At 71.5% G+C, this 40870-nt stretch carries 34 protein-coding genes and 1 tRNA gene (1 of these 35 running past the window's edge); 28 read left to right on the top strand and 7 right to left on the bottom strand.

The window, feature by feature from the left end:
- From EDF53_RS17415 to mfd, 10 genes are all read left to right on the top strand, one after another.
- Positions 1–447, top strand: the 3' portion of a protein-coding gene (locus EDF53_RS17415) for a sugar phosphate isomerase/epimerase (protein ID WP_123294722.1). It extends 393 nt beyond the left edge of the window; only the last 447 of its 840 coding nucleotides appear in the window; its start codon lies beyond the left edge, outside the window; the stop codon is at positions 445–447.
- On the top strand, positions 444–1649 hold the full coding sequence (locus tag EDF53_RS17420) for a Gfo/Idh/MocA family protein (protein ID WP_123294723.1): 1206 nt from the start codon (positions 444–446) through the stop codon (positions 1647–1649). Before EDF53_RS17415 ends, EDF53_RS17420 begins: the two co-directional genes overlap by 4 nt.
- Positions 1646–2533: a sugar phosphate isomerase/epimerase gene (locus EDF53_RS17425; protein WP_123294724.1), complete on the top strand. Its 888-nt coding sequence runs from the start codon at positions 1646–1648 to the stop codon at positions 2531–2533. The genes EDF53_RS17420 and EDF53_RS17425 overlap by 4 nt, the downstream gene beginning before the upstream one ends.
- Positions 2530–3834 (top strand): mannitol dehydrogenase family protein, encoded by a 1305-nt coding sequence (locus tag EDF53_RS17430; RefSeq protein WP_123294725.1) that lies wholly within the window; start codon positions 2530–2532, stop codon positions 3832–3834. Before EDF53_RS17425 ends, EDF53_RS17430 begins: the two co-directional genes overlap by 4 nt.
- A complete protein-coding gene (gene manD / locus EDF53_RS17435) occupies positions 3831–5183 on the top strand; it encodes a D-mannonate dehydratase ManD (RefSeq protein ID WP_260213489.1) in 1353 nt (450 codons plus the stop codon). The genes EDF53_RS17430 and manD overlap by 4 nt, the downstream gene beginning before the upstream one ends.
- 15 nt (positions 5184–5198) lie before the next feature.
- Positions 5199–6110: a hypothetical protein gene (locus tag EDF53_RS17440; RefSeq protein WP_123294726.1), complete on the top strand. Its 912-nt coding sequence runs from the start codon at positions 5199–5201 to the stop codon at positions 6108–6110.
- Positions 6111–6512: 402 nt separating this feature from the next.
- Entirely contained in the window at positions 6513–7880 is a 1368-nt protein-coding gene (locus EDF53_RS17445; RefSeq protein ID WP_123294727.1) for an RbtT/DalT/CsbX family MFS transporter, read from the top strand.
- Between the two features lie 199 nt (positions 7881–8079).
- Positions 8080–8712 carry a 50S ribosomal protein L25/general stress protein Ctc gene (locus EDF53_RS17450; RefSeq protein ID WP_123294728.1) on the top strand — a complete coding sequence of 211 codons (633 nt, stop codon included), beginning with the start codon at positions 8080–8082 and terminating at the stop codon, positions 8710–8712.
- A gap of 30 nt (positions 8713–8742) precedes the next feature.
- Positions 8743–9327 carry an aminoacyl-tRNA hydrolase gene (gene pth / locus EDF53_RS17455; RefSeq protein ID WP_123294729.1) on the top strand — a complete coding sequence of 195 codons (585 nt, stop codon included), beginning with the start codon at positions 8743–8745 and terminating at the stop codon, positions 9325–9327.
- Positions 9328–9407: 80 nt separating this feature from the next.
- A complete protein-coding gene (mfd, locus tag EDF53_RS17460) occupies positions 9408–13016 on the top strand; it encodes a transcription-repair coupling factor (protein WP_123294730.1) in 3609 nt (1202 codons plus the stop codon).
- 171 nt (positions 13017–13187) lie between these two features.
- On the opposite strand, the gene nhaA is transcribed toward mfd, so the two are convergent.
- Complete coding sequence (gene nhaA, locus EDF53_RS17465) at positions 13188–14366, bottom strand: Na+/H+ antiporter NhaA (protein WP_123294731.1); 1179 nt, start codon at positions 14364–14366, stop codon at positions 13188–13190.
- Between the two features lie 90 nt (positions 14367–14456).
- Here nhaA and EDF53_RS17470 point away from each other — a divergent pair, with 90 nt between their 5' ends.
- From EDF53_RS17470 to EDF53_RS17515, 10 genes are all read left to right on the top strand, one after another.
- The gene (locus EDF53_RS17470; RefSeq protein ID WP_123294732.1) at positions 14457–15215 is read left to right on the top strand and encodes a MazG family protein; all 759 of its coding nucleotides are present in this window, start codon (positions 14457–14459) and stop codon (positions 15213–15215) included.
- Between the two features lie 250 nt (positions 15216–15465).
- Positions 15466–16710: a histidine--tRNA ligase gene (gene hisS / locus EDF53_RS17475; RefSeq protein WP_123294733.1), complete on the top strand. Its 1245-nt coding sequence runs from the start codon at positions 15466–15468 to the stop codon at positions 16708–16710.
- 96 nt (positions 16711–16806) lie between these two features.
- On the top strand, positions 16807–18090 hold the full coding sequence (gene eno, locus EDF53_RS17480; RefSeq protein WP_123294734.1) for a phosphopyruvate hydratase: 1284 nt from the start codon (positions 16807–16809) through the stop codon (positions 18088–18090).
- Positions 18091–18440: 350 nt separating this feature from the next.
- Complete coding sequence (locus EDF53_RS17485; RefSeq protein WP_111084824.1) at positions 18441–18974, top strand: septum formation initiator family protein; 534 nt, start codon at positions 18441–18443, stop codon at positions 18972–18974.
- A 67-nt stretch (positions 18975–19041) separates the two neighbouring features.
- On the top strand, positions 19042–19590 hold the full coding sequence (locus EDF53_RS17490; protein WP_111084823.1) for a DUF501 domain-containing protein: 549 nt from the start codon (positions 19042–19044) through the stop codon (positions 19588–19590).
- Positions 19591–19628: 38 nt separating this feature from the next.
- Complete coding sequence (locus tag EDF53_RS17495) at positions 19629–21104, top strand: NAD(P)/FAD-dependent oxidoreductase (protein ID WP_123294735.1); 1476 nt, start codon at positions 19629–19631, stop codon at positions 21102–21104.
- A 76-nt stretch (positions 21105–21180) separates the two neighbouring features.
- Positions 21181–21257, top strand: a tRNA-Leu gene (locus EDF53_RS17500).
- A 385-nt stretch (positions 21258–21642) separates the two neighbouring features.
- A complete protein-coding gene (locus EDF53_RS17505) occupies positions 21643–23199 on the top strand; it encodes a hypothetical protein (RefSeq protein WP_148058383.1) in 1557 nt (518 codons plus the stop codon).
- A 112-nt stretch (positions 23200–23311) separates the two neighbouring features.
- A complete protein-coding gene (locus EDF53_RS17510) occupies positions 23312–23971 on the top strand; it encodes a class F sortase (RefSeq protein WP_123294737.1) in 660 nt (219 codons plus the stop codon).
- 10 nt (positions 23972–23981) lie between these two features.
- A complete protein-coding gene (locus EDF53_RS17515; RefSeq protein WP_123294738.1) occupies positions 23982–25307 on the top strand; it encodes a threonine/serine exporter family protein in 1326 nt (441 codons plus the stop codon).
- A 212-nt stretch (positions 25308–25519) separates the two neighbouring features.
- On the opposite strand, the gene EDF53_RS17520 is transcribed toward EDF53_RS17515, so the two are convergent.
- Together EDF53_RS17520 and EDF53_RS17525 are read right to left on the bottom strand one after the other, a co-directional pair.
- Positions 25520–27223: a class I adenylate-forming enzyme family protein gene (locus EDF53_RS17520; RefSeq protein WP_123294766.1), complete on the bottom strand. Its 1704-nt coding sequence runs from the start codon at positions 27221–27223 to the stop codon at positions 25520–25522.
- A 92-nt stretch (positions 27224–27315) separates the two neighbouring features.
- On the bottom strand, positions 27316–29730 hold the full coding sequence (locus EDF53_RS17525) for an Ig-like domain-containing protein (protein WP_148058384.1): 2415 nt from the start codon (positions 29728–29730) through the stop codon (positions 27316–27318).
- Positions 29731–29958: 228 nt separating this feature from the next.
- Between EDF53_RS17525 and EDF53_RS17530 the strand changes: the two genes are divergently transcribed.
- Together EDF53_RS17530 and EDF53_RS17535 are read left to right on the top strand one after the other, a co-directional pair.
- On the top strand, positions 29959–30540 hold the full coding sequence (locus EDF53_RS17530) for a LemA family protein (RefSeq protein ID WP_111084820.1): 582 nt from the start codon (positions 29959–29961) through the stop codon (positions 30538–30540).
- Positions 30541–30559: 19 nt separating this feature from the next.
- Positions 30560–31462 carry a M48 family metalloprotease gene (locus EDF53_RS17535; RefSeq protein ID WP_111084819.1) on the top strand — a complete coding sequence of 301 codons (903 nt, stop codon included), beginning with the start codon at positions 30560–30562 and terminating at the stop codon, positions 31460–31462.
- 6 nt (positions 31463–31468) lie between these two features.
- Here EDF53_RS17535 and EDF53_RS17540 read toward each other — a convergent pair whose 3' ends face one another.
- Positions 31469–32740 (bottom strand): winged helix-turn-helix domain-containing protein, encoded by a 1272-nt coding sequence (locus EDF53_RS17540; RefSeq protein WP_123294740.1) that lies wholly within the window; start codon positions 32738–32740, stop codon positions 31469–31471.
- Between the two features lie 92 nt (positions 32741–32832).
- Here EDF53_RS17540 and EDF53_RS17545 point away from each other — a divergent pair, with 92 nt between their 5' ends.
- Positions 32833–34083, top strand: a complete 1251-nt coding sequence (locus EDF53_RS17545; RefSeq protein WP_123294741.1) for an AI-2E family transporter — start codon at positions 32833–32835, stop codon at positions 34081–34083.
- Positions 34084–34145: 62 nt separating this feature from the next.
- Complete coding sequence (gene ilvA / locus EDF53_RS17550; protein ID WP_123294742.1) at positions 34146–35405, top strand: threonine ammonia-lyase; 1260 nt, start codon at positions 34146–34148, stop codon at positions 35403–35405.
- A 146-nt stretch (positions 35406–35551) separates the two neighbouring features.
- Here ilvA and greA read toward each other — a convergent pair whose 3' ends face one another.
- Positions 35552–36040, bottom strand: coding sequence for a transcription elongation factor GreA (gene greA, locus EDF53_RS17555; protein ID WP_111084815.1), 489 nt, complete (start codon positions 36038–36040; stop codon positions 35552–35554).
- Positions 36041–36111: 71 nt separating this feature from the next.
- Positions 36112–36612 carry a DUF4307 domain-containing protein gene (locus EDF53_RS17560; protein WP_165918729.1) on the bottom strand — a complete coding sequence of 167 codons (501 nt, stop codon included), beginning with the start codon at positions 36610–36612 and terminating at the stop codon, positions 36112–36114.
- Between the two features lie 23 nt (positions 36613–36635).
- Between EDF53_RS17560 and mca the strand changes: the two genes are divergently transcribed.
- Together mca and EDF53_RS17570 are read left to right on the top strand one after the other, a co-directional pair.
- Positions 36636–37526, top strand: coding sequence for a mycothiol conjugate amidase Mca (gene mca / locus EDF53_RS17565; protein WP_123294744.1), 891 nt, complete (start codon positions 36636–36638; stop codon positions 37524–37526).
- Entirely contained in the window at positions 37523–37828 is a 306-nt protein-coding gene (locus EDF53_RS17570) for a hypothetical protein (protein WP_123294745.1), read from the top strand. Before mca ends, EDF53_RS17570 begins: the two co-directional genes overlap by 4 nt.
- Positions 37829–37952: 124 nt before the next feature.
- On the opposite strand, the gene EDF53_RS17575 is transcribed toward EDF53_RS17570, so the two are convergent.
- Complete coding sequence (locus EDF53_RS17575) at positions 37953–38660, bottom strand: hemolysin III family protein (protein WP_123294746.1); 708 nt, start codon at positions 38658–38660, stop codon at positions 37953–37955.
- A gap of 95 nt (positions 38661–38755) precedes the next feature.
- Here EDF53_RS17575 and EDF53_RS17580 point away from each other — a divergent pair, with 95 nt between their 5' ends.
- A complete protein-coding gene (locus EDF53_RS17580; protein ID WP_173170760.1) occupies positions 38756–39541 on the top strand; it encodes an isoprenyl transferase in 786 nt (261 codons plus the stop codon).
- Positions 39542–39636: 95 nt separating this feature from the next.
- Positions 39637–40746 carry an aminotransferase class V-fold PLP-dependent enzyme gene (locus tag EDF53_RS17585; protein WP_111084809.1) on the top strand — a complete coding sequence of 370 codons (1110 nt, stop codon included), beginning with the start codon at positions 39637–39639 and terminating at the stop codon, positions 40744–40746.
- Positions 40747–40870 lie beyond the last annotated feature (124 nt).

A 40870-nucleotide genomic window follows, 5' to 3' on the forward strand; every position in this document is an offset into this window, starting at 1 on the left:
GCCGACCTCGCCGCACGCGAGGGCGTGACCCTGCTGCACGAGAACGAGAAGGACATCTACGGCGACGTCCCCTCGCGCGTGCTCGACATCGTCGAGAGCGTCGGGTCCCCGGCGCTCCGACTGGCCTGGGACAACGCGAACTACGTGCAGTGCGGCGTCAAGCCGTTCACCGACGGGTGGGCGCAGCTCGCGCCCTACGTCGACTACCTGCAGGTCAAGGACGCCCTGGCCGCCGACTCGTCAGTCGTCCCCGCGGGTGAGGGCGACGGCGAACTGCTCCAGACCCTCACCGCGCTGCGCGACGCCGGCTACTCCGGCTACGCCTCGCTCGAGCCGCACCTCAGCGACTTCACCTCCCTCGGCGGGTTCTCCGGCCCCGCGGCCTTCGGTCGCGCCGGTCGTGCCCTCCGCACCCTCACCGACCAGATCGGAGTCACCCTGCGATGACCACCCCACTGAAGTTGGCAGTCGTCGGCGCCGGCGTCATCGGACGCCACCACGCCACGGTCGCCGTCCACCACCCGGACCTGCAGGTCGTCGCCCTCGTCGACGCGATCCCCGCCGCCGCCACGAGCGCCGCCGACGAGATCGAGGCGATGGGCGTCACCCGCCCCGTCACGACGTCCACCATCGAGGAGGCGATCGCGCAGACCGACATCGACGTCGTCGCGATCTGCTCGCCCTCCGGCATGCACGTGCAGCTCGCCGAGGCCGCCCTGGCCGCCGGCAAGCACGTCGTCATCGAGAAGCCCCTCGACACCACGATGCCCCGGGCCCGGCAGATCGCCGCGCTCGCCGCGGCAGCACGCGACCGTGGACTCGTCACGAGCGTCATCAGCCAGCACCGCTTCGACCCGGCCTCGGCCGCCGTCGCCGCAGCCGCCCACGACGGCGGGTTCGGCACCGTGACCTCCGGCCTGGCGAGCGTCGCCTGGTACCGGTCGCAGGGCTACTACGACTCCGGCGACTGGCGCGGCACCTGGGCGCTCGACGGTGGTGGCGCCGTGATGAACCAGGGCGTGCACACCGTCGACCTGCTCGTCTGGGCGCTCGGCCGTCCGGTCGAGATCTCGGCCCAGACCGGGCTGCTCGCGCACGACCGCATCGAGGTCGAGGACACCGCCGTCGCCACCGTCCGGTTCGCCGGCGGCGCGCTCGGTGTCATCCACTGCACGACCGCCGCGTACCCGGGCCTCTCCGCCCGCTACGCCGTGTACGGCACGCACGGGTCGGCGATCGTCGACGACGACCGCCTGGCGTACTTCCACATCGCACCCGACGCCGCGACCCTCGAGTCCGCGTCGACCACCTCGAACGCCTCGGCGGTCGCGGGCGCGGTCGACCAGAAGGACGACGTCGTCCCGCCGGAGCACGTCGTCGGCGGCCCTGCCGAGCCCGACCACTTCGCCGCAGGGCACGGTCGGCAGTACACCGACATCGTGGCTGCGATCCGCGAGGGCCGTGAGCCCGGCGTGACCGTCGACGCGGCCCTCGTGTCGCTCGCCACCGTCCGCGGGCTGTACGTCAGCGCGACGCTCGGGCAGCCCGTCCGGATCGACGACGTGATCGAGGGCAAGTACGACGACGTGGTGCCCGTGGTGGGCGCTGCAGCAGCGTCCGACACCGCCACCGAAGGAGCCACCCGATGAAGTTCTCCGTGTTCACCGCCTCCACCCCCGACTGGACCCCGTCGCAGGCCGCTTCGACGCTGGCCGAGCAGGGTTGGGACGGCGTCGAGTGGCGCATCGTCGACGACCGCCCCGCGGACGGCACCGTCGTGCCCGCCGGTCGCTCGTTCTGGGCCGGCAACAACTCCACGTGGCAGTTCACCGGCATCCAGGACCACGTCGGCGAGATCGCGCGGATCACCGACGCCGCCGGCCTCGAGTACTCCGGCATCGGCGGCTACCAGCAGGCGTCGGACCACGAGGGCGTCGAGACGATGCTCCGCGTCACGAGCGAGCTCGGCGCCCGCCAGGTCCGCGTCTCGATGCCGATGTACCGGCAGGAGAAGGAACGCACCGGCGAGACGTACGGGCAGATCTTCGACCGCACCCGCGCCGACCTCGAGTGGGCCGTGACCCGGGCGACCGAGCTCGGCGTGAAGGCGCTCGTCGAGCTGCACCACATGACGATCACGCCCTCGGCCTCGGCGGCGCTGCGGCTCGTCGACGGCCTCGACCCGGAGCACATCGGGGTCATCCACGACCTCGGCAACCTGGTCATCGAGGGGCAGGAGGACCACCTCGCCGCGTTCGAGCTCCTCGGCCCGTACCTGGCACACGCCCACGTGAAGAACGCCCGCTGGGTCGACACCGGCGACACCCGCGCCGACGGCAGCACGATCTGGCAGAACGAGTGGGCGCCGCTGCGCACCGGGCAGGCGTCCGTCTCCGAGTACCTCGACGCCCTCCGCCAGGTCGGCTACGACGGCTGGGTCACCATCGAGGACTTCTCCACCGACCTGCCGCTCGAGGCCAGGACCGCCGACAACCTGGCGTACCTGCGGTCCCTCGTCCCGGTGTCGGCATGACCGATCGCCGCCCCGGCATCGTCCACCTCGGGGTGGGTGCGTTCGCGCGCGCCCACCTCGCCTGGTACACCGCCCACACCACGGGGGAGCCGTGGGGCATCACCGCCTTCACCGGCCGCTCGCCCGCGGCGGCGGACGCCCTCACCGCGCAGGACTGCCGGTACACGCTGGTCACGCGTGCTGCGACCGGCGACGACGCCGAGGTGGTCGACACGATCGTGGCCGCCCACCCGGGCAGCGACGACACGGCCTGGAGGCACGTGGTCGCGTCCCCGGAGACCACCATCATCACGCTGACGGTCACCGAGCAGGGCTACCGGTCCGGTTCCGACGTCCCGGCCCGGTTGATCGCGGGGCTCGACGCCCGGCGGACGGCCGGCGGCGGGCACATCGCGCTGGTCAGCCTCGACAACCTGACGCACAGCGGCGCGGTGCTGCGCGAGGCCGTGCTGGGCGCCACCACCGACCCCGACCTGCGCGCGTGGATCGAGGCGAACGTCTCGTTCCCGTCGTCGATGGTCGACCGGATCACCCCCGCGACCACCGACGCCGACGTCGAGGGCCTCGCCGCCCTGCCGGGAGCGCTCGCCGGGGACCGGGTGCCCGTCGTCACCGAGCCCTTCGCGGAGTGGGTGCTCGAGGACGCCTTCGACGGGATCGACCGCCCCGCGTGGGAGACCGCCGGCGTGCGCGTCGTCGACGACGTCACCCCGTACGAGCAGCGGAAGCTCTGGCTGCTGAACGGCTCGCACTCGCTGCTCGCGTACCTCGGGCTCCAGCGCGGGCACGAGACCGTCGCCGCGGCCATCGACGACCCGGTGTGCCGTGCCGCCGTCGAGCAGCTGTGGGACGAGGCCGCCCGCGAACTGCCGCTCCCTGCCGACGAGGTCACCGCCGCCCGTGCCGCCCTGGTGGACCGGTTCCGGAACCCCCGCATCCGGCACACCCTGCGACAGATCGCCTCCGGTGGATCGCAGAAGCTGCCCGTTCGGGTCGTCGACGTCGTGCGGCACCGACTCGAGCGTGAGCCGTCCGCCGGCATCGGGCCCGGCGCCGCGACCGCGATCGCCGCGTGGTGGCTCCACGTCACGACGCAGCCCGACCTCGTGGACGACGACGGAGCCCCCGGGGCAGACTCGGACGTGCGCGACGTGCTGCGCGTCATCGCCCCCGACCTCGACACCACCGACATGGTCGACGCGATCACCGCAGCGGCCGACGACATCCGGGCGGCGAGCACCGCCGCACGCACCACCACCAGCACCGCCCGAACGAGCACCGACGAAGGAGTCCACGCATGACCGACACCACCACGAACCCCGCGGCCCCGGTGCCGGGCGCCGCCGACACCGGCGCGGCGACCGGGCACACCTCCGGGCGTCCGGACACGTGGGCGTCGGCCGACCGCGGCCAGCTCATCGAGCGTGCCGAGGTCATCGTCACCAGCCCGAACCGGAACTTCGTCACGCTGAAGATCACGACCGCGGACGGCGTCACGGGCCTCGGTGACGCGACGCTGAACGGCCGCGAGCTCGGCGTCGCCGCGTACCTGTCCGAGCACGTCGTGCCGCTGCTGATCGGCCGCGACGCCAGCCGCATCGAGGACGCCTGGCAGTTCCTGTACCGCTCGTCGTACTGGCGTCGCGGCCCGGTCACGATGGCGGCGATCGCGTCCGTCGACATGGCGCTCTGGGACATCAAGGCTAAGGTCGCCGGCATGCCGCTGTACCAGCTCCTCGGTGGCGCATCCCGCACCGGGCTGATGGCCTACGGACACGCCTCGGGCAAGGAGCTCCCCGAGCTGTTCGACTCGATCCGCGAGCACCAGGAGGAGGGCTACCGCTCGATCCGCGTGCAGACCGGCGTCCCCGGCCTCGAGAGCATCTACGGCATCGCGTCGAACAAGACCACCGAGGGCAACGAGGGTGTCCGGTACGACTTCGAGCCGGCACAGCGCGGAGCCTTCCCCGCCATGGAGGACTGGGACACCCGCGCCTACCTGCGCCACGTGCCCACCGTGTTCGAGGCCGTCCGCAACGAGTTCGGACCCGAACTGCCGCTCCTGCACGACGGTCACCACCGGATGACCCCGCTGCAGGCCGCGAAGCTCGGCAAGTCGCTCGAGCCGTACGACCTGTTCTGGCTCGAGGACTGCACCCCCGCCGAGAACCAGGAGGCGCTCAAGCTCGTCCGGCAGCACACCACCACACCGCTCGCGATCGGCGAGGTCTTCAACACGATCTGGGACTTCAAGGACATCATCCGCGACCAGCTCATCGACTACGTCCGCGGAGCCGTCACGCACATGGGCGGCATCTCCCCGCTCAAGAAGACGATGGACTACGCCGCGATGTACCAGATCAAGTCCGGGTTCCACGGGCCGACCGACATCTCGCCCGTCGGCCTGGCCGCGCAGATGCACCTCGGGATGGCGATCCACAACTTCGGCATCCAGGAGTACATGCAGCACGGGCCGCAGACGAACCAGGTGTTCCGGCAGACCTTCACCTTCACGGACGGCTACCTGCACCCCGGTGACGAGCCCGGCCTCGGGGTCAGCCTCGACGTCGACGAGGCCGGCAAGTACCCGTACGAGCAGGCCTACCTGCCGTTCAACCGCCTGGCCGACGGAACGGTGCACGACTGGTAGCGGCAAGCTGTGGGTGTGGAGTTCGCAGAGGTCGCCCGGGAGCTGCTGCTCGTCGCGCCGGGGGACTTCGTCGCCGAGCGCACGGCCCGCCAGCGCGCGGTCCGGAAGGACGACCGGGCCCTGGCGGCGGCGATCGGGAAGCTCCGGAAGCCGGCACCGGCAGCGTGGGTCGTGGACCTGCTCGCGCACGACGGCGCCCTCGACGACGCGGTCGACCTCGGGCCAGCCCTCCGCAAGGCCCAGGCCGACGCCGACCCCGGCGAGATCCGGACTCTCCGACAGCAACGCTCCGAGGTGATCGAGGCGCTGGCGCAGGCGGGGGCCGACCTCGCCTCGGACGCCGGACACCCCGCGACGTCGGCCGTGCTCGACCAGGTGCGCGCGACGATCGAGGCGGCGATGGCCGACCCGCACGCCGGAGCCGCCGTGCGGTCGGGGCTGCTCGTGACGCCGCTGGAGAGCGTGGGGTTCGACGCGGTCGACCTGGACGGGGCGCTCGCGGATCCGGACGCGGTGCCCGACGCCTGGTCCGGCAGCGACGCCCCACCCATCCCGATCACCCAGGCGAGGGGCGCGCGGAAGGCGAGCCGTGCCTCCCGGTCGACGGAGACGGAACCCCAGGACGGACCGGAGCCGGACGCCCAGCCCGAGCCGAAGCGTGACCCGGCCGCTGAGCGGAAGGCCGCACGCCAGGCGGAGACCGCCGCCCGGAGCGAGTCGCGCGACGCCGATGCCGCACTCGACGCCGCGGAGGCGGACCTCGAGCAGGCCGAGGAGCGCCGGGCCGACCTGCAGCGCGAGCTCGAGCACGCCGACGCCGAGGTCGCGCGGTCGGAACAGGCGCGTGACGCCGCCGGGGCCACGAGCAACGACGCCCGCGAGCTGCTGGCGGCCGCGCAGGAGCACCGGCGCAGCCTCGGTCGCTGAGCCTCGCGGAGCGTTCCTTCCCATCACGCGCGCGATGGAAGGTCGAATCGGGCGTACTCGGCCGAAAGGAACGACCACCTACGCCCGGAACGACCCACTACGCCCGGAACGACTCCCTCCGCGCGGCACGACCGCCGATCGTTACACAACAGTTGTCGTTCTTGACGAAGGGCGTTGGAGCGGTCTAACGTCGGACACCATGCTTCGGGCCGGCGATGGTCCGTCGGGAGCCGTCTCCGCATCAGCACGGGGCGCCCCGGGTAGAGGACTCGCATCATCGCCGACGCCCCGACCGCCCGCAGCCACTGCGCGGGCGGTCGGGTGCGTGGCGCGCGGCGCACCCCGGAGACATGCCGCGATGCCGGGTCGAGCACTCCGGGGCCCCTCCAGGAGAGACGACACATGTCGGAACCCCGCACCAACCGCACCACGACCCTGACCCCGCCGAACGGCGTGACGACCGCACCACCTGCCACCGCACCACCGTCTGCCGGGCGCGAGGGTCTCATCGCCCGCCTCGGCATCCCGCACCCGCTGCGCTGGGGCTTCCTCGGTGTCCTCGTCTTCATGACGGGCGACGGCATCGAGTCGAACTTCATCGCTCCGCACATCGCCGCGGCCCTCGGCTCGGGCGGCACGGACAGCGCCGCGATGGTGATCGGCATCTACGGCGTCGCCGTCCTGGTGGCGTCCTACTTCGCCGGCGTGCTCTCCGAGCTGTGGGGGCCGCGCCGCGTCATGACGATCGGGGCCGTCCTGTGGGTGGTGTTCCAGGTCGCGTTCCTCGCGGCACTGCCCACCGGGTCGGTCGGGCTGATCGCCCTGACGTACTTCCTGCGCGGACTCGGCTTCCCGCTGTTCGCCTTCTCGTTCCTCTGCTGGGTGAACCACACCGTGGCGCGCGACCGGAACGCCACGGCCGTCGGCTGGTTCTACGTCGTCTTCACCGGTGGCCTGCCGACGCTCGGTTCGCTCATCGCGATCGGCAGCATCCCCGCGTTCGGCGGCGGCCACATGGGTGAGACGTGGTCGATGGCCCTGTCGCTCGTCCTGGTCGTGGCCGGCTGGGTGATCGTCCGGTTCGGCGTGCACGAGCAGACCGGGCTCGGCCGCATCGCCCCGCGCTCCCACTCCGCCGCACGGGTCATCGCCAGCGGCATCGAGGTCTGCATCACGCGCCCCAAGGTCCTGCTCGCCGTCCTCATCCGGCTCGTCAACACGGCGCCCGAGTTCGGCATGTTCGTGATCATGCCGGCGATCATCGGTACCGAGCTCGGGTGGGGCCAGTCGAAGTGGCTCACGATGACGGTGATCGTCTACGCCGGCAACATCCTGTTCAACGCCTTCTTCGGTGCCCTCGGTGACCGCATCGGCTGGATCCGCACCGTCAAGTGGTTCGGCATCGGCGCCTCGGCGATCGGGCTGCTGGCCTGGTGGTACGTCCCGCACCTGGTGCCGGCCGGTTCCGAGTGGGGCTTCTGGCTCGCCACCGCCGCGGGGACGGTGTTCGGCATCATGCTCGCCGGGTTCACACCCATGGGCGCGATCGTCCCTGCCTTCGCCGGCGAGGAGCGCCGCGGCGCCGCGATGGCCATGTACGCCACGGCGGCCGGCGGTGCGACCTTCCTCGGCAACGCCGTGGTCAGCGCCGTCCTGCCGTGGGGTGGGCCCGGTGGCGTGGTCTGGACGTTCGTCGGCCTCTACGTCCTCGCCTTCGTGGTGCTGTCGTTCCTCAAGGTGCCGAAGGAGGCGGTGGCCGCTGGGCACTGAGGCACGACACGCCCGGCGGGTGCTGGTAGAGTCGGTGATTGACTTCGGCGAGGGCCGCGACAGCGGCCGTGATCGACGCGGTGGGAGACCCGGCCCAGCCCAGGGAACGTTCCTCACGCGTGCACGCGTTCGAGTTGCAACACCACAGACCCCCACGATGCCGGACCGCCGGTGTCGACCCCCGAGACCAGGAGGCACCATGGCCGACTACACGAAGCTCGCAGCGGACGTCCGCACCAAGTTCGGCAAGGGTGCAGCGCGCAAGCTCCGCGCCGCCGACAAGATCCCGGCAGTGGTCTACGGCCACGGCACCGAGCCGAAGCACATCTCGCTGCCCGGCCACGAGACCATGCTGCTCGTCCGTACCGCCAACGCGGTCGTCGACCTCGACATCGAGGGTGCGGCCCAGCTCGCCCTCGTCAAGGACGTCCAGCGTGACCCGGTGCGCCAGATCATCGAGCACATCGACCTCGTGGTCCTGCGCCGCGGCGAGAAGGTCACGGTCGACGTGCCCGTCGTCATCGAGGGCGAGTCCTTCTCCGGCACGATCCACGTGCAGGACCTGAACACCGTCTCCCTGCTGGTCCTCGCGACCGACATCCCGGAGCACGTCGTCGTCGACGTCGAGGGCCTCGAGGACGGCAAGCAGATCACGGCCGCCGAGCTCACCCTCCCCGAGGGCGCCGAGCTCGAGACCGACGGCGAGGCGCTCGTCGTGCAGATCGTCACCCCGCGTGGCACCGCTGACGACGACGCTGCGGACGAGGCCTCGGCCGAAGCCGGTGCCGAAGCCGGTGCCGAGGGCGGCTCCGAGCCGGTCGACTCCGAGTAACACCCCCTTCGAAGGCATCTGGTCGACGCTGTGGCGGATCGAACGCTGGTCGTGGTCGGACTCGGGAACCCCGGGCCCGACTACGCCGGCAACCGTCACAACGTCGGCCAGATGGTCCTCGACGAACTCGCGTCCCGCATGGGTGCGCGGTTCAAGAAGCACAAGACGCCGAACCAGGTCGCCGAGGGGCGCCTGGTGCCCGGCGGACCGCGCCTGGTGCTCGCGAAGCCCGGCTCGTTCATGAACACCTCGGGTGGACCGGTCTCGTCGGTCCTCGGGTTCTACAGCGCCACCCCAGCTGACCTCGTCGTCGTGCACGACGAGCTGGACCTGCCGTTCGACACCGTCCGCCTCAAGGGCAGCGGGGGTCACGGAGGGCACAACGGGCTGCGCGACATCATCAAGGCCACCGGCACGAACGAGTTCATGCGCGTGCGGGTCGGCATCGGTCGTCCCCCCGGTCGTCAGGACCCTGCCGACTACGTGCTGCGTGACTTCTCCGCAGCCGAGAAGAAGTCGCTGCCCATCCTGCTGGCCGACGCCGCGGACGCGGTCGAGGCGATCGCCGAGGTCGGACTCGTCGCCGCGCAGCAGCGGGTGCACGCACCGTCCTGACCGCGCTGGTCGATCCCGGCCGTGTTCGCCCGTCGCGCACCACGCGGGCGGTGTCGGTGGGGGCCGGTACCATCTCCTGAGTGACGATCTCGGGCATCATCCCTGCGCTCTCGCGCGCCTCCGCGTTCGATCGCGTGCTCCGCGCCGCGCCTCGTGACGCCGACTTCTCGGTCGTCGACGGCCTGCGGGTCCCGCTGCTCGGGGCGCTGCTCGCCGAGCGGAACGGGCCGCAGTGCGTGCTCGTCATCACGGCGACGGGGCGTGAAGCCGAAGCGGTCCGCGACGCCCTCGGCAGCTACGTCCCCGACGCCGACGTCCTCGAGTTCCCGGCGTGGGAGACCCTGCCGCACGAACGGCTCAGCCCGAGTGCCCAGACCGTCGGCACCCGCATCGCGACGCTCCGCAGGCTCGCGTCCTGGTCGGCCGCCGACGCCGCCGACCGCCGCACCACCATCGTCGTGGCGAGCGTCCGGGCCGCGCTGCAGCCGATCGCGGCGAACCTGACCTCGCTCGCGCCCGTGCTGCTCCGGACCGACTCGCGCGGCAACGACCTGGCGGCGATCGCCGCGAAGCTCGTCGACATGGCGTACGCCCGGGTCGACCTGGTCACCCGGCGCGGTGAGTTCGCGGTGCGCGGTGGCATCCTCGACGTGTTCCCGCCGACGGCCGACCACCCGGTCCGCGTCGACTTCTTCGGCGACGAGATCGAGGCCGTCAAGGCGTTCTCGGTCGCCGACCAGCGCACGACCGAGGACGACCTCGGCTCGGTCGAACTCACGGCCTCGCGCGAACTCCTGCTCAGCGACGACGTCCGGCAGCGGGCGCGCGAGATGCTCCACGAGTTCCCGAACCTGTCCCAGATGCTCGCGAAGATCGCCGAGGGGATCCCGGTCGAGGGCATGGAGTCCCTCGCCCCCGCGCTCGTGCAGGACCTCGTCCCGATGACCTCGTACCTGCCCGAGGACGCCACCATCGCGGTGTTCTCGCCCGAGCGGGTGAACGGTCGCGCGAACAGCCTGGCCGAGACGAACACCGAGTTCCTGCAGGCCGCGTGGAGCGCCGCGGTCGCCGGGGCCCAGGCGCCGATCGACCTCGACGCCGGCAACTTCCTGACGGTGCAGCAGCTCAAGAACACCCGCGGCCAGCGCACCTGGTGGACGGTGTCGCCGTTCGACTCCGGTCTCGACGAAGGCGACACCGCGCGCGTGCTCACCGACGCCGAGGCAGCAGCCGAGGCGGGGGAGTACATCCGCGTCCGAGCCGAGGCAGTACCGAGCTTCGCGGGCAGTGCCGACGGCGCGATCGCGCACGTCAAGGCGCTCACCGACGACGGGTGGGCGGTCGTGGTGACCGCTCAGGGCCAGGGTCTGGTCGAGCGGGCGGTGCAGGTCCTCGCCGACGCCGGGGTCGCAGCCCGTGCCGAAGCCCTGCCCGCGCCTCCCGAACCGGGTGTCGCCATCGTCACGACGGCCACCGTCGAGCACGGCTTCGCCATCCCGGATCCGCGCATCGTCGTGCTCAGCGAAGCGGAGTTCTACGGCCGGAGCGTCCAGCAGGGCGCGCGCACCGTCAAGAAGCTCGCGAGCCGTCGCAAGAACGTGGTCGACCCGCTGCAGCTCAAGCCGGGCGACGTCGTCGTGCACGCAACGCACGGCATCGGCAAGTTCGTGGAACTGGTGAGCCGCGAGGTCAGCTCCGGCGGCCGCAACGCGGTGAAGACGCAGCGCGAGTACCTCGTGCTCGAGTACGCGCCATCGAAGCGGAACTACCCCGGCGACAAGCTCTTCGTCCCGACCGACCAGCTCGACCAGCTCTCGCGGTACGTCGGTGGCGAGTCACCGACCCTGTCGAAGATGGGCGGTTCGGACTGGTCCGCCGCCAAGTCGAAGGCCCGCAAAGCCGTCCGCGACATCGCCGTCGACCTGGTGAAGCTGTACTCGGCGCGGATGGCGTCGAAGGGGCACGCGTTCGGCCCGGACACCCCGTGGCAGCGCGAGCTGGAAGAGGCGTTCCCGTTCGCCGAGACCGCCGACCAGCTCACCACGATCGACGAGATCAAGCGCGACATGGAACGCCCGATCCCGATGGACCGCCTGCTCTCGGGCGACGTCGGCTACGGCAAGACCGAGGTCGCGATCCGCGCCGCGTTCAAGGCGGTGCAGGACGGCAAGCAGGTCGTCATGCTCGTGCCGACGACGTTGCTCGTCCGCCAGCACATGGAGACGTTCCAGGAACGCTTCGCCGGGTTCCCCGTGCACCTGCGCGCCCTGAGCCGGTTCCAGTCCGAGAAGGAGTCGAAGGAGACCATCGCCGGGCTCGCCGACGGCACCGTCGACATCGTCATCGCGACCCACCGGATCCTGTCGCAGGGCATCACCTTCAAGGACGTCGGGCTCGTCATCATCGACGAGGAGCAGCGGTTCGGTGTCGAGCACAAGGACCAGCTGAAGAAGTTCAAGACGAACGTCGACGTCCTGGCGATGTCGGCGACCCCGATCCCACGCTCGCTCGAGATGGCGGTCACCGGGATCCGCGAGATGTCGACCCTCGCCACCCCACCCGAGGACCGCCACCCCATCCTGACCTTCGTCGGGCCGCAGTCCGACCTGCAGGTGGCCGCCGCGATCCGCCGCGAGCTCCTGCGCGAGGGCCAGGTGTTCTACGTGCACAATCGCGTGCGGGACATCCAGGGCGTCGCCGCGCACCTGGCCGAGATCGTGCCGGACGCCCGCATCGCCGTGGCACACGGGCAGATGTCCGAGAGCACCCTCGAGCAGGTCATGGTCGACTTCTGGGAGCGCCGGTTCGACGTCCTCGTGTCGACGACGATCATCGAGACCGGCCTCGACATCGCGAACGCGAACACGCTGATCATCGACAAAGCCGACAAGTACGGGCTGTCGCAGCTCCACCAGCTGCGCGGTCGTGTCGGCCGAGGGCGCGAGCGCGGGTACGCGTACTTCCTGTACGACTCCGAGAAGCCCCTGTCCGAGACCGCACAGGACCGCCTCGAGACCATCGCGGCGAACAACGAGCTCGGCGCGGGCATGCAGGTCGCCATGAAGGACCTCGAGATCCGCGGCGCCGGCAACCTGCTCGGCGGCGAGCAGTCCGGGCACATCGCGGGCGTCGGGTTCGACCTGTACCTCCGGATGATCGGCGAGGCCGTCTCGCAGTTCCGCGGAGACGTGGCCGAGGGGCAGACCGAGCTGCGGCTCGAGATCCCGGTCGACGCGCACATCCCCGAGGACTACGTCGAGTCCGAGCGGCTCCGGCTCGAGGCGTACCAGAAGCTGTCAGCGGCCTCGGCCCCGACGGCGCAGCAGGACGCCATCGACATGGTGCTCGACGAACTCACCGACCGCTACGGGCAGCCGCCGCAGGCCGTGCAGACGCTGGTCGAGGTCTCCCGCCTGCGTCGCATGGCGCAGCAGGTCGGCCTGTCCGACGTGGTCGTCATGGGCTCGAACCTGCGCGTGGCGGGCAAGGAGCTCGCCGACTCGTCGCAGGTGCGGCTCAAGCGGATGTTCCCGGGCGCGAAGTGGTTCCCGCAGCAGAACGCGGCGAGCATCCCGATGCCGCGGCCGCACGACCAGGCGCTGCCGGACGACGCCCTGATCCAGTGGGTCGAGAGCATCCTCACCGCCGTGTACGGCGCGACGACGCCGGCGGAGGCGCCGGCCGCGTAAGGGGTGCAGTGGTCGCGAGCGGCGACGGACAGGAGGCACGGTGCGGGCTGGCACCGTGCCTCCCGTCCGCTCGTGGGCGCGTCCACCGCGCGCACGCTGTCCGCGACGATCCACGCGTCGATCGACGCGTGGATCGTCGAAAAGGTGGTGCGGGCCCGGAACCGCGCCCCGCTACTCGGTCGCCTCGGCCTCGGACAGCTCGCGCCGCCCGCGGTACGCCCGCGCCCGCAGCGTGACCACGACCGCCGACGCGACGATGGCGATGCCCGAGCCGACGAGCACGGCGAGCACGCCCTCGTCGAGGATCTCCTCGTTCCGGGCGAACGCGAGCTCGTTCATGAGCAGCGAGACCGTGAAGCCGATCCCGCCGAGCACCCCGACGGTGATGATCGAGAAGAACGACAACGACGACCGCCCTGGTGAGCGGAAGATCCGCGTGGCGACCGCGCCGAACAGCGTGATCCCGATGACCTTGCCGACCGGCAGCGCGATGACGACCGCCCAGAACGTGGGGGAGAGCTCGCCGATGCCGACGGCGGGGATGACCACCGCGGCCGACGCGAACGCGAACACCGGCAGCACGATCGCGTTGGACCACGGCTCGACGTTCTCGTGCAGGGTGTGGCCCGGACGGCGGGGGAGCACGAGCCCGAGCGCGACGCCGGCGATCGTGGCGTGCACGCCGGAGTGGTAGACGAGCCACCACGTCAGGAGCCCGACCACGACCATCGCCACGATGAGCAGCGTCTGCCCGTTGCGCCCCGGACGGAGCATCCGGCCGAGCAGCCAGAACACCGCGAGCGTGACGACGGCACCGGCGAGGGCCAGGAAGTCGGTGTCGTGCGCGAACACGACGGCGATGATGATGATCGCGATGAGGTCGTCGAGCACCGCGAGTGCGAGCAGGAACACCCGGATGCCGCTCGGTAGCCCGCGACCGAACATCGCCAGGACACCGAGGGCGAACGCGATGTCGGTCGCCGTCGGGATCGGCCAGCCGTGCGTGTACTGCGTGCCAGCGGTGACGAGCAGGAAGATGCCCGCCGGCACGAGCACGCCGCCGACCGCCGCGATGGCGGGGATGATCGCGGTCTTGGGGTTCGACAGCTCACCGTCGACGAGCTCCTGCTTCAGCTCGATCGCGACGAGCAGGAAGAAGACCGCCAGCAGGCCGTCACTGATCCAGTGCGCGATCGACAGGTCGAGACCGACTGCGCCGAGCGGCAGGTGTGCGTCGAGCAGCCGTTCGAGGCCGGGCCCGACGGGTGAGTTCGCGACGACCAGGCCGAGCACGGCGGCGGTCAGGAGCGCGATGGCGCTGAAGCGGGGGGAGCGGACGAGGGACGACATGGATCTCCGTCTCGAGGGGTCGGGTGAGTGTCCGTCGACCAGACTTCCCGACACGCCACCTCCAGCATACGCGGGTGAGACGATGGCGCGATGACCGCCGTACCGGACCTCGTCACCGTCGTCGACCGCCTGCTCGCCGAGGACGGGGGCTGCGTCTGGAACCGGGCGCAGACGCACGCCACGCTCGCGCGCTACGCGGTCGAGGAGTCCTACGAACTCGTCGACGCCATCGACGACGGCGACCCGGACGACGTCCGCGAGGAGCTCGGCGACGTCCTGTACCAAGTCGTCCTGCACGCCGGGATCGCCGAACGCGCGGGGGAGTTCACCCTGGAGGACGTCGCCGCCGGGGTCCGCGACAAGATGGTCCGTCGACACCCGCACGTGTTCGGTGACGAGACCGCGGACACCGTCGACGACGTGGTCCGGGTGTGGCGCGCGGCGAAGGCGGCGGAGAAGTCGGCCCGGACGAGCGCCCTCGACGGCGTCCCGCGTGCGATGCCGCCACTGGAGCGGGCCGTCAAGCTGCTGGAGCGCCTGAAGGAGCACGGTGCTGCCGACACGGCCGTCGCGTCGGTCGTGGCCGCCGCGCCCGCCGCATTCGGCTCGGTCGCTGACCGGGAGGCCCGCGGCGCGTCCGCCACGTCAACTGCGGCACCCGGAACGGGGACCGCTCGGGCATCGGTCGGGTCGCCGGCACCGGCCGACGGTGCGGGGGCGGTGGACCCGGCGTGGGGGATCGCGATGCTGGAAGAGGTGGCCGGAGCGGTGCGGGACGGGATCGACCCCGTCGCGAGTCTCCGCACGGCGGTCGCTGCGCTCGAGGAAGCCGGCCGCGCGGCGGAGTGAGTGCGCGGCAAACGAGAAGGGCGCCCTCCTAACCCGAAAAAGGAGGGCGCCCGTGAGCGGGTGGGCACACCCCCAGGGAGAGGTGTGCACGCAGAACCCGCTCGGGTCGCGGGGCACACTGCAGCACGGTGCCCACGCGATCGGTCCGGAGAGTGGATCAGGCACGCTCCGAACCGAGGTACTGAATGCAGTATGCCAGTAGGACGCATGCCGCGCAACTCGTCGATGCGCATCTGCCAGACTTGACGCCATGGCGACGACCGTGACGGCACCCCGTGGCATGCGTGACTTCCTCCCCGCGGACAAGGCCCGACGCGAGCACGTGCTCGGTGTCGTTCGCGACGTCTACTCGCGGCACGGGTTCGACGAGATCGAGACCCCCGTGGTCGAGGACGCCGCGCGGCTGCACTCCGGGCTCGGCGGCGACAACGAGAAGCTGGCGTTCGCGGTCATGAAGCGCGGGCTCAGCACCGAGGACCTGCAGGCTGCCCAGGCGCCGCTCGACCTCGCTGACCTCGGGCTCCGGTTCGACCTGACCGTGCCGCTCGCCCGGTTCTACGCCTCGCATCGCGCCGAGCTGCCCTCGGTGTTCCGATCGGTGCAGATCGCGCCGGTCTGGCGCGCCGAGCGTCCGCAGAAGGGGCGCTACCGCCAGTTCGTGCAGTGCGACATCGACATCCTGGGGGAGCCCGGGCAGCTGGCCGAGATCGAGCTCATCCGCGCCACGACCGCCGCGCTCGATGCGCTCGGGGTGACCGGCACCACGATCCGCATCAACGACCGGCGGATCCTGCTGACCCTGCTGGCGTCGTGGGGCATCGCGGACCCCGCTGCCGCCGACCGCGCACTCATCACGGTCGACAAGCTCGACAAGATCGGCCCGGACGGCGTCGCCGCCGAGCTCCGCAGCACCGTCGGACAGGAGCTGCCGGGGCTCGAGGACACCATCCGTGCGCTCGAGGCCGCGGACTGGACCTCGGTCGAGGGGGCTGCGTGGCTCGACGCCGAGGCGTTCGCCGACCTGCTGCGCCTGCGGGAAGCGCTGCCCGGCGTCGACCTCCGCTTCGACCCGACGCTCGTGCGCGGCATGGGCTACTACACCGGCACGATCTTCGAGGTCGCGCACCCCGACTTCGGCTACAGCCTGGGCGGCGGCGGTCGGTACGACGGCATGATCGGTCGGTTCCTCGGGCAGGACGTCCCCGCGGTCGGCTTCTCGCTGGGCTTCGAGCGCTTGGTCGACCTCGTGACACTCCCGGAGTCCGCCGAGTCGGACGCCGTGGTGCTCGTCTACGACAAGGACGTCGACCCGGTCCGGCTCGCGGCCCTCAAGACCGAGGCGCTCGCATCGCACCGGCGCGTGCGGCTCGAACGGCGCACCAAGAACACGAAGAACCTGCTCGCCGGTCTGGCCGCGCAGGGGTTCTCCGCCTTCGCGACCGTCGGCGCCGACACGACGTCGCTCGAGGGTGTGGAGTTCCGCCCGCTCGACTGACTTGTCCACACCGGGCGTCACGGTCGACGTCGTGTTCACCTCGGCTCGCTAGGATCGGTCCCGCAAACACCACAACCAATGTGTAGGGAGTACCCCGTGGCCCTGATCGATGCCGTAGGCGCACGCGAAGTCCTCGATTCCCGAGGCAACCCGACGGTCGAGGTCGAGGTCCTCCTCGACGACGGCGTCGTGTCCCGCGCGCTCGTCCCCTCCGGTGCCTCCACCGGCGCGTTCGAGGCGTACGAACTCCGCGACGGCGATGCCTCGCGCTACGGCGGCAAGGGCGTGCTCAAGGCCGTCGACGCCGTCCTCGACGAGATCGGCCCGGCGCTCGAGGGCTTCGACGCCACCGACCAGCGCCTCGTCGACGCCGCGCTCATCGAGCTCGACGGAACCGAGAACAAGTCCCGCCTCGGCGCGAACTCGATCCTCGGTGCCTCGCTCGCCGTGGCCCGTGCCGCTGCCGACTCGGCTGACCTGCCGCTGTTCCGCTACCTCGGCGGCCCGAACGCGCACACGCTGCCCGTTCCGCTGATGAACGTCGTCAACGGCGGTGCCCACGCGGACACCAACGTCGACATCCAGGAGTTCTTCCTCGTGCCCTACGGCGCCGAGTCGTTCTCCGAGGCGCTCCGTTGGGGCGTCGAGACCTACCACGCCCTCAAGGGCGAGCTGAAGAAGCAGGGTCTCGCGACCGGCCTCGGCGACGAGGGCGGCTTCGCGCCGGAGCTCGCGTCGAACCGTGCGGCGCTCGACTTCCTGCTGACCGCGATCGAGAAGGCCGGCTTCACCCCGGGCAAGGACATCGCCGTCGGCCTCGACGTCGCGTCCACCGAGTTCTTCCACGACGGCAAGTACTCGTTCGAGGGCAAGCAGCTCTCGAGCCAGGAGTTCACCGCGTACTTCGCCGACCTCGTCGCGAACTACCCGCTCGTCACCATCGAGGACCCGCTGGCCGAGGACGACTGGGAAGGCTGGTCGCACCTGACCGCCGAGCTCGGCGACAAGGTCCAGATCGTCGGCGACGACCTGTTCGTCACCAACCCGAAGCGTCTGCAGCGGGGCATCGACGAGAAGGCCGCGAACTCGATCCTGGTGAAGGTCAACCAGATCGGCACGCTCACCGAGACCCTCGACGCGGTCTCGCTCGCGCACCGTCACGGCCTCACCTCGATCCTGTCGCACCGCTCCGGCGAGACCGAGGACACCACGATCGCGGACATCGCGGTCGCGGTCGACGGTGGTCAGATCAAGACCGGTGCACCGGCTCGTTCGGACCGCGTCGCGAAGTACAACCAGCTGCTCCGCATCGAGGAAGAGCTCGGCGACGCCGCGGTGTACGCCGGTCGCTCGGCCTTCCCGCGCGCCAAGTCACTGTAAGCAGCTCGGCCAGCAGCACCGGCACCACCGAGACGCCGTCCTCCTCCGGGAGGGCGGCGTCTCGTCGTGTGCGGACCTCGATCGCGTCCCTCCGTGCCGGGGTCAGTACCTGCCGCGCGCGCTGCGTCGAGTGGTCACGAGTCGTCGGCTGGCCCGGGCTTGGCCGACAGGACGTGACCGCCGGACGCGCGCCGGGCGGTGGGTCGTGACCACTCCTGGCACGGGCCGGACAGTGCGGACCGGAGCCGCGCCTCCCGGCAGCATCGATCGGACGACACGAGTCGCTGAGAGGCCACCGAACGGCCGCGTGCCGGGCGCTCCCACCGCGTCGGTCGGGTTATCGTCGGGACGTGCCCAGCCAGAAGCCCCGCGTCCGCCGCGTCCCCGTGGCGATGCCCGACGGCAGCACGTCGGCGCAGCCCTGGTACCGCTCGATCCACTTCTCCGGGTTCAGCCTGCTGATGCTCGCGATCATCGTGCTCTTCGTCGTGGTGCTCGCCCCGTCGCTCCGCACGCTCATCCAGCAGCAGGAGCAGATCGCCCAGCAGCAGCGTGAGGTCGCGAGCCAGAAGGCCGACGTCACGCAGAAGAAGAAGGACGTCGCCCGCTGGGACGACCCCGCGTACATCGAGGCGCAGGCGCGCGACCGCCTGCTCTACGTGTACCCGGGCGAGGAGAGCTACCTCGTGATGGGCGCCGAGGACCGGAAGGCCGAGACCACGCCGACGACGGACTCCGGCACGCCCGTCAGCACGAAGGTCCAGACGCCGAAGGTGGACTGGGTGCAGGCGATGCTGTCCTCGGTGCTGCAGTCGGGGCTCACCGACGAGACCGCCGCCGACCTCGTGGCCCCGGACGTCTCGGGCACCGGCGAGAGCAAGTAGCTCCGAGCCGGACCCGTCCGGCACGACGGTGCGCGGGGTACCGGGTCTCCGGTAGGCTCACGTTCCCGTGACGACCCCTCCCTTCGACCCGCCCTCCGACCGCGACGTCCAGGTCGTGTCGGCGCAGCTCGGCCGACCGGCACGCGACGTCATCGGGATCGCGGCACGGTGCGTCTGTGGCAACCCCACGGTCGTCTCCACGAAGCCCCGACTGTCGAACGGCACCCCGTTCCCGACGTTCTACTACCTGTGCCACCCCGCGGCCACCGCCGCGGTCAGCACCCTCGAGGCCAACCAGGTGATGCCGGAGCTGGCAGCACTGCTCGAGGACGACACCACCGCGGCCGCGTACCTCGCGGCCCACGAGTCCTACCTGGCCGATCGCGAGTCGATCGAGCACGTCGACGAGATCGTCGGCATCAGCGCCGGTGGCATGCCCACCCGTGTGAAGTGCCTGCACGCCCTCGTCGGTCACGCCCTCGCCGCCGGACCCGGCGTCAACCCCATCGGCGACCTCGCGCTCGAGCGCGCGGACTGGTCGCCCTCCCGGTGTGAGTGCCGGGCGTATGATGACGGTGCAGACGCTGGAGTCGGGGCGGGTGGCGGCGAAGTCTGACTCGACTCCGAAACCCCCATCCAAGGAGATCATCCCCCGTGCCCAAGATCCTCGTCGTCGGCGGCGGTTACGCCGGTTTCTACACCGCATGGAAGCTCGAGAAGCACCTTCGCCAGGGCGAAGCCGAGGTCGTCATGGTGGACCCGCTGCCGTACATGACGTACCAGCCGTTCCTGCCCGAGGTCGCTGCCGGTTCGATCGAGCCGCGTCACGCGGTCGTCTCGCACCGCCGCCACCTCAAGAACACCCGCGTCGTCACCGCGAAGGTCACCAAGGTCGACCACGCGACGAAGACCGCCACGATCACGCCGACCGAGGGCGAGGCGTGGGAGGAGTCCTACGACCAGATCGTCATGACCGCCGGCGCGGTGTCCCGCACGTTCCCGATCCCGGGTGTTGCGGACGAGGCCATCGGCCTCAAGACGATCGAGGAAGCCGCGGCGATCCGCGACAAGATCCTCACGAACTTCCACAAGGCGGCGAACCTGCCGGCCGGTCCCGAGCGTGACCGCCTGCTGACCGTCGTCGTCGTCGGTGGTGGCTTCGCCGGCATCGAGGTGTTCGCCGAGCTCCGCTCCTTCGTCACCGACCTGCTGAAGAGCTACCCGCAGCTCTCCTTCGACGAGACGCGCTTCCACCTGGTCGAGGCGATGGGCCGCATCATGCCCGAGGTCTCGCTCGAGACCTCGCACTGGGTGCTCAAGAACCTGGCGCAGCGCGGTGCGAACGTGCACCTCGAGACCCAGCTGGCCTCGGCCGTCGGTGGCGTCTGCGAGCTCAAGACGAGCGACGGCGCGATCGAGAAGATCGAGTCCGACCTCATCATCTGGACCGCCGGTGTCATGGCGAACCCGATGGTCAAGGGCACCGACTTCCCGCTCGAGCAGCGCGGTCGCATCCGCGTGCAGCCCGACCTGCGCGTCGTCGACGACAACGGCGTGATCGCGGACGCATGGGCCTGTGGCGACGTCGCAGCCGTGCCGGACCTCACCGGTGGTGGCGTCGGCGGCTTCTGCGTGCCGAACGCCCAGCACGCCGTCCGTCAGGCGAAGCAGCTCGCGAAGAACCTGGTCGCGACCATCCGTGGCGAGGCCACGACCGACTACAAGCACGAGAACCTCGGCGCCGTTGCGGGCCTCGGTCTCGGCATCGGCGTGTTCCAGTCCGGCAAGTTCGCCATGAAGGGCTTCCTGGCGTGGGGCGCGCACCGTGGCTACCACGGCATGGCGATGCCGTCGTGGGAGCGCAAGTGGCGCGTCATCGGCGACTGGGTCGGTGGCTTCTTCCTAGGCCGCGACATCGCGTCGCTCGACGACCGTGAGACCCCGCGCGCTGCGTTCGAGGCCTTCGCGTCCCGTCCGAAGCCCGCGGCCGAGGCCCCGGCAGCTCCGGCCGCCGCTCCGGCTCCGGAAGAGGGCAAGCCCGCTGGTGCCGCCGGCCCGGCGTACGGCGAGCCCGCCAAGGACGTCTCGAACGAGGCCGAGCCCGTGAAGGCCCCGGCCGACGCCAAGTAGTCCCAGCAGCAGTCCACGAGAGGCGGTCACCCTTCGGGGTGGCCGCCTCTCGCGCATCGGTAGGCTGTTGCGGCCCGCCCCCGTGGCCCAATCGGTAGAGGCATGCGACTTAAAATCGCCGAGTTGTGGGTTCGAGTCCCACCGGGGGTACCAGTTCGAGTCCCGCGAAAGCGACAGTCTGCCGCCAACCGTTCGCGGCACACTGTCGCCCTGGCGGGCAAGACGGCGCGACCGCGGGTGCATCTGTCGCTTCGGCGGGTGTGAACCGGCCCCAGCCCGGCCGGGAGGCCCGTGGCGCGCCCGCACCGCGCCTCCCGTCCGTCACACGCGTGCGTCCCGCGAAAACGACGTCGTGCCGCCAACCGTTCGCGGCACACTGTCGCTTTCGCGGGCAGGACGGCGCGTCCGTGCGGACAACTGTCGCTTTGCCAAGCGCGAACCAGGTCCGCGCACGAGCATGTCCGGCCGAATTCAACTTAGGGTTGCCTAACCTAACTCCTGTCCCTATGCTCAGGGAGTTAGGTAAGGCTACCCAAACTTGGAGACCACCCGAATGCACCTGTCCTCTCCTCGCGCCCGGCGTCTGGCCGCCAGCGCGACCGCCGTCGCCCTCGGCGCGACGATCGCCGCGGCCGCCGCGCTCGGCGCTGCCCCCGCGAACGCCGCCTCCGCCGACGTCACCGACGCGTCGCTGTCCTGGAGCCTCAGCAACGAGGCCAACGCCGGCGCCTACTTCGGCGGCTGCAACTTCCTGTCCGCCGGGATCGCCGGCAACTCGGGTGCCTCGGCTCCGTGGACCGCGACCAACCCGTCGCCCGGCTACGCCGCGTCGGCTGGCAACGTCTCGATCGCCTACCCGAAGGCCGCGGGCGGCACCTCGACCCCGACCTTCGCCACGAAGTGCCAGACCGGCGACGGGACCACGGTCCGCCCGGGCACCACGACCGCCGGCGTCCTGACGCTCGCCGCGGGGACGGGCACCGTGGACGCCGCAGCCGGCACCGCGGACATCGCGTGGGACGGCGGCTTCACGGTCGCGTTCTACGGCGGCCTGACCTACTGGTCCGCCGAGGACCCGGAACTGCACGTCGCAGCGGACGGCACGGGTGAGCTCACGGCGACGGTCTCGGGCTACGCGGCCTCGCGCGACGGGGGCAGCTGGGCGCCGCTGACGCCGCGCACCGTGCACCTCGCGACCCTCACCGACGTCGAAGTCACGAGCTCGGGCATCACCGTGAGCCCGGACTGGCAGGGTGTCGAGCCCGCGTCGGCGACGAGCCTGAACAAGACGAACGCCGACTGGGGTTCGTGGCCGGCGGACTTCGTCGACTTCCAGAACGAGACCGGTCAGAGCTCGTACTGGTACACGTCCGGCGCGAACGACGCCGCGGCCAAGAAGCCGCAGCCGATCTCGATCGCCTACACGGCGGCCGAGGCACCCACGCCCGAGCCGACCGAGCCGAGCGAGCCCGGCACGCCGGAGCCGACGACCGAGCCGAGCGAGCCCGGCACGCCGGAGCCGACGACCGAGCCGAGCGAGCCCGGCACCCCGGAGCCGACGACCGAGCCGAGCGAGCCCGGCACCCCGGAGCCCACGACCGGCCCGACCACCGGCCCGACCACGGAGCCCACCACCCCGGCCCCGTCGATCAGCACCGGTGGCACCACCACCTTCACGGTCGGCGACTCGGTGCCGCTGCGCGCCGAGGGCCTGCCGGCAGCGTCGGAGTACTCAATCGTCATGCACAGCGACCCCGTCGTCCTCGGCACCGTGACCACGGACGCCGACGGGGCCTTCGCGACCTCGGTCGTGATCCCCACGGGAACCCCGGCCGGAGCGCACACCATCGCGGTGGAGTCCTCGGACGGCACCGCCGTGGTCTCGCTCGCCATCACGGTCACCGCGGACGGCACCGTCGTCGTCGACCCGATCGACACCACCACGGCCGTCACCACCGGCGCAGCCGTGAACACCGGAGGCACCGTCTCCGGCACCTCGGCCCTGCCGTGGATCGGGCTGTCGGCCTTCGGCGTCGTCGCCCTCGGCTCGGTCGCGTTCATCGCGTACCGCCGCCGCGTCACCCAGCAGGACTGACGCACCGGGATCCGCGGGGCGGTCGACCCCGCCACGCGGATCCCGGCACCCAGGTGTCGGACGGGAGGCGCGCCTCCCGTCCGACACGTCCGTCACCACCCCGGAACGGAAGATGACCGCCCCACCCACCCGACCGCGCACCGCGCTGCTCTGGACGATCGCCGTGCTCGCCGCGGCGTCCCTCGTCGTCGGCGTGGTCGGTGTGGTCACCGCGACCACCGGAGCCGCATCGCCGACGGCGATCACCGGCACGTCGCTCGACGGCGAGCAGGTCACGCTCGACCCGGGCGAGTCGGGGACCGCGGCGTCTGCGTCGAACGCCGTCGCCGACACCGGCGTCCAGCTCGTGGTGCCGTCGGTCGGGCTCGACGTGCCGCTCGGCGAACTGGACGCCGTCGACGGGCAGATCACGCCGCCGGGGTTCAGCGAGGCCTACCGGGTCCGCAACCTTGGGGTCCCGCTGGCGGACCGCGCGGACGGCACCGTGTTCGTCGTCATGCACTCGCTGCGGAACGGTGCGATCGGCCCGGGCAACCTGCTCATCGACGTCGACGGGCAACGCTCCGAGGTCGTGGTCGGCAGCAGCGTCCGGATCGGCGACGCGCGGTGGACGGTGACCGGTTCCGAGCGGATCACGAAGGCGACCGTGGCCGCCGATGCCGACGTCTGGGCGGACGAGCCCGGCCGGCTCCTGCTCATCACGTGCCTGCAGCGGCCGGACGGCTCCCCGTCGGTCGACAACGTGGTCATCGAGGCCACGCTCGATCGCTAACATCGCCTGCGTGGTCGGACTCGGAAGCGCACTCGCGAACCTGCAGAACGCCCTCCGTCGGCCCGAGGCCCACGTCGAGGTCGTCGACGGCGAGACCGTCCCCGTCGGCATGCTCCTCGGCACGCTCGGTGCACTGCTGCTCGACGCGGGCAGCTCCGTCACCGACGTCCGCTCGGCGCTCGAGAAGGCCCGCGACGCCGCCGGGGTCGGTCCGACCCTGGCGATCGGGGTGCTGCCGGCGCTCGTGATGGTGAGCGAGGTCTCGACCGGTGCGGCGACGATCGTGAACGCCGAGGGCGTCGAGCTGTCGTCCCGACAGGCTGCACGGGCGAACCGGGTCGTGCTCGGGTTGGAGAGCGGGTCGATCGCCCTCGCCGAGATCCCCGCGCGGGTCCGGGCCATCCGTGCCGGCACCGTCCCGCCGCCCGCACTGCCGTGGATCCTCGGCAACGCGCTGACCTCCGCCGGGCTCGCCGTCGTGTTCCGGTGCCCGTGGTGGGCGATCCTGCTCGCGCTCCTGGTCGGTGCGCTCGTCGGGGTCATCGGACTGCTGCTCCGGCGCTTCCGCGAGGCCGTCGCGATCATCCCGTTCCTGGCGGCCTTCGTGTCGACGGCCATCGTCGGACTCGTCGCCGCGGGTGCCGGGTTCGAGCAGGTCCCGCTGTTCGCCGTGTGCGCCCCGGTGGCGGTGTTCGTCCCCGGTGCCCTCATCACCAACGCCCTGCTCGAACTGACCGCCGCGGACATCGTGACCGGGTCCTCGCGGCTGGTCCAGGGGCTCATCATGCTCGGCTTCATGGCGGCCGGCATCGCCTCGGGCAGTGCGCTGACCGGGCTGCACGTCGACCCGTCCTCGGCGGCGCTCGTCGGCGAGGTCGCCGGCGTCGGCACGGACCTGGCCGGGTGGGAGTCCGTGCCGTCCTACTGGGTGTCGTGGGTCGCCGTGGTGGTCCTGGCGGTCGGCCTCGGCCTGGTGTTCCGGTCGGGCTGGCGGCTGACGCTCGTGTCGGTGGCCGTCATGGTCACCGCCTACGCGCTGGTGAGCGGGACGACGCCGGTGTGGGGGAGCGTCGTCGCGACCGGCGCGACGGCGGCGCTGTTGTTCGTCGCGACGCGGTTGCTCGAGCGGCTCGTGCCGGCGATCCCGGCGACGGTGTCATTCTTCCCGGCGTTCCTGCTGCTCGTCCCCGGGACCGTCGGGCTGGTGGCGGTGGCCACGTTCGACCCCGAGTCCCTCGCGACACCTCTGGCGACCTTCGTCAGCCTGTGCATCGGGACGAAGATCGGTGGGTTGCTGCCGGGTCTGTTCGCCCGGAACGCGCCGAGCCACACGTAGCGCGGCCCGGGTGTACGTGGGCGTACCTGGCCGGATCGGGCGTACCTGGTCGGAAGTTTCGACCAGGTACGCCCGATCCTGCGGAGCACCGCACGCGGCATGGGAAGGAACGCACGCAGGCACGGCCGTGGACGCGACCGGCTGACGGACGGGAGGCGCGGGGCGGGGCCGCCACGGGCCTCCCGTCCGACGCCGCGCACGTCCAGAGCGCGCTACGGCTCGAGCAGTCGGCCCGCCGCCTGGTCCTCCGCCGCCGTCGCCTTGGCGAGGTAGTGCACCTTCTTGCCCGTCGCGTTGTACGGCAGCTCGTCGACGAACCGGTACCGCCGCGGCCGCTTGTAGCGGGCGAGCCCGGGGTGCGAGCCCGTCCACTCCTCGAGCTCGGCGGCGGCCGCGACGTCGTCCTCCGGTAGCCGTCCCGCTGCACGGACCACGTACGCCGTGACGACCTCGCCCCAACGCTCGTCCGGGATCCCGACGACGATCGAGTCGGCGACGCCCGGGTGCTCCTGCAGCGCGGCCTCGACCTGGACGGGGTGGACGTTCTCGCCGCCGGAGATGATCATGTCGTCCTTGCGGCCGACGATCGTCACCCGCTCGTGCTCGTCCCACGTGGCGAGGTCGCCGGGGTAGAACCAGCCGTTCGCGAACTTCTCCGCCTCGAGCCCCGGGTTGCGGTACGAGTAGCCGGACTTCACGGTCCGGACCGCGAACTCGCCGATCTCGGAGCCGTCCTTCGGCACGGTGTCGCTCGGGTCGGCCAGGCGGTCCTCGTACACGCGCACCACGGCGACGTCGTCGTCCGTCGATGCTCGTCCGGTGGAGCCGGCACCGTCGGGGAAGTCCTCAGGACGCAGGAACGTGTTCCAGAAGGTCTCGGTCGTCCCGTAGCCGTTGAAGATCCGCGGGGACAGGAGCTCCTGGTAGCGGAGTGCGGCGGCGCGGTCGAGCGGGGCACCCATCGTGACGATGCCGTGCAGGGACGACAGGTCGCGGGGCCGGGCCTCTTGCGCGTTCGCGAGCTGCACCAGGTTCGGCGGCGCACCGATCAGGAACGTCAGCCGCTCGGACTCGACCAGGTCGAGCACCCGCTCGGCGTCGAAGTGCCGCAGGGTGGTGAGCTCGGCGCCGACGTAGAACACCGGGTTCGGGCCGCCCGAGTACAGGCCGCCACGGTGGAACAGCGGCGACATGTTGAGCGTCTTGTCGAAGGGGCTGAGCGGGAAGTGCATGACGACGTCGTGGGCGCTGAGCACCTCGACCAGGCTCGGCAGGGGCACCGGCTTCGGTCGCCCGGTGGTGCCGGAGGTGTAGAGCCGGGTGGTCTCGTCGTAGGTGCTGCGGGGCTCGGTCGCGGCGAGCTCGGCGGGGGTGACGGGGTCGGCGGCGAGGAGGGCGGTGAACGCGACCCGCGCGTCGTGTGCGGGGTCGTCGTCGTGGTGCGCTGCGTGGTCGTCGCCACCGACGACGACGATGTGGTCCGGACGGTGCGGCGCGGTCTCGAGCGCTCGGGCGATGTCGTCGCCGCGCACCGCGTCGTGCACCAGCACCACGGGCGCGGAGTCCTCGATAATGAAGGCGACCTCGTCGGGCGCGAGCCGGAAGTTCGTCGGCGAGAACACCGCGCCGATGCGGTGGCACGCCAGGTAGAGCATCGCGAACTCGGGCGAGTTGAACAGCTCGACCATCACGACCGAACCCCGCCCGGCACCGTGCCGGACGAGCCACCCGCCGATGTGGTCGACGACGTCCCCGAGTTCCGCGTAGGTCCACGACCGACCCGTGTCCGGGTCACGCAGCGCGGGCCGGTCCGCGAAGCGGTGGGTGTTCCGCGCGAAGCCGTTCGCGTACGTGTAGCTGCCCTCGAACACCTCGCGGAACCGCGTCGGGTCGTAGTCGGATCGGGTCTCGGTCATCATCGCTCCCTGGGGCGGTCGAACGGCGCGTCACGCACCGATCGTCACTGTATCCGCCGCGCGGGGACGGCGGACGGGAGGCCCGGTGCGGGTCAGGTGGCCGCGTCCGGTCGCGCGGTGCGCGCCCAGAACCAGGCCCCGATCGCGCCCGCCACGCAGGTCGCGCCGACCGCGCCGAGCAGCACCGGCGACGCGTGGGTCCCCGCGGGACCCGAGTAGACCGCGGCGGTGAGCGCGACCGCGACGACCGCCAGTGCCACGTACCGGGCACGCGAGGCCATCAGGACCGCACTGCCGGCGGAACCCGCGAACGGCAGCAGCGTGGCGACGACGGCTCCGACCCCGCCGACGCACAGGGTGATGGCGAACTCCGACGTCAACGCGGACCAGAAGCCCCCGCCCGCGGTCAGGCTGTGGAGCACCCACCCCGCGGTCGCGAGCCCGAGCAGCGCGATCGTCCGCCAGGTCGCGCTCCGGGCACCGGCGGCGATCCCGGAGCCGAGGCGCAGTGCGGCGGTGTCCAGGTCGGGGCGTCCCGACGGCACGAGCACCATCCCGACGATCAGGGCGGGGGAGAGGTCCGCGGCCCGCGTGATCCCGCACGCCACGAGCGCCGCGAGCACCAGCCACGGGGACACCCGGAAGCCCACCGCACGGTGGTCGGGTCCGGCTGCCCACCGGGTCACGAGCACCACGGCTGCCGTGAGCACCGCGGTGCCGAGCAGCACGGCGATGGCGAGGCGGACGTAGCGGGCCTCGAGCGAGACGCCCACGCCGAGCAGTGTGCACAGGGCGGCGACGGCCACCGCGACCGTGATCGACACCCAGGTCGGCAGCACGTCGTCGGACCCGGAGCGGTCCGAGCGCGAGCGGTTCCGCCCGAGCAGTCCGGCGAAGGGCGAGCGGATGCGCCCGCGGGCAGCGGCCGCGACGAGCGCGAGGGGTGCGGCGATCAGCAGGAGGAACCCAGCGGCGACGGCCGTGGCGATCAGGACGGTCCGCCACGAGAACGCGGCCTGGATCGTCGGCACGGTGCGGTCGTAGGCGGTGGCAGCGGTCCAGTCGCCCGCGGGGCCCGACCAGTCGGTGTGGCCGCCGGAGCCTGCGACCCCGGGGGTGCTCGTGCCGGTCGGGTCGGTGCCGTCACCGGGCGCTGCCGCCGATCCGGGGCCGTCGTCGCCGGTGCCGCCGGCGTTCCCGGTTCCGGTGCCGGCCGGGGTCCCCGCGTCGCCGGGGGTCTGGCCGTCACCCGGTGCGGTCGGGGGGCCGGTGGTGTCGGTTCCGGTGCCGGTGGCGGTGGCGGTGGCGGTGCCGTTGCCGGTGGTGCCGGTGCCGTTGGTCGGTGCGTCCCCGCCGGTTCCGGAGGTGCCGGGGGTGCCGGGGGTGCCGTTCGTGGTGCCCGAGGTCGACCACACGGTGACCTGCACGGCCGCGGACGACCGCGAGTAGTTGCCGGCGGCGTCGTGCTGCGTCGCGGTGAGGTCGTGTCCGCCGGCCCGCAGCTGCGACCCCGCGGTGGAGCAGGACCAGGAACCGTTCGCAGCGACCTCGGCCCGGCAGACGGGTGCGCGGTCGACGTAGACGGTCACGTCGGCGCCGGGCTCGCCGGTGCCGCGGACGACCGTGGCGCGCGAACCGACGCGGTCGCCGTCGTCGGGTGCGGTGATCCGCGGAGCCGCCGGTGCTGTGCGGTCGACCGTGATCCGCACCGGGGCCGAAGATGCGCTGCGCAGGTCGGAGCGGTAACCGCGGGCCGTGCTGGCGGTCTGCGAGGCGGTCACGGTGACGGTCGCGTCGGACCGCAGCGCGAGCGAGGTCACCCACCGACCGTCCGGGCCGACCGGGGCGGTCTGCTGCGTCGACGATCCGGAGACCGACAGCACCACGGTGGAACCGGGGAAGCCCGTGCCGGAGAGCGCGCCACTGGTCGGGTGGTCGGACGCGATGGTCGGCGGCACGATGACGTCGGAGGCCGGGGCACTCGCGGGCGGCTGGCTCGGCGCGGTGACGTCCCGCACCGTGAAGACCTGCTGCGGACCCGACCGCACCGTACCGAGGCACGACCACGAACCGTTCGCCTGCACCTGGGCCGAGCACCCGGCCGAACCGGTCGACGCGGGGCCCGCGACGCGGACGACGTGCGCCGGGGTCCCGGTGCCGTGGAACCGGGCGGTGCTGCTCGTCACGTCCCCTGGGTCGGCGATGGTCGGTGCGACGGGCGGTCGCCCGGTGGACGCGGGCGGGGGCGTGGGGGTGCCGGGGCGACCGCTGCTCGGCGGGCCGACGAGTTCGCCCGGTGCGGGGGTCGCGGTGCTCGCGGCGCTGACGCGTTCGGTGGTCGCCTGTTCGTGGGGCGCCGTGCCGGCGAACGCGGGTGCGGCTGCCGTCGCCAGCAGCGCCGCGGCGAGGACGGCCGTGGCCGAGGCGAGCGCGACGAACCGGGTACGACGACGAGGGCCGTCGCCCCCGACGGCCCGGTCGTCCACGTTGTCCCCTCGCGTGCTCACCGGCTCCATCCCACGTGATCCGGGCCGCTGGGTCAATACACCTCGCGGATGATGTCCCGCATCCGGTCGTGTTCGCCCCGCAGCCCGAACGCCCGGTGTGCGTGACTCGGGAATCGCCCGTGAACCCTGGCGGTCGACGCGAGCACTGCGGACGCGTCGGTAGACTTCACGACGGCCGTTCAGGCCACGCAGCACCGCGGATCCGAACGCGAGAAGGAGCACCCACGCATGGACACCGGACTCGTCACGACGCTGATCGTCGTCGGAGTGGTGGTGGTGATCCTGGTCATCATCGGGATCTACCTCTGGGTGACGTACAACTCGCTCGTCACGCTCAAGGTCCGTGTGGACGAGGCCTGGAGCGACATCTCGGTGCAGCTGAAGCGGCGCGCCGACCTGATCCCGACCATCGTCGACACGGTCAAGGGGTACGCCACCCACGAGAAGGCCGTCTTCGATGACGTCACCAAGGCGCGCTCCGAGACGCTGACGGCCGGTGACGCCGGCACGGCCTCCGCGGCCGAGGGACACATGCAGAAGGCGCTGAAGAGCGTGTTCGCGGTCGCCGAGGGGTACCCGCAGCTGCAGTCGAGCCAGAACTTCCTGCAGCTGCAGACCGAACTCGTCGACACCGAGGACAAGATCCAGTCCGCCCGGCGCTTCTACAACGGCGGCGTGCGCGAGCTGAACACGAAGATCCGGGTCTTCCCGAACTCCACGTTCGCCAAGCGACGGGGCTTCGCCGAGGCGACCTTCTTCGAGACCGCCGAGCCGGCAGCCATCGCCGAGCCGCCGCGCGTCCAGTTCTGACCCCAGCCTCGCAGCTGCCGTGTACAGCGCCATCGCGCGGAACAAGCGCAACACCGTCGTCATCGTCCTGGTCTTCCTGCTGATCATCGGCGCACTCGGGTTCCTGGGCGGCTACCTGGCAGGCAACGTCTCGATCGGCGTCATCGTGCTCGCCGTCGCCCTGGGCTACGCGGTGCTGCAGTACTTCTTCGCCGCTCGGCAGGCGACCGCCATCGCCGGTGGCATCGAGATCGACCGCACCTCCGAACCGCGGCTCTGGCGGACGGTCGAGAACCTCGCGATCTCGACCGGCATGCCGATGCCCCGGGTCTACGTCATCCAAGACCCGTCGCCGAACGCCTTCGCCACCGGGCGCGACCCGGAGCACGCCGTGGTCGCGGCGACGACCGGGCTGCTGCAGATCATGGACGACCAGGAGCTCCAGGGCGTGATGGCCCACGAACTCGGGCACGTCCGCAATTACGACATCCGGGTCTCGACGATGGTGTTCGGGCTGGTGGTCGCCGTCGGCCTGATCGCCGACGTGCTCCTGCGCATCTCGATCTTCAGCGGCCTGTCCGGCGGCCGGAACCGCAACTCGGACAACGGCGGTGGCGCGAACCCGGTGCTGCTCATCGCCGGCATCGTGGCTGTGGTCGTGGCGCCGATCGCCGCGGCGGGCGTGCAGGCTGCGGTGTCCCGGCAGCGCGAGTACCTCGCCGACGCCACCGGTGCGATGACGACGCGCCACCCCGAGGGCCTCGCCCGGGCGCTCGAGAAGCTCGGCGCGTACGGCCGTCCGATGCAGACGCAGAACTCGTCGATGGCGCACCTGTGGATCGCCGACCCGATGCGCCCCGGCGTGATGGACCGGCTGTTCTCGACGCACCCGCCGCTGCCGGACCGCATCGCACGGTTGCGGGCGAACGCCGACCGCTTCTGACGCCGGTCAGGCCTCGACGGCGTCGAGCTGCTCCGTGGGTTCGGGGGCATCGGCGTCGTCGACGGCTTCGTGCGGGACCAGCGGGAGGCCGAGCGCCCCGGCGACCGCGGCTGCAGCCGTGCCCCGATCCGTGACCTCGACCTCGTCGAGTCCCTGCCAGGCGGCGGTGCGTCGGAGGGTCTCGGCCAGCCGCTCGGCATCGAGGTGCTCGCCGGGCTCCTGCCACGCGGTCCGGACCCGCAGCACGCCACGCTGCCGGTCGCTCTTCAGGTCGACCCGGCCGACGAGGCGGTCGTCCTGCAGCACGGGCAGCACGTAGTACCCGAACACCCGCTTCGGCGCCGGTGTGTAGATCTCGATCCGGTAGTGGAACCCGTACATCCGCTCCGCCCGTCGGCGGAACCACACGACCGGGTCGAACGGGCTGAGCACCGCGTCGGCGGTCAGCTGCCGGGGCACCCGGGCATCGGGGTGGAGCCAGGCCCGCTCACCCCAGCCCTCGACCCGCACGGGCAGGAGCTCGCCGGCCGCGGTGAGCTCCGCGATGGCGCCGGCGGTGTCGTCCGACCGCAGTCGGTAGTAGTCGGCGATGTCCGCTCGGGTGCCGACGCCGAGGGCGCGGGTGGCGTGCCGGACGAGTTCGAGCACTGCGGCAGCGCGCGGCGGTGCCGTCTCGAGGAACCCGGCCGGCAGGACCTGCTCGGGCAGGGCGTACACGCGCTCGAAGCCCGACCGTCCGGCGCTCACGGCCTCGCCCCAGCGGAACATCTGCTCGAGCCCGAGTTTCACGTCGCTCCAGCCCCACCACGGACCACGGCGGACGTTCGACTCGTGCTCGACCGCGCTGGCTCGCATCGGCCCCTCGGCACGCAGGAGCGCGTGCAGCTCGCGTCGGACCCCGGCGGTGCGGGTGACGCCGTCGATCCGGGTCGGGCCGGCGTCGCGCTCCCGAAGAGCGTCCATCCGCCAGCGGAACAGCCGCAGGTCGTCGCGCGGGATGAGGGCTGCCTCGTGCGCCCAGTACTCGGTGTAGGGCCCGGACCGGCCGAGGGTCAGCCGGTCGAGCGTGGACCGGTCGTACGCCCCCAGCCGTGCGAAGAGCGGCAGGTAGTGGCTGCGCTCGAACACGTTCACCGAGTCGATCTGCAGCAGCCCGAGCCGAGCGAACGCAGCGTTCACCGCACGCGTCGAGACGTCCGTCGCCGGTGGTCGACCGAACCCCTGCGCGGCGAGGGCGACGCGGCGGGCTTCGGCGGCGGAGAGCGAGGACCTGACCATGCGGCGACGCTACCGAACCCCGCCGACAGCGCGGCGTCCGAACGTATGCCGTATCTGGAACGCGAGGACGTCTGGATCGCTAGGATCGGCCCATGGCCTGGGGAAAGAAGACACCGCACACGGATCCCGTCGTCGTCGATGACGCGGTGCCGCCCGGCATGCGGATCGCCGGTGCGTGGTCGTGGCGGATCCTCGTCGTGGTCGGCGTCGTCGCGGTGGTCATCTACCTGGTCACGCTGTTCAGCGAGATCCTCATCCCGTTCCTCATCGGCATCGTCGTCGCCGCGCTCCTGGTCCCGCTGTCGAACTGGATGCAGCGCCACCACGTGCCGAAGTGGCTCGCCGTCATCGTCAGCCTGGTCGGTGGGCTCGCCGCCGTCGGGGCGCTCATCTGGCTCGTCGTCGACCAGATCGCCGCCGCCTACCCGTCGCTCCGCGACCGAACTCTGTCGCAGTACGACAACATCCGCGACTTCGTGCTCAGCTCCGGGCTCGGGATCAGCCAGAAGGACCTGAACTCCTACCTCAACCAGGCGACCGACTGGCTGCAGAGCAACTCCGGCTCGATCCTGTCCGGAGTGGCCAGCGCGGGGTCGTCGCTGACGCACATCCTCACCGGCCTGTTCATCGTCATCTTCACGGTGATCTTCCTGCTCATCGACGGCAAGAACGTCTGGCGCTGGACGGTCCGGCTCTTCCCGAAGAACGCCCGCAGCGCGATCGACGGTGCCGGGGTCGCCGGCTGGACGACGTTGACGAGCTTCATCCGGGTGCAGATCTTCGTCGCGTTCGTCGACGCCGTCGGCATCGGCCTCGGTGCGTTCTTCCTGCAGCTGCCGCTCGTCGTGCCGATCGCGGTCTTCGTGTTCCTCGGGTCGTTCATCCCGGTCGTCGGCGCGATCGTCACCGGGTTCCTGGCGGTGTTCGTCGCCCTGGTCTTCAACGGCCCGGTGGCGGCGGTCATCATGCTCGGCGTGATCCTGGTCGTGCAGCAGGTCGAGGGACACATCCTGCAGCCGCTCGTCATGGGCAGCGCCGTCAAGGTGCACCCGCTCGCCGTCGTCCTCGGGGTCACCGCGGCGTCGGGTCTCGCGGGCATCGCGGGCGCGTTCTTCGCCGTTCCGCTCATCGCCACCGTCAACTCCATGGTCACGACCATCTCGAGCGGCCGGTGGAAGACGATGGACTCCGACCACGTGCTCGAGGCCAAGCAGGACGCGCACGACGAGAACGTCCGGACCAAGCGCCGGCGCAAGGTCCTCAAGCTGCGCAAGCGCCGTGGCGACGTCCCGAAGCCGGGCACCGACGAGCAGCCGACCGCGGTCAAGGGGACGGCAGGCTGACGCTGAACGATCCCTCGTGTCACGGGTTCGCCGCGGACGCCCGGAACGACGATGATGGGGGAGTGACCGACACCAGCGCCTCCCAGCACACGCTCGCCTCGATCCCCACCCTCGCGGACATCGAGACGGCGCGGGAGACCATCTCGGGCGTCGCGCGCGTCACCCCGATGGAGACCTCGCAGTTCCTGGCCGAGGTGCTCGGTTCACCCGTGCACCTGAAGTGCGAGAACCTGCAGCGCACCGGCGCGTACAAGGTCCGCGGCGCCTACAACCGCCTGTCGACCCTGTCCGAGGAACAGCGCGCCAAGGGCGTCGTCGCGGCCAGCGCCGGCAACCACGCCCAGGGGGTCGCCCTCGCCGCCCGCGAGCTCGGCATCCCGGCGACGATCTTCACCCCGGTCGGTGTCGCGCTGCCGAAGCTGCAGGCCACCCGCCACTACGGCGCCGAGGTCGTGCTGCGCGGCCACTCGGTGGAGGAAGCCCTGAGCGCCGCCAAGGACTTCGCTGCGCACACCGGCGCGGTCTTCATCCCGCCGTTCGACCACCCCGCCGTCATCGCCGGCCAGGGAACCCTCGGCCTCGAGATCATCGACCAGGTGCCCGACGTGGACACCGTCGTCGTGCCGATCGGCGGCGGCGGGGTCATCTCCGGCATCGCCCTCGCGGTCAAGGGCATGGCCGAGCGGCTCGGACGACCGATCAAGGTCATCGGGGTGCAGGCCGAGAACGCCGCTGCCTACCCGTCGTCGATCCGCGCCGGCGAGCCCGTCACCATCACGACGACACCGACGATCGCCGACGGCATCGCGGTCGCCCGCCCCGGCGACCTGAACTTCCCGATCATCCGCGACCTGGTCGACGACATCGTCACGGTCTCCGACGACGACACCGCCCGCGCCCTGCTCGTGCTGCTCGAGCGCGCGAAGCTCGTGGTCGAGGCCGCCGGAGCCGTCGGCGTCGCCGCGATCATGTCCGGCGCGGTCCGCGACACCGGGCGCACCGTCGTGCTGCTCAGCGGCGGCAACATCGACCCGCTCATGATGGAGCGCGTGATCACGCGCGGTCTCGTCGCCGCGTCGCGCTACATCGGCATCCGCATCATGCTGCCGGACCGTCCGGGCCAGCTCGCCCGGGTCGCCCAGGTGATCTCGGACGCCGGCGCGAACGTGGTCGAGGTCCTGCACACCCGCCACGGACAGGGCCTGGTCATCAACGAGGTGGCCCTCGACCTGTCGATCGAGGCGCGCGGCCCCGAGCACGCGCAGGAGGTCATCCAGCGCCTGCACGAGGTCGGCTTCCGCCCGGAGCTCCTCGAGCACTAGCCCTGCGACGATCCACGAGTCGTTCGACGCGTGTCCTGTCGGATCCGTGGTGCGCCCCGGCGGGCGGGGCCGTGGAGGCGACCAGCGGACAGACGGGAGGCCCGTGGCGGTGTCGCCCCGGGCCTCCTGTCCGTCTGTGGTGCTGCCTACGGCTCGTAGCGCTCGATCTTGACGACCTCGACCGCGATCTCCTTGCCGTTCGGCGCCGTGTAGGTGGCCTTGTCGCCGGCCTTGAGGCCGACGATCGCCGCGCCGACGGGGCTGACCGGGCTGTAGACCGTCAGGTCGGAGCCCTCGGCGACGATCTCGCGGCTGCCGACCAGGAACGTCGACTCGTCGCCCGCGATGACCGCGGTGACGACGGTGCCGGGCTCGACCGTGCCGTCGAAGACCGCTTCGCTGACGGTCGCGTGCTTGAGGAGGTTCGTGAGGACGCGGATGCGCGCCTCGATCTTGCCCTGCTCGTCCTTGGCGGCGTGGTAGCCGCCGTTCTCCTTGAGGTCGCCCTCTTCGCGAGCGGCCTCGATGCGGCGCGCGATCTCGGCACGGCCCTCGCCGCTCAGCTCGTCGAGCTCCGCCTGGAGACGGTCGTGCGCCTCCTGGGTCAGCCAGGTGACCTGCGTGTCGTTGCTCATCTTCTGTCCCTTCGACCATGAAAAAACGAGACCGGCCGAGTGGTCGGTCTCGAGAGGCGAATCAGGACAGTCTAGGGAATCCAGCAGTCGTGGATCAAGCCGGTGACGCCACGGGTCGTGGTCGTCACCTCGGTGCTGACACTGCGGGTGCGCTGCTCGGACGGGGCGAGGGTGATCTCCTTCCAGCCGACGATCGAGTAGCTCTTGTCGAGGACCTGGACGGCGCACTTCGCCCGGACGCCCGGGTCGACGGAGACCTGCGAGTGCACGACCGTGCTGTGCTGGGAGAGGACCTCGTACCCCACGACGTCGTCGGTCAGGCCGCGGTCGGACTGGTCGAGACCCGCCCAGATCACCCAGGCGGCGAAGACCACGACCACGGCGATGGCGGCGGTGATCGCGACGGCCTTGCTGCGGCGCGCTCGGGCCGGGGTGCGGCCGTAGCGGTCGTCGAGGGTGGCGGTGTGGTGCTGTTCGGACAGTTCGGGGCTCCCGGGGTGATTATCCTGATCCCAGGGTAGTTCACGCGTCGCTGTGCACTTCCCGTCCCCGCTCGTCCTCCGCTCGCCCACGCTCACCCACGTGAGGAAGTCCCGTGCCGTACCGCTTGCTGGCCGTCCACGCCCACCCCGACGACGAGTCGAGCAAGGGGGCGGCGACCGCGGCGAAGTACGTGGCCGAGGGGCACGAGGTGCTGGTCGTCTCCTGCACCGGGGGCGAGGCCGGCGACATCCTCAACGACCAGCTCGGCGAGCCCGCGACGAGCCGCGCGCACCGCGACATGGCCGGGTACCGCCGCGGTGAGATGGCCGCCGCGCAGGCAGCCCTCGGCATCGACCACCTGTGGCTCGGCTACCACGACTCCGGGTTGCCCGACGCCGAGAAGGGCGAGACCGTCCGACCGGGCACGTTCTCGACCGTGCCGCTCGAGTACAGCACCGAGGCGCTCGTCCGGGTGATCCGCCGGTTCCGTCCGCACGTGCTCGTCACCTACGACGAGAACGGCGGCTACCCGCACCCCGACCACATCCGCACGCACGAGGTGTCCGTCGCCGCCTGGGCAGCCGCGGCCGATCCCGCTGCGTACCCCGCGGCCGGCGAACCGTGGTCGATCGCGAAGCTCTACTACGAGCGCACGATGAACCCGCGCCGCTTCCGCACGATCTTCGAGGCGCTGCAGGACCGCGACCCGGACAGCCCCGCGATCGAGCAGCTGCGCGAGTGGGTGGAGCGGTTCGCCGACCGACCCGACCTCGCCACCACGCACGTCGACGTGCACGAGTACTTCGACCAGCGCGACGCCGCGCTCCGTGCCCACGCCAGCCAGGTGGCGCCGGACAGTGCGTTCTTCTACTGGCCGAACGACCTCCTGGCCACGGTGTGGCCGACCGAGGACTACCAGCTCGTGGAGGCCCGCGTGCCCACCGAGCTCCCGGAGACCGATCTGTTCGCCGGGATCCCTGCCGACAAGGAACCGACCCCGTGAGCTCCATCGCGGCGGCACTCGCCGCCACCCCCAGTCCCAGCCCCAGCGTCGTGCCGGACGTGAACGTCACCCCCGGTGTCGTCGGGTTCATCGCCATCGCGCTCGTGGCGATCGCGACGATCGTCCTGGTCGTAGACATGACCCGGCGCATCCGGCGGACGCGCTACCGGTCGGAGATCCGCGAGCGTCTCGAGGCGGAAGCGAACGGCACCGCGGTCGACGGTCCGGCGACGGACGAGTCGGAGCGGCGTGCGGCCGAGGACGGCCGAGCCGACGTCGGGGACGACACCGAGCGCGGTTGACCCGCTAGCGCCTGACGGAACCGGGCGTACCTGGGCGGATCGGGCGTACTTGGTCGAAAGTTCCGGGTGAGTACGCCCGGAACGACCAGGCATCGCGCGCGTTCTGGGAAGGAACGTGCGACCGTCAGCGCACCGGGTCCAGGGCGACGATGAGCACGCCGACCCACTGCGCGCCGAAGGCCACGACCGTCAGGGCGTGGAACACCTCGTGGAAGCCGAACTGGGTGGGCACCGGGTTCGGCCGCTTGAAGCCGTAGACCAGCGCGCCGATGATGTAGGCGACACCGCCGGACAGGATGAGCACGGTCATCGGGACGCTCGCCGCGAAGAACTGCGGCAGCAGCCCGAGCGCCGCGCAGCCGAGCACCAGGTAGATCGGCACGTACAGCCACCGGGGCGCGTTGATCCACAGCACCCGGAAGGCGATGCCGAGGGCGGCGCCGGACCACATGACCCAGAGCACGACCACCATCAGGGTGTGCGGCAGGGCGCAGATCGCGATCGGCGTGTAGGTGCCGGCGATGAGCAGCAGGATGTTCGTGTGGTCGATGCGCTTGAGCACCGCCTTGACGGTCGGCCCCCACGGGAACCGGTGGTACGTCGCGGAGACCCCGAACATGGCCAGCGACGTCGCCATGAACACCGCGCTGCCGACCTTCGCCGCCGTGCTGTCGGCAAGGGCGATGAGGACGATGCCCATCGCGATGGCGAACGGGAACGCGCCGAGGTGGATCCAGCCGCGCCAGGCGGGGCGGGTGTCCTCCGTGGTCGTCGCGGCCTCTTCGGTGAACGGGACGTGGGGGAGGGTGGCGGTCTCGTGCTCGTCCTGCATGTGCCGACTGTAAGCCCCGTGCCCGAACGGATGCCACGAGTTCTGGGGGAGCCGCACTCGGGACGCTCCGACCGACGGTGCACTACGCTCGGTGCGTGACCGGCAGGGTGGGATGGGCAGGACGAGGGATCCTCTACCGCGCCTACCAGAGCCGCATCCGCCGCCAGATCGAGGGCAGCGCGAAGCCGAAGCACGTCGCCATGATCGTCGACGGCAACCGTCGGTGGGCGAAGCAGCTCGGGCTCGAGTCCGCAGCGCACGGCCACCGCGCCGGTGCCGCGAAGATCCCCGAGTTCCTGACCTGGTGCGACGAGCTCGGCATCGAGGTCGTGACGCTCTACCTGCTCTCCGCCGACAACCTGACCGGGCGTGCCGGAGCGGAACTCAGCGAGCTCGTCGGGATCATCGGCGACCTGGCCGGGGTGCTCGCCGACACCACGGACTGGCGCGTCCAGCACGTCGGGTCGAACGAGGGCCTGCCCGACTCGCTCGTGTCCGCGCTCGCGCAGGCCGAGGAACGCACCGCCGGCCGGACCGGACTCCACATCAACCTGGCCGTCGGCTACGGCGGACGCCGCGAGATCGCCGACGCCATGCGCAGCATCGTGGAGTCGCACGGCGCGGGTGGCGGCACGATCGACACCCTGGCCGAGGTCCTGACGCCCGAGCTCATCGGCGACCACCTGTACACGCAGGGGCAGCCCGACCCCGACCTGGTGATCCGGACCTCGGGCGAACAGCGGCTGTCCGACTTCATGCTGTGGCAGAGCGCGCACAGCGAGTTCTACTTCGTCGAGGCGCTCTACCCCGACCTGCGCGAGGTCGACTTCCTGCGCGCCGTCCGCGACTTCGGTCTCCGGTCGCGGCGCTTCGGCGGCTGACGCTTCCTCGCTACTGCGCGGATCGGCCTGGGTTCGCTGACGTTCAGCGATCCCAGTAGACTCACAGGGTTTTCGTCCCGTGGAAGGTTGCACCTGTGAACATCGACGAGTACGCCGCCGGCTTCTCCGAGGACCCCGGCTACCTCGACCACGCTGCGTTCGGCCCCGTGCAGACCGCCGTGCTCGAGGAGCAGCGCGTGCTCGGCACGATCCAGGAGCACATGCGCTTCGGCGCCATGGAGACCCTCGACGAGCAGGACGCCCGAGTCCGCACGGTCGCCGCCCGCTTGGTCGGTCGCCGCGAGGACCAGGTCGTCTCGCAGACCGCGACGACGCCCGGCCTGCTGCACACGGCCTTCGGCCTGACCGGCGGCGTGCTGGTGTCGGCCGACGAGTACCCTTCGCTGCCGCTCGCGCTGGCGAGCGCCGCCTCGGCGACCGGCGGCCGGGTCCAGCCGGTCGTCATCGAGTCCGGTGCCGGGTGGATGACCCCCTCGCTCATCCAGGAGCGCCTGACCGACGACGTGACGGCCGTGGCGGTGTCGCTGGTCGACTGGCGCACCGGCTACCTGGCCGACCTCGCCGGCATCCGCGAGGTCATCGGCGACCGCCTGCTGATCCTCGACGCGATCCAGGGCTTCGGGGTGGTCGACGCCCCGTACGAGATCGCGGACGTCGTCGCGACCGGCGGCCAGAAGTGGCTGCACGCCGGCTGGGGCACGGGCTTCACCGCCTTCAGCGACCGCGCCCTGAACCGCCTGCGTCCGGCGCTGTCCGGCCCGCACGGCACCACCGGCTGGCCCGTGGACGTCCCCGCCGTGCGCCCGGGTGCCGCCGGGTACCAGATGACCCGCATCGACCCCATCGCGCAGGCCCGCCTCGCGGTGTCGCTGGACCGGCTGACCGCCGTGGGTGTCGCCGCCGTGCAGGAGCGCGTCACCGAGCGCGTGGAGCGCGTGTTCGCGATCGCGGACGAGTTCGGGCTCGAGGTCGAGTCCAGCCGCGACCCGCGCGAGCGCGCCGGCATCGTCGTGCTGCGGCCGGCCGAGGGGCGCCTGACCGCGCTGTCCGCGGCGCTGCACAACCACGGCGTGACCGCGACGACGCGGCTCGGCGTCGCGCGGGTGTCGGTGTTCGCCTCGACGACGGACGAGACGCTCGACATGTTCCGGGACGCCTGCGTCTCGTACGCGACGCTGCAGTAGCGCGGTTCCGCGAAAGCGACAGATCTCCGGCTTGGGTTCAAGGGGTGGTTGCAACACCTTGAGTGGTGAGGTGTTGGTGTGGGTCGTTGGCACACGCGTGAGGACAAGCGACGGTTCTGGGCTG

It is taken from the genome of Curtobacterium sp. PhB78, from assembly GCF_003751685.1.
GTDB lineage: Bacteria > Actinomycetota > Actinomycetes > Actinomycetales > Microbacteriaceae > Curtobacterium.

What these genes read in the sequence shown, in the direction of transcription:
- EDF53_RS17420 (WP_123294723.1), top strand. Translation starts at nt 444, where the DNA reads ATGACCACCCCACTGAAGTTGGCAGTCGTCGGCGCCGGCGTCATCGGA.
- EDF53_RS17425 (WP_123294724.1), top strand. Translation starts at nt 1,646, where the DNA reads ATGAAGTTCTCCGTGTTCACCGCCTCCACCCCCGACTGGACCCCGTCG.
- EDF53_RS17430 (WP_123294725.1), top strand. Translation starts at nt 2,530, where the DNA reads ATGACCGATCGCCGCCCCGGCATCGTCCACCTCGGGGTGGGTGCGTTC.
- manD (WP_260213489.1), top strand. Translation starts at nt 3,831, where the DNA reads ATGACCGACACCACCACGAACCCCGCGGCCCCGGTGCCGGGCGCCGCC.
- EDF53_RS17445 (WP_123294727.1), top strand. Translation starts at nt 6,513, where the DNA reads ATGTCGGAACCCCGCACCAACCGCACCACGACCCTGACCCCGCCGAAC.
- EDF53_RS17450 (WP_123294728.1), top strand. Translation starts at nt 8,080, where the DNA reads ATGGCCGACTACACGAAGCTCGCAGCGGACGTCCGCACCAAGTTCGGC.
- nhaA (WP_123294731.1), bottom strand. Translation starts at nt 14,366, where the DNA reads ATGTCGTCCCTCGTCCGCTCCCCCCGCTTCAGCGCCATCGCGCTCCTG.
- EDF53_RS17470 (WP_123294732.1), top strand. Translation starts at nt 14,457, where the DNA reads ATGACCGCCGTACCGGACCTCGTCACCGTCGTCGACCGCCTGCTCGCC.
- hisS (WP_123294733.1), top strand. Translation starts at nt 15,466, where the DNA reads ATGGCGACGACCGTGACGGCACCCCGTGGCATGCGTGACTTCCTCCCC.
- EDF53_RS17510 (WP_123294737.1), top strand. Translation starts at nt 23,312, where the DNA reads ATGACCGCCCCACCCACCCGACCGCGCACCGCGCTGCTCTGGACGATC.
- EDF53_RS17520 (WP_123294766.1), bottom strand. Translation starts at nt 27,223, where the DNA reads ATGACCGAGACCCGATCCGACTACGACCCGACGCGGTTCCGCGAGGTG.
- EDF53_RS17530 (WP_111084820.1), top strand. Translation starts at nt 29,959, where the DNA reads ATGGACACCGGACTCGTCACGACGCTGATCGTCGTCGGAGTGGTGGTG.
- EDF53_RS17540 (WP_123294740.1), bottom strand. Translation starts at nt 32,740, where the DNA reads ATGGTCAGGTCCTCGCTCTCCGCCGCCGAAGCCCGCCGCGTCGCCCTC.
- EDF53_RS17545 (WP_123294741.1), top strand. Translation starts at nt 32,833, where the DNA reads ATGGCCTGGGGAAAGAAGACACCGCACACGGATCCCGTCGTCGTCGAT.
- greA (WP_111084815.1), bottom strand. Translation starts at nt 36,040, where the DNA reads ATGAGCAACGACACGCAGGTCACCTGGCTGACCCAGGAGGCGCACGAC.
- EDF53_RS17575 (WP_123294746.1), bottom strand. Translation starts at nt 38,660, where the DNA reads ATGCAGGACGAGCACGAGACCGCCACCCTCCCCCACGTCCCGTTCACC.